This window comes from Actinomycetospora sp., assembly GCF_036497585.1.
Lineage (GTDB): Bacteria > Actinomycetota > Actinomycetes > Mycobacteriales > Pseudonocardiaceae > Actinomycetospora.
In genome coordinates, this window is the sequence record NZ_DASXJD010000219.1 from 1 (window position 1) to 57,521 (window position 57,521).

Here is a 57,521-nt window from a genome sequence, read left to right on the forward strand (position 1 = left end):
CGAGAGCACCGCCACCCGGTCCCCGCGGCGCAGGCCCAGCGCGGCGAACGCCCCGATCAGCCGACGCACCCGCTCGCCGAGCTCGCGGTAGGTCAGCGCCGCCTGCGGGCAGACGACGGCGGGGGCGTCCGGCGCGACGACGAGGGCGCGGCGCAGGGGCGCGGAGACGGTCCGGGTCGCGTTGCGGGTGTCGCCCGCCGGAGCGAGTCCGTTTCCGGCGGACCCGGCGTCGCGCGCCTCCAGCGTCGTCATCGACCGTGCCTCCCAGCTGTGCCGAACGATCGTTCGGTGGGTACCATAGCAGGCGGCGTGATCGGCAACACCCCTCCGATCGGCCGCCGGAGCGGGCACGGTCGGGGTCCGCACGAACGAGGACGGGAGCCCGGCGATGAGCGCGGCGCGCGAGGACAGGGCCACCCGGCGGCCGGGCCGGCGCACGACCAACGGGGAGCCCTACACGCTGGGCTCGCTGATCGAGGTCGCCGCCCTGGCCTTCCTCGAGCGCGGCTACGACGCCACCAGCATGGAGGACCTCTCCCGGGCCGCGGGCATCACCAAGTCGTCCTTCTACCACCACGTCTCCGGCAAGGAGGCGCTGCTGCGCGGGGCGCTCGACCGCGCGCTCGACGGCCTCTTCGGCGTCCTCGCCGAGCCCGCGGCGCTCGAGGGGCCGCCCGTCGCGCGGTTGCGCCACATCGTGCGGCGCCAGGTCGAGGTCCTCGCGACCGAGCTGCCCTACGTGACGCTGCTGCTGCGGCTGCGCGGCAACACCGAGACCGAGCGCTGGGCGCTGGGCCGCCGCCGGGAGTTCGACCAGGCCGTCGCGGCCCTCGTCCGGGAGGCGACCGAGGCGGGGGCGGCACGCCCCGAGGTGGACCCCGTGGTGGCGGCCCGGCTGCTCTCCGGGACGGTGAACTCGCTCATCGAGTGGTACCGCCCGGACCGGGTGGCGGTGGCGGACCTCGTCGACGCCGTCGAGCGGCAGGTCTTCGACGGCCTGCTGGGTGGCTGACGCTCATGGGGCCGGACACCGTCACGGTGATCGTCACCGGTAGAAATCCGGTGTGGACCCCGACGACGGCGACGCCGCTCCCGACGGCCGGATGGCCCGGCTGCGCGCCCAGACCGTCCGTGCCGGCACCCGGGCCCGCGAGCTCGACCGCTCGCCCGGCCTGCAGCGCGCGGTCAAGCGCCTCCGGGACGCCCTGCCCGGCGACTCCCACTTCGGCGACCCGCTCTCGCTCGGCGGCGCCCGGCACACCGAGGCCGCCGGGCGGGCCATCGTCGGGCTGACCGGCGACCGGCCCGGCGTCACCCGCGAGCTCGGCCTCGGCGGCGTGCAGCTGTGGCAGTCGGTGCTCGAGCGGTTCGGGCGCGGCGGCGGCGAGCACGAGCTGGTGCTCGTGTTCACCGACCTCGTCGAGTTCTCGCGGTGGGCGCTCGAGGCGGGCGACGACGCGGTGCTGCGGGTGCTGCGGGAGGTCGGCGACGCCTGGGAGCCGCCGATGACCCAGCGCGCGGGCACCGTCGTCAAGCGACTCGGTGACGGGCTCATGGTCGCGTTCGCCGACCCCGCCGCGGCGCTCGCGGGCGTGGTCGAGGCCCGCCGCCGGCTCGGCGAGCTGCACGTCGACGGCTGGACGCCGCGGATGCGGGCGGGCCTGCACTCCGGGCACCCGCGCCGCGTCGGCGGTGACTACCTCGGTGTTGCGGTGAACACCGCCGCCCGGCTCGGTGACGCGGGGAAGGCCGATGAGATCCTCGTCAGCGGCGACCTGCTGCGCCGCCTGGACGCCACGACGGTGACCGCGCGGCGCAAGCGGCGGGTGCGGCTCAAGGGGGTCTCCGACGATCTCGAGGTGTACGCGGTCGAGCCGGTGTAGGTGCGCTCCGCGCTCGTGAGCACTTTGCGGGGCCATGACCCCGGAAAGTGCTCACGAGCCGGAGGCACCTATCCGGTCCAGCCACTCGGCCAGCAGGCCGCGCGCGCTGACACCCCGCCCGGAGCGCACGAACGGCCGGTCCGTGACCGAAGAAGGTCACGGACCGGCCGTTCGTGCGGTCTCCGGAGAAGCCCGCTAGTCGACGACCCCGTCGCCGCGGCGGCCGAGGCCGACGGCGGTGAGGCCGGCGCGGCGCAGCAGGGCCGGGTCGACCACGTTGCGGGTGTCGATCACCAGCGGGCGCTTCATCGCCGCGGCCATCACCGACCAGTCCAGCGACCGGAACTGCGGCCACTCGGTGAGCACCAGCACCGCCTCGGCCCCCTGTGCCGCCGACACCGCGTCCGCAGCCAGCGGCACCCCCTCGATCTCGGTCGGCGCCGGCGCCCCGTCGCGGAACTTCATCGCCTCCGGCCCGTCGACGAACGCCGGGTCGAACCCCACCAGCTCCGCCCCCGCCTGACGCAACAACGCCGCGATTGCCAACGCCGGCGAGTCCCGCAGATCATCGGTGCCCGCCTTGAACGTCAGCCCCAGCAACGCCAACCGCACCCGCGACAACGAGCCCGTGCGCTTCCCGGTCACCGCCAGGCGCACCTTGTCCACGATCCGCTGCCGCTGCCGGGTGTTGGTGTCGATCGTCGCCCGCAGCAACCGGAACTCGAAGTCCGCCGCGTCGGCCACCTGCAACAACGCGTGGGTGTCCTTGGGCAGACACGACCCGCCCCACCCCGGGCCCGGCGACAGGAACGCCTGCCCGATCCGCCGGTCGTAGCCGATCCCCTCGGTCACGTCCGCGATGTCCGCGCCCACCCGCTCACACAGCTCGGCCATCGCGTTGACATACGACAGCTTCATCGCCAGGAAGCAGTTCGCCGCGTACTTCATCAGCTCCGCCGACGCCGCGTCGGTCAGCACCGTCGGCGCCCCCAACCGCGCGTACAACGCCGCCACCCGCTCCGCGGCGTCCTGGTTGTCCGACCCCACCACGATCCGGTCCGGCCCCAGGAAGTCCTTGACCGCCGCCCCCTCGCGCAGGAACTCCGGGTTGGACACCACCGCCACGTCGTCGCGCTCGAGCATCTCCGCGGTCCGCGCCGCCGTGCCCACCGGCACCGTCGACTTGTTCACCACCACCGTGCCCGGCGCCAGCGCCCCCCCGACCTCCTCCATCACCGACTCCACCGCGCGCAGATCGGCCACCCCACCCGCGCCCATCGGCGTCGGGACACACAGGAAGACGACCTCCGGCGAGCGCGCCGTGCCGTCGGGCCCGGGCTCGAACGACTCCAACGCCGCCGAGTTCCCCACCACGAACGACAACCGGCCCGCCGAGGTCTGCTCCGCGGCCAGCTCCGCCAGCCCCGGCTCGACGATGTCCACCACGCCGCGCCGCAACCGCTCCACCTTCGCAGTGTCGATGTCGGCGCACACCACCTCGTGACCCAACGACGCCAGACACGCCCCCGTCGTCAACCCGACGTAGCCCGTCCCCACCACCATGACCCGTCGTGCGAACACGTCGGATTCCCCTCTCCGTCCGGCTCCGCCTGGTCGCGGGAGGCCGCCCCGGTGGCGTTCCCGCACCTACGCTGCCAGATCACGGTCGGTGAGCAGACGACCGCGGGGCCCGGCCCACCCGCGGGCCCTGAGGACGCCCCCGTGACCGCGTTGACGTGGTCCTGCCGGGTCAGCCCGGACGACGGGTCGTCGAGCACGCCCTCGAAGGCGGAGCCTCGAGGTGCCGCCGGTCTGCGCGGCCGGCGGTCCCGGGCTCTCCCCGACGGCGTCGCCTCGCAGCCGTGGGGCTACCTAGCGCCGTTACCCCTGGTCGGAGCGTGTTCATCGTCCGATGGAGTCGTCACTGCTCCGGTGGAGTTCCACCGCGTCGGGTGATCTCGGGACCCGGTGCGTCGGGCCGCGCGCGTGTCGGGCGGCGGGGCTCGCGGGGCCCGTGGCCTGCCTGTTGCCCGCCGAGGGCCCCGGACGTGGTCCTAGACTGCGGCCGGGTGCGCGCGACGGGCGCGGCCGGACCGCCGGCCGGTGCACGAGCGCAGGAGAACGAGCGGCCCGGTGGGTGTCCTCGCGGAGGACCACGGGCGGGAGGTCCCCATGAGCCGGCCGGCCGACGCACGCCGCGCCGAGCCGCCGGGTGCGTCCGCTCCGGGGCCGGGACCCAGCACCCCGGTGACCGGCATCCCCGCCCCCGCGCCGTCGCCCGAGACCCCCTCGTCGCAGGGCGCGGCGGGTGGCCCGTCGTCGGGACCGGGACGGCAGCGGACCTCCTCGTCCGGCACCGCGACGCGTCCCGTCCCGCCGCCGAGCGCGGCCGGCGGCCTGCCGTCCTACTCCTGGTCGCGACGGTTCGCGGACTGGCGCCGCGGCCGTGCCGACGGTCGCGCGGGCCTGCCCGGCACGGAGCCCGACCGCCCGCCCGGGACGGCCGCCCTCGAGGAGCTCGTCCAGGATTTCCTCGCGCGCAGCCACTCCGAACGGCTGCGCCTCGACGTCGAGCTCGCCCCGCTGCTCGAGACCGAGGCGGCCCTCGTCACGCGGATCGAGGAGGCCGGGCGGGCCGCGGACCGGGCGCGGGAGCGGCTGGTCGGGTGGCCGCTCCTGCTCGACGACTCCCAGCTCGCCCTCCGCCGCGGCGGCGAGTCGCACACCGCCGAGGACGTCGTGCGCGCTCGGCGGGCCCGCGAGTACGACGCGATCCGGCGGCCTCTGGTCGAGGACGTCGACCGCGCGCACCGCGCCGCGGCGACGGCGTCCGAGGAGCTCGCCCGGACCCGGGCCGCGCTCCGGGCCCGGGAGATCGTCGGGGCCACCCGGGTGCGACGGCTGCACGCCCAGACGATGCGCCGGATATCGGCCTACGAGCGTCACCTCGTGCGCCGCCACCCGGCGGGCGACCGGGTCGGGCCGATCCTGGCCGCCCAACACCCCCGCGTCCCCGGCTGGGTCCTCGCGGCCGAGGACCCCGCGGTGCCGCCCGGGGCGACCACGTCGACGCCGCCCACGGGTCCCCCGGCGGCGGGCGACGCCGCGCCGGACCCGGCCACCGATCCCCCGGCCGGGTACACCGGCCGGCACGTGCACCCCGTCGAGGAGGCCTGATGGCTCCGACCGCGCCGTGGTGGCGCCGGCTGCCGGGCCGTCGCGCCCCGCGGGACACGCCGCCCCCCGGCGGGGTGGGCGGCTCCGGCCCCGGGCCCGACGCGCCCCACGGCGTGCGCCCGCCGCGCACGCCAGAGGAGCGGCGGTTCTCGCAGGTCTACGCCGAGGACCGGGTCGGCCCGATGCCCTACCCGAACCAGGCGAGCCCCGACGTCGCCGCTGCGCGCGGGCGCGTCCGCGCGCTGGTCGGCGACCTGCTGCCCGGCGGGGTCGACGAGGGCACGGGCGCCGCGCTCGACCCGCTCATCGCGTCCTGGGCCTCGGGCTGGCTCGCCCGCATCGACTCCGAGCACGCCGACCACCACGCGGTCGTCGACCGGCTCATCGGCGGCGCGCGGCGCCAGCTGGCCGACGCCGAGGCCGCGCACGAGCACGACCGGGGCGCCCTGGAGATCGCCCGGCGCGACTACGCCGACGCCCGCGAGCGGCTCATGGAGCCCCCGGCGGCCGCCGCTGTGGAGGGCCGACCCGGGGACGCCGGCCGCCGGTCCGGACCCGTCGGGCTGCTGCGCCGCGTCGCGGGCCGCGGGTCCGCCTCGCCCGCCACGCCGACGGCCGCGCCGGACCCCGAGCCCGCGACCGGGCCGATCCGGATGACGCCCGAGGAGCCGGCGACCGACCAGCCGCTCACCGGCCGGACGGGAGAGGCGCGGTGACCGCCACGCCTCCCGGCCGGGGCGGCCGTCGGCCGCGTCGTGCCCGCCCGGACCCGATCCCGCGCTCGTACCGGGACTCCACGATGCTGATCAACCGGTCGCGGGAGGACTTCCTCTCGCTCGGGATCATCATCCTGGCCCTCGGCGGGGACATCGCCGCCTTCTACGTGGTGCTGGCGCGGGTGTTCCGCGGCTCCACGTTCCTCATCGTCATCGGCACGATCGGGTTCGCGGCGGCGGCGGTCGGCCTCGCCCACCTCGTCGGGCAGGGCCTCGCACGGCGCCGGTGCGGGGACCCGCGCGCGAGCGTGGTGCTGACGTCGGCCGCCTTCCTGGTGTGGGTGGCCCTCGGGGTCGCCTCCTTCGTGACCCGGCTGCTCACGCCCTCGACGACGTCGTCGGATCCCTTCGGCGCGTCCTCGGGCGGGTTCGGGTCGTCCTCGGGCGGGTTCGGGTCGTCGTCGAGCATCGACCTGTCCACCGCGCTGCCCGCGATCCTCTTCGGCGCGCTCTTCCTGGCCAGCGGGGTCGCGGCGATGGTGGCCACCTTCGTCTCGTTCAACCCGGTCGCCGGGGCCCTGCGGCGCGCGGAGCGGCGGCTCGAGGAGGCCACCGCCGCGGAGCGGCGCAGCCGCGCCGAGCTGGAGCGCTCGCGGGAGGCGCTGCGCCAGCAGGAGAACGAGCGCGACCGCGAGGAGCAGCGCTGGGCGGCGGCGCGCCAGCAGGTCGCGGCCGAGATGCTCGAGCTCCAGAACTACGCCCGCAGCCTCATGGCCTCGCGCAAGCAGAACCCGTCGGTGACCGACGGGCTCGCGAGCTCCGCCCCCTATCCGCTGTTCACGCCGGCCCGGGCCGTCGAGCCCGGGCGGGAGGCGGCCCCGACCCGGTCGCCACGCGGGTCCGCCCGGTCCCGGCCGACCGACGCCGACCCGCCCCCGGCGACCGGCCCGCCGAACGGCAGTGCCCGCTCCCGTCCCCCGACGACCTCGAACGGAGGCCATCCGTGACGGCCGATCTCGTCGCCGCGGGATCTGCAGCGGTGGGCCCGGGTGGTCGGTCCCGACGGCGGGCGGGTGCGGGGCTCGCCACGGCGGCCGTCGCGCTGCTCGTCCTCGGTGCCTGCTCCTCGGGCGACTCCGGGGGCGGCTTCGGCTCCGGCGGGGGCGGTGCGCCGCTGAGCTGCCGGGTGCCGATCGGCCCGATGGCGATCGCGGTCTCCGGGCGGGCGAACAGCCCGGAGCCCGGTCTGCCGACGTCGGTCCAGCAGGCCGCGATCTCCGTCGTCGCCGGCGCCGCGGACCAGAAGGTGGCGCCGAAGTTCACCGTCGTCGACCTCGACGGGCGCCCGACGGTCGCCGGCAGCGACACCTACCGGACCGACGCCGGCAACGCGATCGCGGCCCAGGACGACCAGAACGCCTTCCTGTCCGGGCTCGGCAAGGCGATCGGCGGAGTCCGGGCGCAGTACCCCGAGGCGGACGTGCTCGGTGCAATGGGCCTCGCCGGGCGCTCGGTGCAGGGCGGGCGCCCGGGCACCGTCGTGCTCGTCGACTCCGGGCTGTCGACCGTCGCGCCGCTGGACTTCCGCCAGGCCGGCCTGCTCGACGCGCCCGTGCCGGACACCGTCGGGTTCCTGCGCGACCACCGGGCGCTGCCGGACCTCGCCGGGGCCACCGTGGTCCTCGCCGGGCTCGGGGACACGGCCGCGCCGCAGGCGGCGCTCGACACCGCGCAGCGCGGCGAGCTCGTCTCGTTGTGGAAGGGCATCGCGGCGGCGTCGGGGGCGGCGTGCGTCGCGGTCGTCGACGAGCCCCGCTCCGGGGAGGCCCCTTCGGACGTCCCCCCGGTGACCACCGTGGCCGTGCCGCCGCCCCCCACGATCACGCCCGGTAAGGCCACCTCGCTGCCGGACAACGGGTCGATCGGGTTCCAGCCCGACACCGCGGAGTTCCGGGACCGCAACGCCGCCCGTGGGGTGCTCGCGCCGTTCGCGCAGTTCCTCGCGCAGGGCCCGACGCGGCGTCTCGCGCTGACGGGCACCACCGCGCGGGCCGGGAGCGCGGTCAGCCAGGTGCAGCTCTCCACGCAGCGTGCCGAGGCCGTGAAGGCCCTGCTCGTCGAGCTCGGGGCGCCACCGGACCGGATCTCGACGGCGGGGGTGGGGAGCCAGTTCCCGGGCTACGTCGTCGACGTGGGGCCCGACGGCACACAGCTCCCGGGACCGGCGTCGCAGAACCGGCAGGTCATCGTGGAGCCCACCGGCTGACGCGTACGTGAAACATCCAGGTGCCCCCTGTGTCCACCGGGATAACGTGACCGGTATCTCTTCACGGTTCGGCAACCTTCTCGACTCGTGCTCGAACCCCCCTGCGATCAGGCCCTATCGTCGGACCTCGACGCATTCCGGGTGGTCTTACTGAACCGATCGAGTCACCGAACGTGACCGGCCGCGGTGTTCACCGTGGCCGCCCGCCCCTAACGTCTCTTCTCCGGAAGCGTCACCACCCGACGTCCGGAGGGAACCACCAGATGACGACAGCCGCAGACCGGAGCCCCGACACCGCGGCTGGCCTCGACCCTGAGTACTCCGAGGCCGATGTCCACCAGGAGTTCGGCGAGAACCCCAACGAGGTTCGCGACACGAACCACTATCAGGACGAGTACATCAAGGGCTTCGTCGACAAGTGGGACGACTACATCGGCTGGGAGGGACGCGCCGCCAGCGAGGGTTCGTTCTTCATCGACCAGCTGCGCGCCCGTGGCGTGGAGAAGGTCCTCGACGTCGCGACCGGCACCGGGTTCAACTCGGTCCAGCTGCTCGAGGCGGGCTTCGAGACCGTCTCCGCCGACGGCAGCGCCGAGATGCTCGCCCGCGCCTTCGCCAACGGCCGCGAGCGCGGCCACGTGCTGCGCGTGGTCCAGGCCGACTGGCGCTGGCTCAACCGCGACGTCCACGGCGAGTACGACGCGATCATCTGCCTCGGGAACTCCTTCACGCACCTCTTCTCGGAGCGTGACCGCCGCAAGGCGCTGGCGGAGTTCTACGCGATGCTCTCGCACGACGGGGTGCTGATCCTCGACCAGCGGAACTACGACTCCATCCTGGACGAGGGCTTCTCCTCGAAACACAAGTACTACTACAGCGGCGACACCGTCACCGCCGAGCCCGAGTACCTCGACGACGGCCTCGCACGCTTCCGGTACACGTTCCACGACGACGGATCCGTGTACCACCTCAACATGTTCCCGCTGCGCAAGGACTACGTGCGCCGGCTCATGCGCGAGGTCGGGTTCCAGAAGATCGACACCTACGGCGACTTCCAGGACACCTACGGCGAGGACACCCCCGACTTCTGGATCCACGTGGCTGAGAAGACCTACCGCACCGACGACGAGCTCACCGACTCGTACTCGACCGCGGTCCACACCGCCCGCGACTACTACAACTCCAGCGACGCCGACACCTTCTACCACGAGGTGTGGGGCGGCGAGGACATCCACGTCGGGCTGTACGACAGCCCCGACGAGGCGATCGCGCCGGCCTCCGCGCGCACCGTCCAGCGGATGGCCGAGACCGCGGGCATCACCGCCGAGACCCGGGTCCTGGACATGGGCGCCGGGTACGGCGGGGCGGCGCGGCACCTGGCCCGCGAGTACGGCTGCCGGGTGACCTGCCTGAACCTCTCCGAGGTCGAGAACGAGCGGAACCGGGAGAAGACCCGCGAGCAGGGTCTCGACCACCTCGTCGACGTCGTCGACGGCTCGTTCGAGAACATGCCGATCCAGGACAACGCCTACGACCTCGTGTGGTCGCAGGACGCGTTCCTGCACTCCGGCGAGCGCTCGACGATCGTCTCCGAGATCGACCGCGTGCTGGTGCCGAACGGGCAGGTCGTATTCACCGACCCGATGGCCGCGGACGGCGCCGACACCTCGAAGCTCACGCCGATCCTGGCGCGCCTGCACCTGGACAGCCTCGGCTCGCCCCGGTTCTACCGCGACGAGTTCGCCAAGCACGGGTTCACCGACTACTCGTTCGCCGACCACACCGACCAGCTGACGACGCACTACGGCCGGGTGCTGGCGGAGCTCGAGAAGGCGGAGCAGGCGTTCGCCGGCAAGATCTCCGAGGAGTACATCTCCAACATGAAGACCGGCCTGCAGAACTGGGTCAACGGCGGCAAGTCCGGTCAGCTCTCCTGGGGCATCTTCCGGATCCGTCGCCACTGATCGGCCCAGGCTCTGGGGCTTGGCGGTGCAAGCGGAGCGTCGATGCTTGCATCCAGTGACAGGAAAGCCCCGGCGTCGATGAGATGGTGAGCAAGCAGTTGCTGCGGCGGACGTACCGAAATCTGATACGTCCGCCGTAGTCGCCTGTCCACACCGGCACGCGTGGCCGCATCTGTCCACAGGTCGGCCGGCCGAGCTACCCGGTGGGCGCCGACCGGGCCCAACGTGGCGCCATGCGCCGCAACCCCCGGACGAACGACCTCGACTTCCTGAGGTCGCACGCCGTCGATGACGTCATCAGCGTGTGCGTGCTCGTGGCCCTCGGCATCCCCGAGACCACCGTGTATCGCCGGTGCCGCGCGGGCGGCCCCTGGCAGCTCCTCGCGCCGGGCGTCGTGCTCCTCAGCACCGGGACACCGACCCGCCGCCAGTACCTCCGGGCGGCCCTGCTCCACGGCGGTCCCGGGACGGTGATCACCGGGCTCGACGCGGCCCGTGCCCACAGCCTGCGCCGCGGCGAGCTGCCCGCGCACGTCCACGCGCTCATCCCGGGTGCCCGGCAGGTGCGGAGCGTCCGGAACATCCTCGTCGAACGGTCCGGCCGTCTCCCGCCCAAGCCGCTCGTCCGTGACGGGCTGCCCGTGGTGCCCATCGAACGCTGCGTCCTCGACGCGGTACGCCGGCTCCGCAACGAGTCGGACATCGCCGCGATCCTGACCGAGCCGGTGCAGCGACGGATGGTCCTCGAGGAGGCGCTGGAGGACGAACTCGAGAGCGGGTGCCGCAAGGGGTCGGCAATCCCTCGAAAGGTCCTCCGGGCGATCCGTGGTGGGGTCCGTTCCGCGGCCGAGTTCGACGTCCGCACCTGGTGGCTCTCCCGACCCGAGCTCGAGCCGGCCCTCTTCAACGTCGCCCTGCTCGACGAGCGGCAGACCGTCCTCGGCATCGCCGATGTCTTCGACGAGCACGCCGGACTGGTCGTGCCGGTCGATTCGGTCGAGCAGCACTTCGCGACGCCGGACCAGGTAGCACTCACCGAGCGACAGCACCGGGCCTACCGCCGGGCGGGCCTCCACGTGCTCGGCATCCGCCCCAGCCGCGTCCGCACGGATCCCGAAGGCCTGCTGCAGGACGTCCTCGACGCGCTGGAGGTCGCCTCCGCCCTGCCGCCGGCTCGGGTCACGTGGCGCCCCGATGTGGCCGCACGACCATGACCACTCGTCCCACGAAGCGGGTTTCCTCCCACCGGATGCAAGCAACGACGCTTCGCTGCCAACCGTGAGCGGCCCGGAGTCAGCGGCCCGCCAGCGCCGACACCCGCCGGCCCACCGTCGTCCGGGCCTTCCGCCAGGTCTTGGAGACGACGGTCGAGAGGTCGTCGGTCGGTGTGAGGATCACCCGGCGCATTTCGTAGGGCGAGCCCGACGGCCCGGCCAGCCCGGGACGCGTCGTCACCGCACACCGGTAGCCGAGTTCGGACACCAGCCGCGTCGTCGTCTCCGAGTAGTCGCTCGCCGAGCCGTTCGGGAACGCGAGGGTGTCCACCGTGATGCCGAGCCCGGACTCGAGCTCCCGCCGCGAGTCCGACAGCTCCGTGAGCTGCGCCGCCTCGGTCTCCCGCTCCAGGATCGCGTGCGTCACGGTGTGCGACCCGACCTCGTGCCCGGCCGCCAGCAGGGACTTCGCGCCGCCCCAGTCCATGAACAGTCCCTCGCCCACCGACGTCGGCGCCGGGTTCAGCTCCTCCGACACCCGGGCCACCTCCGCGACCCGGCTCGCGTGGTCGAGGGTCTTGACCGCACCGCGCACCGCCTCGTGCGCCGTCTCGCGCGCCGCCGGGGTCGAGAGGTCGTACACCGTGTCGCCGACCGACAACCGAGGAGCGCGGGCCCGCTCGAACGCCGCGGACAGGTCCTCCCACCACGCGCCGACCATCCCCGACAGGAAGCCGGGCACGAGGAAGAACGTCGCCGGGAACCCGTGCTCGGCCAGCATCGGGACGCCGAGCTCGAGGTTGTCGAGGTACCCGTCGTCGAAGGTCAGCACCACCGCCCGTGGCGGCAGCGGCTCGCCGGCCTCCATCCGCGCCAGCGCGTCCCCGAGGGAGAGGACGTTCCCGAACCGGGCGATCGTCCGCAGCTGCTTCGCGAAGCCCAGCCGGCCCACGCCCGGCGGGTCGGGGAACCCCGGCGTCGGGTCGATGTTGTGCCAGCCGAGCACGAGGAGCCGGTTGCTCATGCGAACCGATGGTAGGACCCGTCCCGGACGTCCCCGCCGTCGGTGGCCGCCACCGCCTCGGCCACGACCGCGGACACGGCGGCTCGCCGCGCCGGGTCGGCGCGCAGGGACCGCGAGAGCTCGAGGTGCACGAACGGCGTCCCGAGGCGCGCCGCCAGCCCACCCTGGACGTTCCGGGTGCCCGAGAGCCGTTCGCAGCCGGGCTCCCCGCCGCCGCGCACCCGCTCGCCCGCCGCGCGCAGCCCCCGCGTGACCTCCCCGAGCAGGGCGGAGCTGGAGCCGGCCCCCGGGGAGGCGACGACGTCGAACCCGGGCCGGTCGGCACACCCGTGGACCTGCACCTGCGGCGTGCCGTGGGCCCCGACCAGGCCCGCGGCGAGGCGGGCGAACACGGAGTCCGGCCGGTGCGACACGTCGGCGGGGAAGTCGGCCCGCCGCCGAGCTCCCGCGGGCGCCGCCGCGTGCCGGTGCGCCCCCGCCTGCAGCAGTAGGGCCCCGTCCAGCCGGCCCAGCACGCCGAGCCCGACGCGCTCGGTGCGCAGGTCCGAGTGCGGGTGCGGGATCTCGACGACGACCTGGGGCGCCCGGCCCCCGACGACGGCGGGCAGCACGACGAGGCCCCACGCGCGGGGGGTGGTCGGGTCCGCGACGAGGAGGGTCCGGCCGCCGACGCGGCGGACGGCGAAGCCGGCGGCGCGGGCCGCCGGTCCGAGGTCCGCGGTGTCGGCGCCGGCGCACGCGGCCAGGACCGCGAGGACGAGGCGGTCGACAACGGCGTCCTCGGCGGGGAGCGGCGGCCGATAGGGCCCCGCGGAGCGCAGCGAGGTGGTGAACCGCTCGACGAGGTGCGCGAGCGGCCCGTCCTCCGCGTCGCCCGTCACTCCCGGAGCGTGCCACGAGGCGGCACCTGCCACCCGGCGGTCGGCCGCTCGGGGGCCGTCCCCGGACCGGTCAGGGGCCGGTCAGGGTCCGTCAGGCGCCGGCCGGGTACGCCGGGCCCCACTCCGGCCGCTCGACGCGCGCCGCGGAGGCGCCGCGCTCGGCGGGCCCGCCGAAGACGGAGCGGGTGTCGCCGGCGGGCGGGTTGCCGAAGGGCGGTGTCCCGAACGGCGCGACGTAGAAGTCGAGCGGGCGGCGCGGCGCGTTGAGGAACGCCGCCGCCTCGGGGTCCGGCTCGAAGGGCAGCTCCGACCCGAACGGGAAGACCGACTCCGCGAGCGCCGACGCCGAGGGCGCGTGCACGGCGGACCGCCACCCGGCGACGCCGTCCTCCCCGGACGCCGACGACGCCCAGGACGCCCCGGACCCCGAGGACGCCCCGGACCCCGAGGACGCCCAGCCCGGCACCGCGGACGCACCGCGATCCGCCCGCGACGCCGCCCAGGCCGGTGCCACAGGTGCGGGACCCGAGGTCGGCCGCAGGGCCACCATCCGGCGGGGCCGCACGTCCACCGACACCGCTTCCCCCGGACCGCCGCCGTCACTACCCGCCGTGCGGGAACCACGCTCCGCCATGCCGACCATTCTCGGAGTCGCCTCCCGCACGCCCCGGTCGGGGGACCCGCCCTCGGCCGACCGGGACCGCACCGGCGGCACCTCGCGGGGCCGGTGTCGCGCGGGGCGCGCGCGCCGCCGCCGTTCGGGCCCGGGAACGCCGTCCGCGCCCCGACGGGCGGGCCAACGAACGCCCACCTCGGTGACGCTCGGTACTCCCCGGGGGAGGCCCGTCTCACCGCGGGCCGCCGTCACCACCGGCCGGGACGACGCGTTGGGACCTGCGGGACGAGAGCACTCCCCGAGGTTGCTCCTTCCGGGCAGGCGCCGGTGTCGTTCCACGGACAGGAGGAGCTCCCGATGGACAGCTCAGGTCCCTCGTTCACCCGTTCGAATGAACTCCAGAGCCGGCTGCACAACATGGTGCCGGGTGGCGCCCACACCTACGCCCGCGGGGACGACCAGTACCCCGAGGACATGGCGCCGATCATCGAGCGCGGTCTGGGCGCACGGGTGTGGGACGCCGACGGGAACTGCTTCGTCGAGTACGGCATGGGCCTCCGGGCCGTCACCCTCGGTCACCGGTATGCGCCGGTCGTCGACGCCGTCCACGACGCCCTGACCCGCGGGGTGAGCTTCACCCGACCCTCGACGCTCGAGGTCGCGGCGGCCGAGGACTTCCTGTCGCTCGTCCCCGGGGCCGAGATGGTCAAGTTCGCGAAGAACGGCTCCGACGCCACCACCGCCGCCCTCCGGCTCGCCCGCGCCGTGACCGGGCGCGAGCTGGTGGCGGTCGCCGACCAGCCGTTCTTCTCCACCGACGACTGGTTCATCGGCGCCACCGGCATGCCCGGGGGCATCCCGATCCCGGTGCGCAACGCGACCGTCCGCTTCACCTTCAACGACCTCGAGTCCCTGCGCGCCGTGATCGCCGCCCACCCCGGCCGGATCGCGGCCGTCTTCATGGAGGCCGCGACCGGCGTGGTCGCCCCCTCACCGGGCTACCTGCGGGCCGTCCGCGACCTGTGCACCGCCGAGGGCATCGTGCTCGTCTTCGACGAGATGATCACCGGGTTCCGGTGGGCGGCCGGCGGCGCCCAGGAGGTCTACGGCGTCGTCCCCGACCTCTCCACGTGGGGCAAGGCGATGGGCAACGGCTTCTCGATCGCCGCGCTCGCCGGCCGGCGCGAGCTCATGGAGCGCGGCGGCCTCGACACCGACGACGAGCGCGTGTTCCTGCTCTCGACCACCAGCGGGCCGGAGCTCGTGGGGCTGGCCGCGTTCCGGGCCGTCGTCGAGGCCTACCGCACCACCGACCCCGTCGGTGCCATGGCGCGCACCGGCCGGCGCCTCGCCGCCGAGGTCAGCGCGGTCGTCGGCGAGGCCGGGCTCGCCGAATACCTCGACGTCGCGGGCCACCCGAGCTGCCTGGTCTTCCGCACCCGCGACGCCGACGGCCTCCCCTCGCAGGAGTACCGCACGCTCTTCCTCGCCGAGCTGCTGCGCGGCGGTGTCCTCGGGCAGTCGTTCGTCGTGTCCGCAGCGCACACCGAGGCCGACGTCGACCTCACGGTCGAGGCCGTGGCGGCCGCGTTGCCGACCTACGCGAAGGCCGTCGAGCTGGGCACCACCGACGGGCTGCTCGAGGGCCGCCCCGTGGCGCCCGCCCTGCGCCCGCACGCCGGACCCCGCCGGCGGGCCGCCACCCCCGCGTGACCGGTCAGCGCGTGGCGCCGACGACGGCCACGCCGTCGTAGCGCTCCGCGAGCTCCTCGGGCATCGGCGCGAGGTCCGAGCAGCGCCGGAAGTCGCGCAGCGACGTCCCGGAGCACTCCGAGTCCACGTTCACCGACCCGCGCCCGGCCTCGACGTCGTCGATGTCGACCACGCGGAAGTCGATCGAGTACCGGGTGCGCCCCGAGGTGTTGGGCACCGACGAGTGCAGCTGGTTGCCCGAGAACACCATCATCCCGCCGACCTCGGGCACCACGCGGACCTGCGGGTCGAGCTCCACCGGCTCCTCCGGCTTGGGCTGGTCACGCGTGTCCTTGCCGATCTGGCTGGCGGCGCTGAAGCGGCTGGTGCGGTTCCACTCGGCGTAGTCGTAGCGGCGCGACCCGTTCCTGACACCCTGGGTCATGTACTTCGGGTGGAACGCCATGACGTTGTCGGCGGTCACCGGGTACACGGGCATCCACCAGTTGGTCTGGCACATCGGGGCCGAGTACCAGGTGTCGCGGTGCGGGTGGAAGGCGTAGGCGATCCCCGTCGTGAGGTAGTCGTCGGACGTCGACGTCCGCAGCCGGGGCACGTCGAAGTAGGTCCGCTCCGGGTCGCAGCCGCGCTCCTCCAGCACCGCCGGGAGCAGCTCCTTGCAGCGCGGGTGGTGGATGAACCGGGGCTTGAGCTCCGCCAGCAGCGCCGCGAACTCCCCGACGTCCATCCGGTGCTGCGCGGTCTCCGGGTCGCGCTCCCCGAAAGCCTCCTCGACCAGGCCGCGGGTGAAGTCCACCAGCGCGAGCGTCGCCGGCGACGCGCCGTACACCATCACGTCGCCGCGGTAGAGGTGCTCGCGTCGCGTGGCGTCGTCGAACGACGGGTTCGACAGGACGTTGGTCACCTGACACTCCTCCCTGCGTCGGCTCCCCCCTCGGGCGCCGGCGCCGGTCCGTTCGTTCGATCTCCCGGCAACGTTATGACGCGTGCCCCCGGGAGGGGTTGTCCGGGGCGGCCGGATCAGGAACGTCGTGCCGTCCGTGCACGGAGCGTGCGCGTCCCCCTCGATGCCGCTAGCCCACGACGCCGCGGAGGATGTCCCGCAGCTCGCCGGCCATGCTCGCGGAGGTGAACCGCGCCTCCACCTCCTTGCGCCCGGCCGCGCCCATCTGGGCGGCGCGCTCGGGGTCGGCGAGCAGCTTGCCGATCGCCTCGGCCATCGCCTCGGGATCGTCCGGCGGGACGAGCAGCCCCGTGCGGCCGTGGTCGACGTAGGTGTCCATCCCGGGGTTGTCGGTGGCCACGACGGGGCGGCCGCTCGCGAGCCCCTCGAGCGCCACCGTGAGGCCCGCCCCGACCGGGTTGGGGCGCAGCGCGATCGCCACCACCGTGGACCGCTGGTAGAGCCCGCGCATCGCCGCGTTCATCCGCCGGGCGTGCACGACGCCGGCCTCGGGCGCGAGCTGGACCGGGAGCGTCGTCGCCAGCTCCAGCCACGCCGGGAGGCCGGCCGCGCGGACGCGCTCGACGGCCCCGACGAGCGTCGCGTGGTCGCGGTTGCGGTCGTCGCCGACGCTGGTGACCGTGACGCCGCTCGGGTCGCGGCCCTCCCACGGCTGCTCCGGGTAGAACTCCGGGTCGATCCCGAGGGTCACGCCGTGCACCCGGTCCGGGTCGACGTCCCAGTGCGCCTTCAGGATCGGCACCAGCCCCGGCGACTGCGTGAACAGTCCGGCGGCGCGGCGCAGCGCGGTGGTCGCGGCGCGGCGGTGAGTCGGCCGGAGGAGGTCCGGGCGGACGAGCCAGCCCACGCCGGTGACGACGGGCCGGCGCCGCGACGTGAGCAGCGCGGGGAGACCGTTGCGCTCGTCCATGCAGAGCAGGGCGTCCGCGCCGCGGCGCTGGACGGCCCCGGTGACGGCGGTGACGGCCTCGTACATGTCGAGGCGGTCGCGCACCTTGCGCGAGCCGTAGGCGAGCAGGCCGTTCGCGGGGCGACGGAAGGTGACCACGTCGCCCTCGTCGCCGATGTGGTGCAGGCCGTAGGGCGTGTGGTCCGGGATCTCGCCGCGCGCGTTCCGGAGGCGGTACTCCTCCACGTCGAGCTCCTCGGGCAGCTCCACGTGCACGTGCATCGTGACGACCCCCTCACACCTGACCCGATCGGGCGTATTCGGCACGCTACCGTCGCCCGCTACGGCGCCCGACGCCCGGTTTGCCCGGTGGAGTGGGCCCGCGCCGTCGCGGGCCGGTCATCGTCGCATCCTGCGCGCGCACCGTTTCGTGCCCGGCGGCGGAGGAGGGGCCGTGGTCCTGCTTCCGCCGGGTGACGCAACCCCGACGGTCACGGAACGTCCTGCGGTAGGCACGTCGTTCAGCGGCCCCGGGTGGCGACGGCGGGCACCCCGAGGAACCCCGCGACCACATCGCTACCGTGGTCCTCCGATCCGACCGGTCGCCGGTCGGCTCACCCCCGGCCCCCACAGGACGGACCCAGGATCTTGCCCGGCAGAGCGCTCATCCTCGTCGAGAACCTCTCGGTGCCGTTCGACCGCCGTGTCTGGCAGGAGGCCACGACGCTGCGTGACCACGGCTGGGACGTCGAGGTGATCTGCCCGCTGGGGACCGAGCGCGACACCGAGCGCGAGGCGGTCGTCGACGGGGTGTCGATCCACCGCTACCCGCTCGTCGCGGCGTCCGGGGGCCCGCAGGGCTACCTCAAGGAGTACGGCTCCGCGCTGTTCCACTCGATCCGGCTGGCCCGGGCGATCACCCGCCGCGCCCCGATCGATGTCGTGCACCTGTGCAATCCGCCGGACCTGCTGTTCATCGTGGCCCTCGTGCTGCGGGTGATCGGGCGCCGGCACGGCGTCCGCACCCGCGTGGTGTTCGACCAGCACGACCTCGTGCCCGAGCTCTACCTCTCCCGCTTCCGCCCCAAGCGCGACGCGCTGTACTGGGGCCTGCGCCTGGTCGAGTTCCTGACCTATCGCACCGCCGACGTCGTCGTCTCCACCAACGAGAGCTACCGCGCCAAGGCCGTCGGACGCGGGCGGGTGCCCGGCAGCCGCGCGTTCACCGTCCGCAGCGCCCCCGCGCTGGACCGCTTCAAGCAGGTCCCGCCGGAGCCGGAGCTCGCGAAGGGCCGCGACCACCTGCTCGTCTACCTCGGCGTCATGGGGCCGCAGGACGGCGTCGACTACGCCGTGCGCGCCCTCTCGCAGCTGGCCGAGCGCCGCGACGACTGGCACGCCGCCTTCCTCGGCGGCGGTGACGCCTACGACGACGTCGTCGACCTCGCCCACCGCCTGGGCCTGGACGACCGCGTGACGTTCACCGGCATGGCCGACACCCCGCTGGTGCGGCGCTACCTCTCCACGGCGTGCCTGGGCATCGCCCCCGACCCGCTCAACCCGCTCAACGACGTGTCCACCATGAACAAGATCATGGAGTACATGGCGATGGGGCTGCCGATGGTCTCCTTCGACCTCACCGAGAGCCGGGTCTCCGCGGGCGACGCGGCGCTCTTCGCCCGTCCCAACGACGTCGACGAGTTCGCCACCCTGGTGTCCGAGCTGCTCGACGACCCGGTGCGGCGCAAGCAGATGGGCGAGGTCGGGCGCGAGCGCGTCGCGGGCGCGCTGTCCTGGACGCGCTCGGTCGAGTCGCTGCTGGCGGCCTACGCCCTGGTCGACCCGGCCCCCGCCCCCGCCGGGCGCCCCGCGACGTCGGCGGTCACCGACCGGTGACCGGCCCGACGGACCGCCGCGGCCGGAGCGACCGGCTCCGGGTGCTCGTCGTCGGGCAGGCGTCGTCGACGCCGGGCGGCATCGCCGCCGTCCAGCGGCTGCACGAGCGGTTCCTCGCCGCCCGCGACGACGTCGAGGTGCGCCTCGCCATCACCTACGACGAGGCAGGCCCGCTGCGGCGCCTGGGGCTCATGGTCGGCGGCATCGGCCGCGCGCTCACCCTGGTGCTCGGCGGCCGCGTGGACGTCGTGCACCTGCACGTGGCCAAGGGCCTCTCCGCGCTGCGCAAGGGCGTGATCGTGGCGGCGGCCCGCTCGCGCGGCGTCCCGACCGTGCTGCACACCCATGCCGGCGCCTTCGCCGACTGGTTCGACGGCCTCCCCGCCCCGTTGCGCCGCCTCGTGGCGTGGCTGCTGCGCGCCGACCGCGTCGTCGTCCTCGCCCCCGGGGCCCGCGAGGTCTACACCTCGCGGCTGGGCCTGCCCGACGACCGCGTCGTGATGCTCGCGAACCCGGTGGAGTGGCCGGCCACCGTGCCCGAGCGCGACCCGCACACCGGCACCGTCGAGGCGCTCTTCCTCGGGCGGCTCATCGACCGCAAGGGCGTGTTCGACCTCGTCGACGCCCTCGCCGGCCTGCAGGCCGCGCACCGGCGCCGGCTGCACGTGACGCTGGCCGGGCACGGGGACGCGGACGCGGTGCGCCGGGCGGTCGCGGGGCACGGACTCGACGCGACCGTCGCCGTCCGCACCTGGATCGGCCCCGACGAGCGCGACGAGCTGCTGCGCGCCGCCCAGATCCTCCTGCTGCCGAGCTGGTGGGAGGGCCTGCCCATGTCGGTGCTCGAGGGCATGGCGTGGGGCCTGTGCCCCGTGGTCACCCCCGTCGGGGGCCTCGCCACGCTGGTCCGCGACGGGAACAACGGCGTCGTCGTCCCCGTCGGCGACCCCCCGGCGCTCACCGCGGCGCTGGACAAGCTCCTCTCGGACGACGAGGTCCGGGTGCGCACCGGGGCCCGGGCCCGCGAGAGCGTCCGGACCTTCGGCGCCGACGCGTGGGCCGAGCGGCTCGTGACCCTCTACCGGGAGCTCCTGGACTCCTGACCACGACATCATCGGCTCGACGAGCACGGCTCCCCTGACCGGAGCGACGGACAGCGATTGACAAGGAAGGGCTCTCCATGGCCGACCGGAGCGAGCACGGCACCGTGCTCACCTACGACCCGATCGAGTTCCCGTTCTCGACCGTGGTCGCGAAGATCCTGGACACCCCGGACCTGGAGCGGATCCACGATCTCGGCCGCCGGTCCGACGTCCACAACCACGACCAGGACTCCGACGACCACTCGCTCTTCTATCGCGAGTACGAGCAGGTGCGGGACCTCTATGACCGCTTCCTCGTCGAGTGGATCCTCCCGCAGTACGGGGAGGACCTCGCAGTGCAGCGCGTCCCCACCTTCCGCGTGCACCGGCCCGGCTCGGTCGCTGTGAGCGAGTTCCACAAGGACTCCGACTACAACCACCAGCCGGCCACGCTGAACTACTGGCTGCCGCTGACCCGGGCCTACGGCACCAACTCGATGTGGATCGAGGACGAGCCGGGTAGCGACACCTACTCGCCGGTGGTGGTGAACCCGGGCGAGGTGTGGCGGTTCGACGCGGTGAACAACCGCCACGGCAACTACGCCAACCACACCGACACCTCGCGGGTCAGCTTCGACTTCCGCGCGATCCCGCTGCGCCTCTTCGTCGACGAGGGCAAGTCGACGGTGAACGCGAAGCGCCGGATGGACCTCGAGGGCTACTACCGCAAGCTCGACGCGAACGGCCAGTTCCAGAGCTGACGCTCATGTGAGCGGATGCGGTCGTCATGACGACCACATCCGTTCACATGACCATCTGGTCCAGCCCTCGCGACGCCCGCCAGCCGAGGACCTCGGCGATGCGGGTCGCGTCGGCGACGACGCGGGCCGGGTCGCCCGGGCGCCGCGGCGCGATGCGGTAGGGCACCGGGCGCCCCCGCACCCGCTCGACGGCGGCCACCACCTCGAGCACGCTCGTGGGCTCGTTGCGGCCCACGTTGAGCACGCCCGGCGAGGGCTCCGCGTCATCGAGCAGCACCTGCGCCGCCGCCACGTGGGCCTCGGCCAGATCCTCGACGTGCACGTAGTCGCGCAGGCACGTCCCGTCCGGGGTCGGCCAGTCGTCGCCGAACACGCTCACCGGCTCGCCCGCCTCGGCCGCCCGCACCACCAGCGGCAGCAGGTTCGTCGCGCCGCGGTCGGCCAGGGCCGCCGACGCCGCCCCGGCCACGTTGAAGTACCGCAGCGCCCCCCACCGCAGACCGGCGGCCTCGGCCTGGCGACGCACCGCCCACTCCCCGCCGAGCTTCGTCTCGCCGTACGGGCTCGTCGGCAGCGTCGGATGGTCTTCCGCGACCGGCTCCGCACTCGTCTCGCCGTAGACCGCCGCGCTCGAGGAGTACAGGATCCGCCCGATCCCGGCCGCGGTCGTCGCCCGCAGCAGCGCGACCGTGCCGCCGACGTTCTGCTCGTAGTAGTGCAGCGGCACGGCGACCGACTCGGGCACCGACTTCTTCGCCGCCAGGTGCACCACCCCGTCCAGGCGCCGCCGCGCGGCCAGCCCGGTCAGCACCGCGGGCAGGTCCGGGTCGAGCAGGCTCGTGCGCACCAGCTCGACGTCCTCGGGCAGGCGCTCGGGCAGCCCCGTCGAGAGGTCGTCGAGCACGACGGCGTCGTGACCCGCGTCGAGCAGGGCGCGCAGCACGTGGGCGCCGATGTAGCCGGCCCCACCGGTCAGCAGCCAGGTGCTCACCGCCGCGACCCTAGTCAGCGCCCGGGAGCGGGCCCCGCGGCGCCCGCCGCCGACGGTCGTGCGCCTGCGCACGAGTACCATTCGGCCCGATGAGCACCCGGTCCACGGCGATCGCGCGTGGCGTCGTCATCCAGGTGCTGGCGAAGTTCTCGGCCCTGCCGCTGTCGATGGTGACGATCGCCATCGCGACCCGCTACCTCGGTTCCAACGGCTACGGCGTCATGGCCACGGCCGTCGTGTTCGCGCAGACCTTCGAGGCGTTCACCGAGCTCGGCGTCGGGACGATCGTCGTCCGCCGGGTGACCGGACACGGCGGGAACCTCGAGCGGCTCGTGGGGATGAACGTCTCGTTCTCCACGCTCTACGCACTGCCGTTGGCGATCGTCGCGGGCGCCGCCGGGATCGGGGTCTACTGGGGCGACTGGCAGCAGCAGGCCGCCGTGCTGGTGCTCGCCGGGGGCCTCGTCTTCACGACGATCTCGAGCTGTTACGAGCCGGTCTTCGACATCAAGGTCCGGTACTCCTCGGCCGCGTCGGCCGAGTTCTTCTCCCGGGTCCTGACGCTGTCCTCCGCGGCCGCGGTCGCCTACTTCGACCTCGGCCTGCTCGCGATGTGCGCCGTGCAGATCCTCCCGCAAGCGCTGCGCCTGGTGATCCAGTGGTGGGGCGCCCGGCGCCTCACCGAGATTCGCTGGGTGGTCGACCCGAAGCGGATGTGGGGCCTGCTCAAGGAGGCCTTCCCGCTCACGGTCATCGCGATCATCGCGGTGCTCTACTGGCGCGCGGACGGTCTGATCCTGTCCGTGCTGGCCTCGGCCGACCAGGTCTCGGGCTACTACACCGCGCTGCAGATCGCCTTCACCCTGACGCTGATCTCGCAGGTGTTCGAACGCTCGGTGCTCTCGACGATCAACGAGACCTTCAACACCGACCGACCACGCTTCGCCCGAGCGGTGGACCAGGGCTATCGGTTCCTGCTGCTCGTCGGGGTGCCGATCGCGGTGATCGGCTGGCCCCTGGCGCACCGCATGGCCGACATCGTCGGCGGCAAGGACGGGGTCGGGGCCTTCGCCGGGCCGCCGCTGCAGTTCTTCTTCATCGCGGTGGCGATGACGTTCCTCTCCGCGATCGTCTCCGACGGACTCATCGCGGCCCACGAGCAGCGCTACCTGACGACGATGTCGACGATCAACCTCGTCGTGAACTGCGTGGGCAACGTCCTGCTCGTCCCCCACCTCGGCGCGGTGGCCTGCGGGATCATGCTGCTGGTCACCGAGTCGATCGGCGTGACGATGTCGCAGTGGCGGCTGCGCCGTCACGGGGTGCACCCGCTGCCGTTCGGCTACCTCCTGCGGCTGCTGCCCGCGGGCGCGCTCGCCCTCGGCGCCATCTGGCTCACCTACGACCTGCCGCTGATCGTGCCGATGGCCGCGGGCGGGATCGCCTACTTCGGGGGCGCCCTGCTCCTCGGCGCCATCCCGGCGAGCATGCGCAACGCCCTCCTCGGTGCCCTGCGCCCCCGCAGCCTCGACCGCATGGAGGCCGAGGCGGCGGCGGCCGCCGATCAGGAGGGGCTCGGCGTCGCGCCCTCGGGCCCCACCCTGGGCCCGTTCGCCGACCCCGACCGGGTGCCGAACGCGCTGGACGCCGAGACCACCGTCCTCCCCGACGCCGCCCGGGTGCCCGACACCCGCGTCCCCGCCGACGCCCTCGACGCCGAGACCACGGTGCTGCGGCCCCAGGCGGTGGCCGCGGCGGCCCGCAACGGCCGCCGGGACGCCTCCGCCGACATCACCGACGTCCCGACCATGGAGCTAGACCTCGCCGCGCTCCAGACCATCCGGATGCGCCAGCAGGGGAAGTACGTGGACCTGCGCGTCATTCGACGGGGGTGACCTCCGGGGTGAGTCCCGGGTCACGCCCGCCTGCGTGCCACGATGCGGCCGTGCCGCGTCCACGCCCGGGCCCGGCGGGGACGCCGGACGGGAGACGCACGCGGTGACGGGTCGTGACCTCGCGGTGCTGATCGTGTCGTACCGGCGGGCGGACCTGCTCGACCCGACGACGGCGGCGGCGTGGAGCACCGCCCTGCGCGCCGCCCTCGACGACCGCGACGGCCTCGCCGCCCTGGGCGAGGCCGGCCGGGTCCGCGCCCTCGCGCACTACACCGACGCCGCGATGGCCGACGTCTACCAGCAGGCGATCGCGCGGCTCGTCGGACACGCGTTCCCGGGCGCCCCCGACGAGCCGGTGCACGAGATCGGAGCCGCCCGATGAGGATCCTCTGGCTCTCGCCCTGGTTGCGGACGCTGACCCGGGTCCAGGTCGACGCGCTCCGCGCGGCCGGGCACGAGGCGCTCGTCGTCACCACCGACCAGCACTACGAGAAGGTCACCGCGCGTCCCGACGAGCGCGTCCTGGACCCCGCCATCAAGGACCCCCGGACGCTGCCCGCGCTGGCGCGGGTGACCGCCGAGGCGGGACGGTTCGCCCCCGACGTCGTCGTGTCGGAGCTGATGCACGACCCGCGCTGGCTGCCGATGACGCGGCTCGCGCCGCTCGTGCAGGTCGTCCACGACGACCGCCCGCACGGCGCCGACGAGGAGCGGCCCTGGTACCGGGACGCGGTGCTCGACCTCCAGACCCGGACCGCGGCCGCCGTCGTCGCGCCCAGCACCCACGTGGCCGCCGTGCTGTCGGCGCGGTTCGGCCGACGGGTCGACGTCGTCCCGCTGACCTCGGACGTGCCCGAGGCCGACCTGCCGCCGGTGCCCGCCCCGGCGTCGCAGCGCCGCGACGTCGTCCTGCTGGGGCGGATCTCGCCGTACAAGAACGTCGAGGTCGCGCTGCGGGCGTGGGCCGCGCACACCGTCTCCCCGGCCTACCAGGGCGACCGCCTGCTCGTGCTGGGGGACGGTCCGCTGGAGCGGCTCGACCTCCCCGAGCACGTCGAGTGGCGGCGGGAGCCCTTCGCCTACGCCGACGTGCTCCCGGTCCTCGCCCGGGCCAAGGCCTCGCTCGCGCACTACCGGCTCGCCACCCAGAGCGGCGTGCAGGTGCTCTCCATGCAGCTCGGGGTGCCGACGATCGTCTCGGACTCCGGTGGGCTCCCCGAGTTCGCGGCTCCCGACCTGCCCCCGCTCCGCGTCGACGACGTCGAGGGCCTCACCGCGGTGCTCGACAAGTTGGCCGACCCGTCGACCGCCGCCGCCGTGGGCGCCTCGGCCCGCGAGCACTACGAGCGCCACTTCTCCGCCGAGCGCGCCGCCGCGGGGTGGGGCGAGGTGTTCGCCCGGGTAGGTCGGCGTTCCGGGGGCGGCCGGGCCTGAGGGCCTGACACACGTCCGCCCGGCCCCGGACCTCGGGTGGAGGTCCGCTGACCGGGCGGAGGTGGGTCAGCCGTCGGGCGAGCCGCGGTCGGTGTCGGTCGAGACCGACGAGCCGACCCGGTTGGGGGCGCCGTTGGTCCGCGGCCGCGGCGTGGGGCTCGGCCCGCTCTGGCGGCGCATGTCCACGGCGACGGTGTCCGCGTCCAGACCGCCCGGGCGGGCCGGCGGCGTGTTCCCCGGCTTCGGGGCGGGGGTGCCGGCGGGCGTGCCCTTGGGCTTGATGGACACGGGCTTGCCCGGCGCCGGACGACGGGGGGTCTGGGGGGCCGCGCCGGCCGTCCCGACCGTGGTGGTCGGGGCGTCGGGCGACGAGGTCGGGGCCGGCTTCGCGCCCGGGGTGGGCTTGGCACCCGGGGTCGGCTTCGCGGCCGAGGTCGGCTTCGGGGACGGGGCGGCGGTGCCGCGGGACCCGTTCTGCGCGGACCCGTTCCGGCCCGACCCGGCCGACCCGTTCTGGGCCGACCCGTTCTGGGCCGAGCCGTTCTGGGCCGAGCCGTTCTGGGCAGAACCCTTCTGGGTGGGCGCGCTCTGGGTCGGGGCGTCCGCGGCGGACGCCTTCTGGGGCGAGCCGTTCTGGCCGGCGGCGGCCTGGCCCGACCCGCTCTGGGACTGGCCGCCCTGGGCCGGACCACTCTGGGACTGACCGCCCTGGGACTGACCGCCCTGGGACTGACCGCCCTGGGCCGGACCGTTCTGCGCGGGGCCCTTCGCCCCCGTGGCACCGGACTGGCCCGGGCTCTTCGGGGCCGCGGCACCGGGCGGCTTCTGCCCGGCGGGCTGCGCCGGCGAGCCGTTCTGCCCGGGCTTCGTGCTCCCCGGTCCACCCGCGGCCGAGCTCCCGCCCGACGAACCGCCCGTGCTCCGCGACGCGGCGGCCGCACCCGCGGCCTTCGCCGGCGGCGAGGGCTGCCCGCCCTTGCCGGGCCCGCTCGGCGCGCCGGAGCCCGCTCCGGCCGGGCCGGGCGAGGGACGACCGTTCTGCCCGGCGGGCGACGGGCTCGGCTTCGCGGGCCCGGGGCCGCCACCCTGCGGACCCGACGCACCCGCACCGCCCGACCCACCGGCCTGCGGCGGCTTCTGGGGACCGGACGCCTGGGGCGCGGACTTCCCGTTCTGCGCAGCGGCCTGGGTGGGCCCGGAGGACGCACCCTGGGCCGCCGCGGCCGCGGCCGCGGCACCCGCGGCGTCCTTGCCCGCCGCGGCGACCGGCTTCCCGGCCTGCCCCGGGCCGGGCTTCTGGCCGGCGCCGGCGTTCTGACCGGACCCGGAGGAGCCGGAGGCGCCCGACGTCGAACCCGCCGTCGCCGCGGCCGGCGAGGAGCCCTCGCCCTCCCGGGCGACCCGCTGCGTGGCCTCGGACGAACCCGGGCCACCGCCCGTGGGCATCGCCACCGGCGTCGTCGGGGTGGGGTCGATCGCGGGCCCCGGCGCCGGCGGCGCCATCGGGCGCGGCGGCGGCGGGAAGGGGCGGCCGGGAGGCGGGTAGTACCCGGGCGGCGGGGCCATCATCGGGTTCGCGCCCGTCGGCGGGCCCACCTGACGCGGCGCACTGCCCGGGTCGCTGCGGATCCAGGACGACACCCGGCCGCCGAGGCGGCGCAGGAAGGGCGCGAAGAAGAGCGCCACCGCGAGGAGCACGAGCAGGAGACCGACGAGCGCGCCGACGAGCACGAACACCACCGCCGGCGGCAACGGCCGCGCGGCGGGGGTCGACGGGTCGGAGATGACCTGGGTGTTGACACGCGGCGGCTGCCCGGGCGCGGTCTCCAGCGCGCCGAGCGCCTGGGTGAAGGCCTGGGTCTCCGCCCGCCCGGCGCGCACGGCGTCCTCCGGGCTCGACCCGCGCACGGAGAGCGTGATGACCGTCGTGTCGCCGTCGACGCTCCCGGTGACCCGCTGCGCGAGGTCGGCGCTGTCGATCCCAAGCTGGCGGCTCGCGGGGACGACCACCTGGTCGCTCGACGCGAGCTGCGCGTAGGTCGACATCCGCTGGTTGATGTACTGGTTGGTGTTGTAGGCGCTGTCCGAGGAGTCCGAGGACCCACCACCGGAGACCAGCACCTGCGAGCTCGAGGTGTAGTCGGCCCCCGCGAGGCGGAGATCGACGACGAGCCCGACGACGGCACCGAGCACGGCACCGAGCACGAGCACCCACCACGCCTTGCGCAGTGCGGACGACACGGTCATCGGTGAGCTCACTCCTCCATGGTGCCCGCGCGGACCGCAGGCCGTCTCGGGGGGCTCGGTACGGGACCCGGGACCGGGCCCGACCGGGGAGGCCGCCCGGGGATCGGGCCGGCCGCCCCGACCCCGGGGCGGCGGGGCGCGGGAGGCAGGGGCAACGGCCAGGGTGTCCAGGTCGCGAAGGCGGACGCGGCCGCCATGAGCGTCACGACGATGATGATCGACGGGCGGTCCACGAGCATCGTCTGCAGGCTCGCCTGCGCCGCGAGGCACGCGATGCCCATGCCGAGCACCACCACCATCGGTGCCCCCGGCGTCCGTCGTCGCCAGGAGGTCAGGACGACCGAGAGGACCCGGACGCCGGCGAAGGCGTAGGCGAGGAGGCCGAACACGCCCATGTACAGCCAGATCCGCAGGTACTGGTTGTGGATGTAGGGCCGCGGGTCGACCACGGTGCGGCTGTGCTCGTTGTCGTAGGTGATGAGCTCGCCGCCGTAGTACTGGCCCACGCCGACGCCGGTCCACGGTTGCTTCTCGAGGGTCGCGTACGCGGCGGCGTTCTCCCGGAGCCGGTCCGGGAGGCTGTCCTCGCCGTAGGCCTGGCCGGTGACGACGCTCGAGGCCCGCAGGGCGATCTGCTTGGCCTGGCCGCCGGCCAGCCCGGTGAGGGCGAGGCTGAAGCCGATCGCGCCGACGACGATGAGCAGCGCGGCCCGCCGCACCAGGCCCTTCGGCCCGTGGGTGACCGCGGCGACCGCCACGATCAGGAGCACCAGCGGCGCCCAGGTGGAGCGGTTGAAGCTCGCCGCCTCGTGCGCGATGCCGATCAGCAGCAGCCCCAGCCAGACCCAGCGCGGCTTGCGCGGCATGAGCGCCGAGAGCAGCAGGACGAGCAGCGGGGCCCACAGGTTGAGCGTCGGCCCGGAGAGCCGGGCGACGTCGGAGGTCGACGACCCGGTGATCACCGAGCTGCGCTCGTCGACGAGCAGCCGGCTCCATCCCGCGGCGGCGGCGGCGAGCACGACGGCGCTGCACACCCCCGCGAGGTAGAGGAGCACGGAGACCAGCTGGTGCGGCCGGCGGGCGAACGCGAAGTAGACCGGGAAGAAGGCCGCCACCAGGAGCAGCGCGCGGTAGTTGTCGATCATGAGACCGAACTCGCCGCCCAGCGCCATCGCCGCGATCGCACCGATGGTGGCGGCGACGAGGATGGCCGCGACCGGGCCGGCGAACACCGAGCGCGGGGCGAACCCGACGCTGCGCCCCCGGAGGGTCAGCAGCAGGGCCAGCAGGAGCGCCACCTCGAGGACGGTGGGCGTGACCGGCCCGAGCTTGACGACGTCGACCTTCTCCGGGAACACCCCGACGCCGGTGAACAGCAGCGCGACCGCGGACCAGCGCGGGTCGGCGGTGCGCCAGGCCCAGACCGCGGCCGCGAGCACCACGAGCAGTGGGAAGATCATGGAGCCGGTGATGCCGTAGCCCGCGATCGACACCGCGGCGACGCCGACGGTGATCTTGCCCTCGGGGCGTCGGAGCCCGCTGAGGAGCCCGCGCATCTCGTCGCCCATGACGGTCGCGTTGAGCTCGACCATCCGGCGCCGGGAGCGCACGGTGTGCGGCGCGAGGTCGCGCGCCCAGCGGCCGGGCCGCAGCAGCGAGCAGGCCAGCAGAGACACGATGAACCCGGCTACCCCGCCGAGGACGCCCCACCAGCGGGCCTCCTGCAAGCCCTGGTCGAGGACCGGGCCCCCGGTCTCGACGAGCGTCCCGGAGACCTTGGACTGCGGGGTGCCGGGGTAGCGCTCGCTGGCGACGACGACGTCGATCGTCGCGCGTGCCGCGGTGGTCGCGTCTGCGGCCACCGTCGACGGGTCGTTCGAGGTCGCGGTGACCTGGAGGAGCTCGGTGCCCGAGGGGTGCTTGCCGGTGATGGTCACCGTGCTCGGGTCGAAGGGGGTTCCGGTGGCGCGGGCGATCTGCGCGGCGCGCTGCGCGACGGCCTCGCTGCCGGCGACGCCCTCCCAGCTGGTGATGCGGTCCTGGATGTAGCGCGAGCCCTTGGCGATGTTGTCGTCGCTCGTCATCGTGTTGTTGAAGACGACCTCGGCGGTGCTCTGGTAGTGCCCGACGATGCCGAGGAACACCGCGAAGGTGCCCAGGCCCGAGACGAGGGTGGCGAGCACGACCACGGCGACGGCGACCCGGAGGTGCGGGGAGCGGCGGCGCGGGGGTGCGGGCGGACCCGCGTCGGGTCGCCTCGGGCCACCGGGGCCGGGCTGCGCGCCCGCCGCCCGGGGGGCCTCGACTGCCGTCATGCTGCCCATCCCATCAATCGCTCGGGCTCATCCTGGTCGCCTCGTGTCCTCACCGTGTCAGGTCCCGGCCGTCGCGCATCGGGCGCCCGCCCGCCCCGGGAAGTCTAGGACCGGGGTCCGACGGTCGAGCCACCCGCCGTCGTCGGGGACCGTCCCCCCGCCCTGGGCAAGACGCCGCGCCGCACGGCGCGGTGCCCCCCGAGTGAGGTGTGTCTCAGCTCACGCCCGCTTCAGGCCTCCGGCTCGGCGACCCGCACGACGGGGTCGACGACCACCCACCGGCCCCCGGCCTTCTCGACCTCCGGCATGCGCGTGCGCATCTCCGCGAGCAGGTCGGTGACGAAGAGGACCACCTCGTCCGGCCGGCGCGCCACCACCTCCTCCGGCGCCACGATCGGCACCCCGACCCCCGGGAAGCGCCTGCCTTGCTTGCCCGGCGAGCCGTCGGCGACCGCGGGCAGCAGGTCGGGGCCGATGCGCGCCCGGTTGAGCAGCGGCACGGCCCGCGAGGCCGCCGCGTAGCCGATCACCGACCGGCCCGCGTCCGTGCCGTCGGCCAGGTGGGCGCGCAGGGCGTCGGCGCTGGCGGCGGTGGCGGCGTCCAGGCCCGCGACGACGGCGGGATCGAGCACCCCGGCGGCGATCTCGCGCTCGACGAGCCCCTCGACCGACGGCGGGTCCGCCGGGCCGGCGACCCCGGTGCGCCGCGCGGCGAGGAGCACCGTGCCGCCGTAGAGGTCGAACCAGAAGGCGTGGGTGGCCTCGAAGCCGACGGCGGCGAGCATGCGCACCAGCACCGGCGTCGAGTAGTACGCGAAGTGGCCGTGGCGCAACGCGTTCCACCCGCCGTCGGCGACGATCGCGGCCAGCGTGTGGAACTGCAGCAGCAGCGTGCCGCCGGTGGCGGTCGCGGCCGCCCGCTCGGCCAGCCCGGCCGCCTGGTCGGCGGCGTGCATCAGTCCGAAGCAGTCGACGACGACATCGGCCGGTTCGGCGGGCTGCGCCTCGGTGAGCCCGACGGCCGCGAGCAGGTCGAGCCACGAGCCGCCGTGCGGACTGCCGAACTCGGTGACCGTGCGCGGCGGTGCGCCGTCCGGGCCGGCGAGCAGCCCGGCGGCCTGCACCCGGGCGACGGCGTCGCGGGCCTGGTCGACCATGGCCTGCGGCTCGGCGCCGCGCGGCTCCTCCGGCGTCGTCGGGTCCTCGGCGAGGTTCGCGAGCCCGCACTGCGCGCACAGCCACATCCGCAACGGGTGCACCGGGTCGGGGCCCGGGTCGTCCACCTCGGGGAAGTGGTCGGCGGCGGGCTGGTCGCCGAGGTCGAGGACGACGCTGCCCGAGGTGCTCCCGCACCAGCGGCAGGTCACGGACGCGGGGTCGGGGCTGGGCACGGGTGGAGGTCCTCTCGGCGGGTGGTGGGAGGCTGGCGGGCATGGAGGTTCGCACGAGCGCGATCGACGGCGTCCTGGTGTTCGTCCCCACGCCGCACCGCGACGACCGGGGCCTGTTCACCCGCACGTTCGACACCGCGATCGCCGCCGAGCACGGCGTCGACCTCGGGCCGGTGGCCCAGGACAGCCAGTCGCGCTCGCGCGCCGGCACGATCCGCGGGATGCACGGCCGCCGCGGCGCGGGGGAGGCGAAGCTGGTGCGGGTGGCGCACGGGGCCGTGCACGACGTCCTCGTCGACGCCCGCCCTTCGTCCCCGACGTTCGGGACGGTGGCGTCGTTCCGGCTCGACGACGTCGACTTCCACCACCTCTTCGTCCCCGCGGGCCTGCTGCACGGCTTCCAGGCACTCTCCGACGCCGACGTCTGCTACCGGATCGACACCCCGCACGCTCCGGGTGAGGACGTCGGGGTGGCGTACGACGACCCCGACCTCGCCATCGCCTGGCCGGTCGAGGTCACCGCGATCTCGGAGCGCGACCGGACGGCGGGCTCCTGGAAGGACCTGCTCGCCCAGCTCGGCGCCTGACCCCGGGGAGCGTTCCGAGCGAAGGCGCCCTTCGGTCGATCTATCCGACCGGAGGCGCCCTTCGCTCGGAACCGGGGCCGGCCGGTCAGCCGACCGGGCGCAGCGTCGCGTCGAGCGTCCCGGCGGCCTGGCGGGATGCCAGCACCGCGAGCCGGGTGAAGCGCTGGTCGAACGCCTCCTGGGTGAGGCCGCGCGCGGTGTACTCGCGCAGCAGCTCCGCGGCGCCGTCGGCCACCGACCACGCGCAGCGGAACTCCGGCAGCAACTTCTCGATCTTGGTGAAGTCGACGCGGTAGGAGCGCGGGTCGCCCCCGGTCTCGCCGGTCACCAGCAGCGCCGCGGACGGCACGGCCACCTTGACGGCGTCGGCGATGTCGCGGACCTGCACGTTGTTCTCGGTGCTCCCGACGTTGAACGCCTGGCCGCGCACCACGTCGGCCGGCGCCTCCATCGCGGTGATCGCGGCCGAGATGATGTCGCGGCCGTGGCAGAGCGGGCGCCACGGGGTGCCGTCACTCATCACCTTGATGACCCCGGAGAGCACGGCGTGCCCGACGAGGTTGTTCAGCACGATGTCGGCCCGCAGCCGCGGCGAGAAGCCGAACGCGGTGGCGTTGCGCATCGACACCGGCACGAAGTCGTCGTCGGCGAGGTCGACCAGGTCGGCCTCCACGCGCACCTTCGACTCCGCGTAGGGCGTCACCGGCTTCATCGGGGCGTGCTCGTCGAGGATGTCGTCGGTGCCCGAGGCGCCGTAGACCGAGCAGGTCGAGGCGTAGACGAAGCGCCCGACCCCGGCCTCCTTGGCCAGCCGCGCCAGGCGCGTCGACGCGTGGTGGTTGATGTCGTAGGTGTGCTCCGGCGCGAGCGATCCGAGCGGGTCGTTCGACAGCGCGGCCAGGTGGATGACCGCGTCGAACCCGCGGAGCTGGTCGACCGTGACGTCGCGCAGGTCGACCGCGAGCGCCGGCGGGTCGGGCGTCTCGAGGTCGCCGAGGACGCAGTCCGCGTAGAGGCCGGAGTCGAGTCCGGTCACCTGGTGGCCGGCGGCGGCGAGCATCGGCGTGGCGAGCGTGCCCAGGTAGCCCTGGTGGCCGGTGAGCAGGACGCGCATGGCGCGGTCTCCCTTCGTGGTGGCGGTACCAGCGTGGCTCAGGCCGGTGCGCCCACGAGCAGGCGGGTGGGGTGGAAGCCCTCGGCGTAGCGGCGCCCGGCCTGGACGCCCCGGATCCGCGCGAGGCCGCGGAAGGCCTCGTCGTCGAACCAGGTCCGGCCCGTCTGCGAGGGGTAGTGCGCGTGGAGCAGCCGGATCTTCTCGTCGACGACGTCGGGTTCGAGCGGCCAGAGCACGGCGGGCTGCGCCAGGTCGGGCTCGGCCTTGAGGATCTCGTAGCCGAGGGCGAGGTGGTCGCGGAAGACGGTGGGGACGAGCCGGGCCAGCTCCCGGTGGTCCTGGTGGTCGTCGCCGCGGTGCCCGGCGAGCACGAGGTCGGGCTCGCAGGTGCGGCGGAACGCCTCGAGCTGCTCCTTCGCCCACTCCCAGTGGGTGGGGAGGCGGCCGTCGGGCATGTCCAGCACCGTCACCGACAGGTCCGCGCCGGGGCAGAACGCCGCCAGCGCGGCCCGCTCCTCGTCCTCGCGCGGGGTGCCGCCGCCGGCGAGCACCAGCGCGCGCACCCGCAGCCCGGGACGGGCCCGGCAGAGGGTGAGCACGGTGCCGCCGGCGCCGATGGGGATGTCGTCGCAGTGGGCCCCGAGCAGGACCAGCTCGTCGAGCCGGGCCGGGACGAGCGGGTGCATCAGCTCAGCAGCTGCTGCTCGACGAGGCGCTGCAGCGGCGCCACGTCGGGCTTCTTCTCCCAGAGCATCCAGGGCCGGATGCCGGCGCGGAACGACGCCTCGAGCTCGTTGCGCTCCTTGAGCGTGTCCGCGGGCAGCCAGAAGCCCTCGTGCGGGTAGCCCAGGAGCTTGCCCTCCTTGGCGAGGGCGGTGCAGGCGTCACCGACGAGGTCCCCGTTCTCCGGGATCCGGTCGATGACCGACGGGCGGAGCACGAAGTAGCCGCCGTTCTCGCGCACGCCCATGTCGGTGACGGGGTGGATCGAGGTGATCCGGTCGTCCGGGCCCGGCTCGACGATGTGGAAGACCGCCGTCGGCGAGACCGCCAGCAGCGCCGCATCGGCGTCGGAGGCCGTGAACCGCTTGACCATGTCGTCCAGCGGCGCGTCGGTGAGGACGTCGGCGTAGTTCGCGAGGAACATCTCGTCGTCCTCGACGAGGTGGCGTACGCGGCGCAGGCGCTCCCCGATCGGCGACTCGAGGCCGGTCTGGACGAAGTGGATCGTCCAGTCGGCGATGTCGGACCCGTTGAGCTGCACCTCGCCCTGGCGCAGCACGAAGTCGTTCGACTCGGTCTCGCGGTAGTTGAGGAAGTAGTTCTTGATGTGGTGCGCGCCGTAGCCCAGGCACAGGACGAACTCCTTGTGCCCGAAGTGCGCGTAGTAGCGCATCACGTGCCAGATCAGGGGGCGTGGACCGACCATCTGCATGGGCTTGGGGACGTCGGAGTCCCCCTCGCGCATGCGCATGCCGAATCCGCCGCAGAACAGGACGACCTTCACTTCGGATTCCTTCGGGCCTTCGGGTACATCACCGTCACCGCGCCGTCGCGGTGGCGGGCGAGCCCCCCACGACCGTTCCCGTCGCCGGGTCGACGATCTCGAGGGTCGGGATCGGGAAGACGAGCCGCCCGCCCCACGCCGAGACCGGCGCGAGCTGGGCGGTGATCTCCTCGCGCAGGTTCCACGGCAGCACGAGCACGTGGTCCGGCCGGTCGGCGTCGATGCGCTCCGGCGGGTGGATCGGGATCCGCGTCCCCGGGGTGTAGCGGCCGTGCTTGTAGGGGTTGCGGTCGACGGTGTACGCGAGCAGGTCGGGCCGGATGCCGCAGTAGTTGAGCAGCGTGTTGCCCTTGCCCGGCGCGCCGTAGCCGACCACGGTCTCCCCGCGGTCGGCCGCCTCGATGAGGAAGCGCACCAGGTCGTTGCGGATGCGCGAGACGTCGCGGGCGAAGCCGGCGTGGCCGGCGACGGTGTCCAGTCCGGCGGCCGCCTCGCGGGCGAGCACGTCGGCGACGGCCGGCGAGGCCGGCTCGTGCAGCTCGCTCGGGCGGGCCCAGAGCCGGATCGAGCCGCCGTGGGTGGGCACGAGCTCGACGTCGACGAGGTCGAGCCCGCCGGTCGCGAGGGCCCGGATCGCGGTGCCGACCGTGTAGTACTGGAAGTGCTCGTGGTAGATCGTGTCGAACTGGCGCAGCTGCACGAGCGTGAGCAGGTGCTGCACCTCGATCGAGACCCAGCCGTCGTCGGCGACCATGGCGCGCAGGCCCCGGGTGAAGCCCACGAGGTCGGGGATGTGCGCGTAGACGTTGTTCGCGACGACGAGGTCGGCCGGCCCGTGCTCGGCGCGCACCGCCGCCCCGGTGTCCTCGGAGAGGAACGCGGTGACGGTCGGGACGCCCCTGGCGCGGGCGGCGTCGCCGACGTTGACGCTGGGCTCGACCCCGAGCGCGCGCATTCCGTCGGCGACGACGTGGGCGAGCAGGTAGCCGTCGTTGCTGGCCGCCTCGACGACGAGCGAGTCGCTCGTCAGGCCCGCGCGCGTGGTCGCGGCCGTGACGAAGCGGCGGGCGTGCTCGACCCACGACGTCGAGAACGACGAGAAGTACGCGTACTCGGTGAAGGTCTCGTCGGGGTCGATCAGCGGCGGCAGCTGCACCAGCAGGCAGTTCCGGCAGACGCGCGGGTGCAGCGGGAACGTCGGCTCCGGGGCCTCGAGGGCCTCGGCGGTGAGGAACAGCTCGCAGGGCGGGGTGGCGCCGAGGTCGACGAAGCTCTCGAGCTCGGTCGAGCCGCAGAGCCGGCAGGTCAGCGGGGCGGGGACGGCGGGTGCGGTGGTCATGCGCGCCTCTCGGTCAGTACGCCCCGTCACCGCGGAAGACGGCCGAGACCGTCTTCCACAGGATGACGAGGTCCATCGCGGGCGACCAGTTCTCCACGTAGCGCAGGTCCAACCGGACCGACTCCTCCCACGACAGATCCGACCGGCCGCTGACCTGCCACAGCCCCGTCATGCCCGGCCGCACCAGGAACTTGCGCTTGGCGGCGTCGGAGTAGGCGTCGACCTCCCCGGGCAGCGGCGGCCGCGGCCCCACCAGCGACATCGAGCCCCCGACGACGTTGAACAGCTGCGGGAGCTCGTCGAGGGAGTAGCGGCGCAGCAGGGAGCCGATGCGGGTCACCCGAGGGTCGCGGCGCAGCTTGAACAGCGGGCCGGACCCGTCGTTGCCGCCCGCCACGAGGTCCTCGCGGAGCCGGTCGGCGTTCGGGACCATCGAGCGGAACTTGACCATCCGGAAGGTCTTGCCGCGCTGCCCGACGCGGGTCTGGCGGTAGAACACCGGGCCGCCGTCGAGCTTGACGAACAGCGCGACGAGCAGGAAGACCGGCGCGAGGCAGAGGACCAGGGCCGACGACGCGACCCGGTCGAAGAGCAGCTTCCCGATGCGCGGGACGCCGGAGAGGCGCGGCTCGGTGAGGCGCAGCAGCGGCAGCCCGTCCACCGGCGCGACGTGCAGCCGCGGGCCGGCGACCTCCATGAGGCCGGGGTCGACGACGAGCTCGGAGCCGGTGCCCTCGAGGTCCCAGGCCAGCCGGTGCAGCCGCTTCGGGCTCCAGCCGGGGGTGGGCGCGACGGCGACGACGCCGAAGCGGCCGCTGCGCACGCTGGAGGGCAGCGAGTCGAGGTCGCCGAGCACCGGGACGCCGGCGACGTGGCCCTGGCCGTCCTCGCCGAGACCCGTCGGGGTGCAGGCGCCGGTGACGACCCAGCCGACGTGCGGGACGCGGCGGGTGCGCTCGATGAGGTCGCGCACCGACTCCTCGGTGCCGATCGCGAGGACCGGCAGCAGACCGCGGCCGCGCTTGCGGGCCTGGTGCAGCCACCGGCGCAGCGTGTAGCGGCCGGCCATGGAGAGCAACCCGGCGACCGGCAGGATGCCGAACACCCAGGGACGCACGCCGGTCCGCTCCAGGACGAGGCCGGCGAGGGCCAGGATGATCGCCGCGCTGACGTACGCGCGCATCAGCCGGCTCCACTCCTCGGAGCCCTGGCCGAGCACGCGCGGGTCCCAGGCCCGGGCCGCGCCGATCGCGACGGGCACCAGCACCATCGAGACCAGTGCCAGGCTCCAGGGGTTGGTGCCGCTGTCCCCGGTGCCCGCGCCGAAGCCGACGAGCGCGCCCAGCAGCGCGCACACCGCGAGGACGATCAGGTCGGTCGCGGCGACGGCGAGCGCGAACTTGGACTGCCAGCTCGTGGCCACCGCGACGCTGCCCGGCTGACCCGGGCCCTCGTCGTCCCAGATCCGGATGAACCCGGGCGCCGTCGGGTCGGGGTCGACGAACGGGGCCGGGTCGGCCGCCGGGGCGCGCCCCGGCGTCGCGGTGCCCCCGGCCGGCGCGTGGGGCGCCGCGGAGGTGGTCGACGTCGTCGACGAGGCCCCCGCCGCACCGTGCGCCGGGATCTCGCCGGTGTCGCTCGGGTCGGTCCTGCCCTCGAGCTCGGTGCCGCTCACGCCTTCGCCCCTGTTCTGAGCGCTCCGGGGACGGGGCCCTGGGGCCTCGTCCCGGACGCCCGACGTCGCTCGCCGCCCGTACGGAGCAGTGGTCCGGCACAGCTCACGTCCCTCGGAGCACGCTCCGCGGATCCGGTCGCTGCTCGGTCGCCCACTGCCACCTCCCCTCGTACGGCGTCCGCCCGTCGGCGGATCGAGTTCTCCACCACGTTGGACGCGTGCGCCACGGGCAGGTTGCGTGCCGATAACGAGTGACCCGGAGCACGGGCCGAGAACACCCGCGCCCGGCACACGTCCTGACGTGGCCCAACGAGGCCACCGTCCGACGGTCACGCGGCGTGCCCGGCCCCCGGCCTCGCCGTCGGGGGATCGCGCAGGTCCGGGGCCTCCGCGGGCGTCGTGTCACCATGGTTCGCGCGGGCTACCCGCGATCCGCCGTGGTGTAAGGGCAACACCTCGGATTTTGGTTCCGATGATCCAGGTTCGAATCCTGGCGGCGGAGCTCGCGCGGCCGGCCCCGGGGAGGGAGCGGCGCGTGCCCACGGTGCTCGCGGCGGGCGCGGTCGTCCGGGACCCGGCGGGGCGGCTGCTGCTCGTGCGGCGGGCCCACGATCCCGAGGCGGGACGCTGGACCCTGCCGGGCGGGCGGGTGGAGCCCGGGGAGACTCCCGCGGACGCGGCGGCCCGGGAGGTCGCCGAGGAGACCGGGCTCGAGGTGGTCGTCGGGGCCGAGTGGCTGGTGCTCGCACGGCCGACCGGCGTGCTCGCCGCGGACGGGACCGAGACCGTCTTCGAGATCCACGACTTCGTCGCCGACCCGGTCGGCGGGCGCCTGCGCGCCGGGGACGACGCCGCGGACGCCGGGTGGTTCACCCCGGCCGAGCTCTCGCGGCTCCCGCTGACCACGGACCTGCTCGCCCACCTCGGGACGGCGGGCTTCGTGCCCGGCGCGGACACCCTTCGTGGTCGTCCGGAGCCGCACGGTGAGGCCACCCCATGACAGCCCCATCCCGTTTACGCTGGGGGGATGACCACGGCTGAGGCGAGCCCCAGCAGCCAGCCCTTCACGATCGACGGGCAACTGTGCTTCGCGCTGCACTCGGCGTCCCGGGCCATGACCGCCTGTTACCGCCAGGGGCTCGAGGAGCTGGGGCTCACCTACAGCCAGTACGCCGTGATGCTGGTCCTCTGGCAGGACGAGGCCGTGTCGATGGGCTCGCTGTGCGAGCAGCTCCACCTGGACTCGGGGACCCTCTCGCCGTTGCTCAAGCGCCTGGAGAAGCAGGGGCGGGTCACCCGCCGCCGTCGCCCCGAGGACGAACGGACGCTCGAGATCGCGTGCACCGAGCAGGGTCGGGCGCTGCGGGAGCAGGCCCGGGGCGTGCAGCGGGAGGTCGAGCTGGCCACCGGGATGAACGGTGCCGAGCTCACCGCCCTGCGCGAGCGGCTCGACGAGCTCGCCGAGCGCCTGCGCACCGCCACCGCCCTGCGTGAGGGCCGGCTCTGAGACCTCCCGGCGGGTCGGCCCTCCGCGGAGAGGGCTTGCCCGGACGTCCGATTGGGGTCAATCTGATCGGGCACGGCGGCCGGTCGGAGAGACCGGGCCGCCCCCACCTCGCGCCGGGAGCCACCGCCGATGACCCCACCGAGGGGTCCGCGCACCCCCACCGCCCGCGTCCAGGCGCCGTGCTCGGTGTGCGGCCGGGCCGTGGCACCGGACGCCGACGGCACCGTCCGCATCGTCGGGCTCGCGCCGCGGGAGGCCCCGCGGCTGTGGGTCTGGGGGCCCGCGGTGGTGCACGACGAGTGCCGGTACGACGTGCGCACTCCGCTGGACGACAGCACCGGCTACCTCCCGGTGGAGCAGCGCATTCCTACGGTCGGTCCTCCGGTCTCGTCCCGGGGAATCGACCCGGCCGACTGAACCAGCCCCGGCGGGTTTGCCTCCGAGGGGGCAGGGGAACATGGCGAGGTCGTCTCGTCGTCGTGTCCGGGAGCGGGTGCTCGTGAGTTCGCACGCTGCGCTGGACCTCGCCGCCGAGGCCGGCCCTCCGCGCGTCGGGGCCTTCCGCCGGGCCCTGCGCCGCTGGTTGGGTGAGGCCCTCCAGGCCCGGCAGACCGCGGCGGGCGCCTCATCGGTCCTCGACGACGACCTCGAGGACCTGGCGGACGACCTCGTGCTCGCCACGAGCGAGGCCCTGGAGAACGTGGTCGACCACGCGTTCGCCAACGCCACGGGGCCGGGCTCGATGACGCTGCGCGCCGACCTCGTCGACGACGTCGTCACGATCGTGGTGTCCGACGACGGCCGCTGGCGCGACCCGACGACGGGCCCGACCTCCCGCGGCCGGGGCCTGACGCTGATGGAGAGCCTCACCGACGTGGAGGTCGTGCACGGGCCGACGGGCACCATGGTGACGATGCGCCGCCCGCTCCCCGCCCCGGCGCACGAGCGGACCAGCGCGCAGGCCTGACGCCGCGCACCGGCTCAGGACGCCGCCCGGAAATTGTCGGTCGGCGCCTCCCCGACGAGCTCCTCCGCACCGACCGGGCGGGGACCACCGCTCCCGGAGGTGCCGCCGGGGACGCCGCCGTCGTCGCCCAGGTCGGCGAACGCGTCGACGACCACCGCGATCGGCGGCACAACGGCGACGACGACGCCGAGGGCGCCGAGCACGTCGGTCGGGTAGTGGATCCCGCGACCCACCAGGCACACCCCGACCACGACGACCAGCACGCCGAGGCCCGCCACGACCACCCCCCGCACCCTGGCTGTGAGGGCGGGCGTGCCGAGCACGACGATCGCGGCGGTCACCACGATCGAGGCGACCGCGGTGGTGTGGCCGCTGGGGAAGGCGAGCTCGTCGCCGCGGGTGCGCGCGACGATCGGCTTGAGCACCAGCGAGGTCGTGATCATCGCGGCGCCGGGCGCGACCACCGCGACGGCGAGGCCCCGGCCCCGGCGCCACCGCCAGGCCACCGCGGCGAGCACCGCCATGAGCACCGCCACCGGCACCGGGTCCCCGAGATCGGCCATGGCCTCGCCGACGACGGCGAGCACGCCGTGCCGCATCGGCACCAGCGCGGCGAGGGTGCCGTCGATCCGGCCGGTGTGCGCGGTCCCGGCGTAGCGCCGCGCGAACACGACGACCACGAGCACGCCGAACAGCCCGACCGGGAGGACGAGCCGCCGCCACGGCATCGGCACGAGCGGGACCGCGGGGCGGCCGCGGACGTCCTGCGCTGCTCCCACCGACGCTCCCCTCCCCCTCGACCGACCCCGCAGGAGCCGACCGCGTCCGCATGTGCAGAATCCCGCGTGACGCCCAGCGACGACCTCGGCGCTGCCCGTGACCGACAGTGTGCACACGGGTCGCCCGGGCGGGGCCGTGAGGGGGTGAAGGGTGAGACGTCCGGACGAGCACGACGGCGACGAGGCCGCTCGGGACGCGGCGCGCGCCCGCCCCGAAGAGCACCGGCGGATGACCGGGGCGGCCCTGACCCGGCCCGAGGGCGCCCCGCGTGAGACCGTCCTCGCGCTGGCCCGCTCCGCCGCCGCGCGCGCCTCCCGGGTGCCGCTGTCGGGCGCCACGGGGCCGACCGCCGACCTCATCGCGCTGTGCGACCTCGTCGGGCGCACCCGCGGGACGTCCGACCCCGCCACCCGGGCCGTGCTCCTCCGCGAGGCCGCCGCCGCCCACCTGGCCGTCCGCGGCGCCGGCTCGTCCTCCGACGCGACGGCGGCCCCCGCGTCCACGGACGCCGCGGAGGGGCTCCTCGACGAGCTCGTCGGGGTCGTCGCCGAGCACGGGCTGACCCTCTTCGCCGTCGACGCCGAGGCCCTGCTCGCGCGGCGCGCGCTGCTCGCCGACGACGAGGAGTCCGCCCTGGCCGCGGCGACGCGGGCGCTCACCCAGCTCGACGAGCAGTCCGTGGTCGACCACGCCCCCACCCAGCGCGAGCACCGCGGCAACCTCCAGGACACCTACCGGCTGGTGGCGGCCACCCTCACCTCGCTCGGGCTCAACGAGGTCGCCCAGCCGCTGCTCACCCGCGCCCGGGTGATCGCCGAGGACGACGGGGACGTCCTCGCCGCCGCGCGCTGCGACCACGAGCACGTGCGGGTGCTCATCTCGTGGGGCCTGCGGCTGCAGCGCGCCCACCGCGACGGCCTGCCCCACCTCGACGACGCCGCCCGCCGGGCCGCGACCCTCCACGCCGAGCCCGCGCTGCTCCCGCCCGACCACCGCCTGCTGCTGCGGGCGGCCGTCGCGCTCGCGCGCCGCCCGGCGGGCACCCCGGACGCCCACGGCCGGGTGCACGAGCCCGAGGAGGTCGCCGCCGTGGCCCGCGGCGACGCCGACGCCCTGGGCCCCGACGAACGCGTGTGCCCGGCCCTGGCCGACCACCTGCTCGGCCGGCTCGCCCGGGCCCGGGCGCTCGCGCTGTCCGGTCGCCGCGACGAGGCCGCCGCGGTGCTCGACCGCGTCCGGGCCCGGCGTCCCCGGGGCGAGCCCAACCTGCTCCTGGCAGTCAGCCGCGAGCTGGCGCACGTGACCGCCGACCGGCAGGGCGCCGAGGGCGTGGCCGCCCGGCGGGCCCTGCGGGACTACACCAGCGACCTCGAGCACGAGCTGTGGACCCTGCAGCGCGCCCGGGTGCTCTCGCTGACCACGCGGCTCGCGCACGAGCAGCTGCGCCGCGAGCACGGCGAGGCCACCGTGCAGGCCCGCACCGACCCGCTGACCGGGCTGCCCAACCGGCGCGCGCTCGACGACGTGCTCGCCGACCACCTCACGACCGTCGCCGCCCGCAGCGGGGCGGCCCTCGCGATCGCGATGGTCGACGTCGACCGGTTCAAGACGATCAACGACCGGATGTCGCACGCGCACGGCGACCATGTCCTGCGGCTGGTCGCCGAGACGCTGCGGCGCTGCCTGCGCTCCGACGACGTGGTGGCGCGCTACGGCGGCGACGAATTCGTCGTCGTGCTGCCCGGCAGCTCCCAGACCGCGGCCCGGGGCGCGCTCGAGCGGGCCGCGCTCGCGGTGGCCGGGGTGCCGGTGGGGGACGGCTCGTGGGTGTCGCTCTCGATCGGGGTGGCCGGAACCGAGCACTCCGGCGTGACCCCGGGAACGCTGCTCGCCCGCGCGGACCGCGCGATGTACGAGGCCAAGCGGTCGGGTGGCGGCGCGGTGGTCGTCGACCTGGGGTCCGACACCCCGGCGGAGGGTCTCGCCGTCGGCGGTTAGGCCTGCGGTCCAAACCCCGTGCACCGTCGGGACGGCGAGAGGTGCGAGGATCGTGCTCGACCCACGGACCGCGTCGCACCGACGCCGAGACCCCCGGGAGCGAGAAGAGCCGATGCCGTCGACCCCCGCCGCGGTCGTCGTCCTCGCCGCGGGAGAGGGCACCCGCATGCGGTCGGCCACTCCCAAGGTCCTCCACCCGGTCGGCGGCCGCAGCCTGCTCGGCCACGCGCTCCACGCCGCCGCGGGCGCCGAGCCGACCCACCTCGTCGTCGTCGTGGGGCACGGCCGCGAGGAGGTCGGCACCCACTGCCACCAGGTCGGGGCCGCGCTCGGCCGGGACGTCCGCACCGCCGTGCAGGACCGCCGGCGCGGGACCGGGCACGCCGTCGGGTGCGGAATCGACTCGCTGCCCGCGGACGCCACCGGCACGGTGCTCGTCTCCTACGGCGACGTGCCGCTGCTCGACGCGCCCACGCTGCGCGCGCTGGTCGCCGAGCACGACGACGCCGGGAACGCTGTCACCCTGCTGACCGCGGAGATGGACGACCCCACCGGCTACGGGCGCGTGGTCCGCGATGACAAGGGCGGCGTCACCGCCATCGTCGAGCAGGCCGACGCCTCGCTCTCCGAACTGGCGATCACCGAGGTCAACTCGGGGGTCTACGCCTTCGACCTCGCGGTGCTGCGCGCCGCGCTCGCCGGGCTGGGCACCGACAACGCCCAGGGCGAGCTGTACCTCACCGACGTCGTCGCCGCCGCGCACCGCGACGGGCTCGGGGTGGGCGCGGTGGAGCTCGCCGACCCGTGGCTGGTGGCCGGGGTGAACGACCGGGTGCAGCTGGCCGCGATAGGCGCCGAGATCAACCGCCGCGTCCTGGAGCGCTGGATGCGCGCGGGCGTCACGGTCGTGGACCCCCGCTCGACCTGGGTCGACGTCGGGGTGCGCCTCGAGCGCGACGTGACCCTGCTGCCCGGCACCCAGCTCCACGGCACGACGACCGTCGGCGAGGCGGCGACGGTCGGTCCGGACACCACGCTGACCGACGTGGCCGTCGGCGCCCGCGCGAGCGTCGTGCGCACCCACGGCAGCAACTCCGCCGTCGGTCCCGAGACCTCCGTCGGTCCCTTCGCCTACCTGCGCCCGGGCGTCGAGCTCGCCGAGCGCGGCAAGATCGGGACGTTCGTCGAGGTGAAGAACTCGCAGATCGGGCCCGGCAGCAAGGTGCCGCACCTGACCTACGTCGGCGACGCCACGATCGGCGAGGGCAGCAACATCGGCGCGTCCAGCGTGTTCGTCAACTACGACGGCGTGACCAAGCGCCGGAGCGTCGTCGGGGACCACGTGCGGACCGGCAGCGACAACACCTTCGTGGCCCCGGTCACCATCGGGGACGGGGCCTACACCGGAGCGGGCACCGTGGTCCGCGAGGACGTCCCGCCGGGCGCCCTCGCGGTCTCCTCGGGCCCGCAGCGGACGATCGAGGGCTGGGTGGCGCGCAAGCGCCCGGGCACCGCGGCGGCCGAGGCCGCGGCCCGGGCGGCGGGCCCGCCCGACGGGGGACCGGACGACGCGCCACGCCCGTCCGAGCGGCGCGACCAGGAGGAGCAGTGACCGTGAGCGCAGTGTCGTCGACCCCCAAGAAGAGCCTGATGCTCTTCTCCGGCCGGGCACACCCCGAGCTGGCCGAGGAGGTCGCCAAGGAGCTCGACGTCACGATCGTCCCGCAGGCGGCGTACGACTTCGCCAACGGCGAGATCTTCGTCCGGTTCGAGGAGTCGGTCCGCGGCTCCGACGCCTTCGTCATCCAGAGCCACACCGCGCCGATCAACCAGTGGCTCATGGAGCAGCTGATCATGATCGACGCCCTGAAGCGGGCCTCGGCCAAGCGGATCACGGCGGTCGTGCCCTTCTACGGCTACGCCCGCCAGGACAAGAAGCACCGCGGCCGCGAGCCGATCTCGGCGCGCCTGGTCGCGGACCTGCTCAAGACCGCCGGTGCGCACCGGATCATGACGATCGACCTGCACACCGACCAGATCCAGGGGTTCTTCGACGGACCCGTGGACCACCTGCTGGCCAACAAGGTGCTGGCCGAGCACCTGCGCGACGCCTACGCCGGCGAGGACCTCGCCGTCGTCGCCCCCGACTCGGGCCGCGTCCGCGTGGCGGAGAAGTGGGCCGACACCATGGGGGGCGTCCCGCTGGCCTTCATCCACAAGAGCCGCGACAAGACCAAGCCGAACGAGGTCGTCGCCAACCGCGTGGTGGGCGAGGTCGAGGGCCGCTGCTGCATCCTCGTCGACGACATGATCGACACCGGCGGCACGATCGCCAAGGCCACCGAGGCGCTGCTCGCCGACGGCGCCAGCGACGTCGTCATCGCCGCCACCCACGGCGTGCTCTCCGGACCCGCCGTCGAGCGGCTCTCCGCCTGCGGGGCCCGCGAGGTCATCGTCACCAACACCCTGCCGATCCCCGACGAGAAGCGGTTCCCGCAGCTCACGGTGCTCTCGATCGCGCCGGTGATCGCGCGGGCGGTGCGCGAGGTGTTCGAGGACGGCTCGGTCACCAACCTGTTCGACGGCAACGCCTGAGCGGGCTTCCGCGGGTACGAACGGCCGGTTCGTGACCTTCGATGGTGATGGACCGGCCGTTCGTGCGTCCGGGGGACGGGCCGGCCGCCGACTCGCCGTGGGCCATCGGTAGACTCGACGACGATCCACTTCGGCGAGGGCGGTCGTTCGCACCGGCTGCCGTGATCGACGCGGTGGGCATCGCGGTGCGAGGTGTGCGCCGGGTGCCGGCCCGCTCTCGCCGCCCGGCACACCGCAGGAGAGCGCCCCATGGCTGACGTCAAGATCGCCGCAGAGCCCCGCACCGAGTTCGGCAAGGGGGCCGCGCGCCGCACCCGTCGCGCCGGCCGCGTGCCCGCCGTCCTCTACGGCCACGGCTCCGACCCGGTCCACCTGTCCTTCGACACCGTCGAGTTCGCCGCCGTCATGCGCGAGAACGGCCGCAACGCCGTCCTCACCGTCACCGGCGTCGGCTCCCAGCAGCTCGCGCTGACCAAGAGCGTGGTGCGCGACCCGATCAAGGGCTTCATCGAGCACGTCGACCTCGTCCTCGTCCGCCGCGGCGAGAAGGTCCAGGTCGACGTCCGGGTCGTCACCGTCGGCGAGGCCGCGTCCGGCACGCTCGTCTTCCAGAACGAGGACACCCTCACCATCCAGGCCGACGCCCTCGACATCCCCGAGGAGATCAGCGTCGTCATCGAGGACGCCGAGATCGGCACCCAGTTCCTCGCCGGGGACATCCGGCTGCCCGACGGCTCGGAGCTGGTGAGCGACCCCGAGCTCCTCGTCGTCAACGTCACCGAGGCCCCGACCGAGGAGGCCCTCGAGGAGGAGATCGACACCGAGGGCGCCGGCGTCGAGGAGGACGCGCCGGAGACCGAGGACGGCGAGGGCTCCGAGCGGGGCGGGGGCTCCGACGGCGGTGCCCCCGAGGACCCGGCCGCCGCCGCGGGCGAGACCCCCGGCAAGGAGGACTGACGTGGCCGCCCCCGGGGTGCCCGCCACCGGCCCCGTGCTCGTCGCGGGCCTGGGCAACCCGGGGGCGGAGTACGAGGGGACCCGGCACAACGTCGGGTTCGCGGTCGCCGACGTACTCGCCGGGCGGGTCGGCGCCCGCTTCTCCTCGCACCGCAAGTCCGGCGCGGACGTCGCCGAGGGCCGGCTGGTCGGGCGCAAGACCTACCTGGTCAAGCCGCGCGGCTACATGAACCTCTCCGGCGGCCCCGTCGCGAACGCGCTGCGGTTCTTCTCCGTGCCGGTGGACGACCTCGTCGTGGTGCACGACGACCTCGACCTCGAGTTCGGGGTCGTGCGCCTCAAGCGCGGCGGCGGGGAGGGCGGGCACAACGGCCTGCGCTCCATCTCGAAATCGCTCGGGACGAAGGACTACCTGCGGGTGCGGTTCGGGATCGGCCGGCCGCCGGGACGTCAGGACCCCGCCGACTACGTGCTCAAGCGCTGGTCCTCGGCCGAGCGCCGCGAGCTGGACGTCTCGCTCGAGCTTGCGGCCGACGCCGTCGAGGCCCTGCTCACCGAGGGCCTGGAGGCGGCGCAGAACCGGGTCCATTAGGTCCGCTCCGCGCCCGGGAGGAGCGCACCCACCTGAGGTGGTCCGCCGCCCACTCGTGGTGCAACGTGCCCAGGTGCTCGGCCAACAGCGCCGACGCCTCGGGCCCGACCCCGGCGTCCCGCCACCGGGCGGCCGCGGCCACCAGCGGCGACGCCGGACCCCGGTGCTCCTCGACGTACCACCGCACGGCGTCCTCGTTCGACCCCGCGCGCCCGGTGTGCAGCGTCGCGAGGAACCGCACCGGGAAGAGGACGTTCTTGGTGACGGTGCGGGCGTCGGCCGCCGCGAGGGCCGCGGGGTCGCGCAGGGTGGCGAGCCGGGCCGCGTCGTACCAGCCCACCGCGAAGCGGGCGCCGTCGAGCACCAGCTCGTCGTGGGTCGGCGCGAGGGCCCCGGCGCGGCGGTCGGTGCCCGCCAGCAGCCGGCCGTGCTCGAGGAGGTCCAGCCGGTCGACCGCCGGCAGCCGCACCCGCCCCGTGGCGCCCTGGCGCACGTCGCGCCACCGGCCCCAGAACACCGAGAGCCGCTCGGCCGGGCCGGGCCCGCAGCGCCACCGGGTGAGCCCGCGGACCGCTCGCACGCGCGCCCGTGCCCCCGGGCCCGCCGTCCGCACCACCAGCGCCAGGTCGACGTCGCTGACGCCGGGCGCGTAGCCGCCGTGCGCGAGGCTGCCGATCGCGTAGGCAGCCCCGAACCCGGTCCCGAACAGCAGCCGGGCCCAGCGGACCGCCTCGTCGAGCACGGCCCGCGCCTCGGCCTCTCCCGGATCAGTCGACACTGGCCTCGAGCCACGCCTCCTCGAGCTCGTCGCGCTCGGCGAGCAGCGCCCGCAGCTCGGCGTCGAGCTCCATCAGCCGGCCCGGCTCGGTCGCGGCGCCGGCGAGCAGTGTGTGCAGCTCGGTCTCCCGGCTCGCCAGCCGCTCGAGGCGCCGCTCGAGACGCTGAGCCTCCTTGCGGGCCGCGCGCTTGTCCGACTCGGAGCGCCCGGCCGGTTCCGACCGAAGGGCACCTTCGCTCGAACTACCCGATGAAGGGCGCCCCTCGCCGGAACCGCCCGCGGCCGGCGCGTTCGGGCGAGGGGCGCCCTTGGCCGATCTATTCGACCGAAGGGGCCCTTCGGTCGACACGGCGGCCTGCTGGTCACGGCGGCGCAGGTACTCCTCGATCCCGCCGGGCAGATCGGTGATCCGGCCGTCACCGAAGAGCGCCACGACGCGGTCGCACACCCGCTCGGTGAGGTAGCGGTCGTGGCTGACCAGCACGAGCGTCCCCGGCCAGCCGTCGAGGAGGTCCTCGAGCTGCTGGAGGGTGTCGACGTCGAGGTCGTTGGTGGGCTCGTCGAGCAGCAGCATGTTGGGCTCGGTCATGAGCAGGCGCACCAGCTGCAGCCGGCGCCGCTCCCCACCGGAGAGGTCCGCGACCGGCGTCCACTGCCGGGCCGCCGCGAAGCCGAACCGCTCGGCGAGCTGCGAGGCGGTCTGCTCGTACTTCCCGATCGTCACCCGCTCGGCGATGTCCTCGACGGCCTGCAGCACGCGCCGGTGCGTCGGCAGGTCGGAGAGGTCCTGCGAGAGGTGCGCGATCCGCACCGTCGTGCCCTGGACCCGGCGCCCGCCGTCGAGCTCGCGCTCCCCCGCCACCGCCCGCAACAGCGTCGTCTTGCCCGAGCCGTTGATCCCGACGATGCCGATCCGGTCGCCGGGGCCGATGCGCCAGGTCTGGCGGTCCACGATCGTCCGGGGCGGCTGCGAGGGCACCGTCAGCGTCGCGTCCTCGAGCTCGACCACGGTGCGCCCGAGCCGGTGCTTGGCCATGGTCACGAGCTCGACGGAGTCCCGCGGCTCGGGCACGTCGGCGATCAGCGCCTCGGCGGCCTCGACGCGGTAGCGCGGCTTCGACGTCCGCGCCTGCGGGCCGCGGCGCAGCCATGCCAGCTCCTTGCGGGCGAGGTTGCGACGACGCTGCTCGGCGGCGTCCGCCAGGCGCGCCCGCTCCGCCCGCGCGAAGATCCAGTCGCCGTAGCCGCCCTCGTACTGCTCGACCCGGCCGTCGACGACCTCCCACGTGCGCGAGGCGACGGTGTCGAGGAACCAGCGGTCGTGGGTGACGACGACGACGGCGGTGCGGCGCGCGAGCAGGTGCTCGGCGAGCCACCGGACGCCCTCGACGTCGAGGTGGTTGGTCGGCTCGTCGAGGACGAGGAGGTCGAGCTCCTGCACGAGGGCCGCGGCCAACGCGATCCGCTGCCGCTCCCCGCCCGAGAGCCCCTCGACCGTCGCGTCCAGGCCACGGTCGCCGCCGGGGCGCAGACCCTCGACGACCGCCCGCGACCGGGGATCCGCCGCCCACTCGTGGTCCGGGACGGGTCCTCCCCCCGATCTCGACAGGCCGAGCACGGCCTCCCGCACGGTCGCCCCCCACGGCTGCGACTGCTGGGTCACCGACGCCATCCGCAGCCCGCGCACCGGGCTGACCCGCCCGGCGTCGGGCTCGAGGCGGCCCGCCAGGATCGCGACGAGGGTCGACTTGCCCCCGCCGTTGCGCCCGACGACGCCGACGCGGTCCCCGGCGTCGACGCCGAGCGAGACCCCGTCGAGCACGGGCTTCGGGCCGCCGAAGGAGATGGCGACGTTCTCGAGGTTGACGAGGTTGGGCACTGTTCTCCGGTCCGCGAGGCAGGTCAGGCGTACATGTCGGTGCCGGGGGAACCCGGCGGGCCACCGGGACCGCGCGGCGGGCGCGCCGGGTCCCCGTCGACGACGCGGGCACCCGGCACCGGGCCGTGGGCGACGCGCACGGTGCGGCAGACCCCGGCCCCGGACAGCTCGGCCGCCACCCGGACCGCCGAGGGCCCGTCGCTGCACAGGAACACGCAGGTGGGTCCGGAGCCGGACACCACCCCGGCCAGGGCGCCCGCGTCCACCCCGGCGCGCAGCGTGCGTCGCAGCCCGGGGTCGAGGCTCACGGCCGCGGCTTGCAGGTCGTTGCCCAGCAGCAGCGCCAGCGAGCGGGCCTCGCCGGACGCGACGGCCTCGAGAACCGGCTCGACGCTGCCGAGGCGCCGGACCGGGGCGTCCGCGTCGGCGGCGGCCCGCAGGCGGTCGAGCTCGGAGAAGACCCTCGGCGTCGAGAGCCCGTGGTCCTGCAGCGCGATCACCCAGTGGAAGGTGTGCCGGGCGAGCACCGGGACCAGGTTCTCGCCGCGGCCGGTGCCGAGCGCGGTGCCGCCGTGGAGGGCGAACGCCACGTCGGAGCCCACCGAGGCGGCGATCCCCATGAGCGCCTCGCGCCCCAGGTCGAGGCGCCAGAGCGTCGCCAGCGCGAGCAGGGTTCCCGCCGCGTCGGCGCTGCCGCCGGCCATGCCGCCCGCGACGGGGATCGCCTTGCGGATCCCGATGCGCACGTCCGGCTCGCGCCCGACGGCCTCCGCGAGCGCGACCGCTGCGCGCCACGCCAGGTTGGAGCCGTCGACGGGCACCGCCGCCCGGTCGGACTCGGTGACGTCGCCGAGCAGCTCGACGCCGGGCGCGCCGGGCCCGATCGTCTCGAGCCGCTCCGGCGCCCGCGCGGTGTGGGCGGACACGACGGAGATCTCGTCGAAGAGGTTGAGGGCCTGGAAGACGGTGACGAGGTCGTGATAGCCGTCCGGACGCGTCTCCCCCACCGCGAGGTGGAGGTTGATCTTGGCCGGGACGCGGACGGTCACCGGGGGCCCGACGGCGGAGAGCACCCGTCCAGGGTAATGACCCCGCTCGCGGCGCCGCCCGGGTGCGGGGAGAGCGGCCCCTCAGGAGCCCGTGGGCGTCTCTCGCGGGGTGGCGGCGATGGCCGCGAACGTCCCGACGTCGAGCTGCTCGCCCCGGGTGGCCGGGTCGACCCCCGCGGCCCGCAGCCGTTCCTCGGCCCGCGCGGGCGAGCCGGCCCAGCCCGCGAGGGCGGCCCGCAGCGACTTGCGGCGCTGGGCGAACGCCGCGTCGACGACGGCGAAGGTGGCGCGGCGGGCGGCCGGGTCGCCGAGGTCCCCGCCCGGACGCGGGCCGAAGGCCACGAGCGCCGAGTCGACCCCGGGCACCGGCCAGAAGACCCCGCGCGGCACGGGGCCGGCCCGACGGGCCTGCGCGTACCAGGCGAGCTTGACGCTGGGCGCCCCGTAGGCGGCCTCGCCCGGGCGCGCGGCGAGCCGGTCGGCGACCTCGGACTGCACCATCACCAGGCCCCGGCGCAGGGCGGGCAGCTCGGCGAGCAGGTGGAGCACGACGGGCACGGCGACGTTGTAGGGCAGGTTGGCGACGAGGGCCCCGGGCGCGCACGGCAGGTCGCGGGCCTCCAGCCGCAGGGCGTCGGCCGTGACGGCGTGCAGGGTCCGTCCCGGTGCCCGGTCGGCGGCCGTGACCGGGAGACGGGCGGCGAGGACCGGGTCGACCTCGACGGCCACCACGGCCCCGTCCGGGCCCACCGCGTCGAGCAGGGCCAGGGTGAGCGACCCGAGACCGGGACCGACCTCGAGGACCGTCTCCCCGGGCTCCACGTCGGCGAGGCGCACGATGCGGCGCACCGTGTTGGCGTCGTGGACGAAGTTCTGGCCGAGCTTCTTCGTCGGCCGCACCCCGAGCTCGGCGGCGAGGGCGCGCACGTCCGAAGCGCCGAATAGACGCACGGGCCCCGGGATCACGTCGTCCATGATCCCAGGGCCCGGGTGCGTGCGAGCGGGGTGGCTCAGCCCTTCGAGCCGCAGACCGGCCAGGCGCCGTAGCCGCCGCGCGAGTCACGGACCTTCTCGGCGACCGCGATCTGCTCGGCCTTCGAGGCGAGGTCGGGCCGCGCGGCGTACTGACCGCCGCCGAAGGCGTTCCAGGTCTGCTTGTCGAACTGGATCCCGCCGTAGTAGCCGTTGCCGCTGTTGATCGACCAGTCGCCGCCGGACTCGCACTTGGCGATGGCGTCCCACTTGCCGGTGGCACCGATGGTCGGCTCGGCCTTCTTCGTGCCCTTGCGGATCACGCCGCCGACGGGCGCCTTGGTGACGGTCGCCGGGCCGAGCGCGTTGCGCCCGACCTCCTTGCCGTTGGTCGTGCTGACCGAGAAGTTCTGGACCTGCTCGCCGGCCTGGCCGGGCTTGTCGACCTTCGTCGTGCCCGCGTCCAGCGTCGGGTCGCTGATGGTCTGCATCGGCGGCGCGATGGGCGAGGTCTCGGTGACCTGGTTGACCGCGTTGCGGGTGATCGTGATCGTCGACCCGTTGACCAGCCCGTTCGGTCCGAGCGGGGCGATCGTGTCGGCCGCGCCCATCGGCACGCCGCGCTGCGAGAGGAACTGCTGGATCGAGGTCGCCGTGGTGGTCAGCGTCTGCGGCGCGCCGGCGCCGTCGACGAAGGTCACCGTCTTCGGCAGCTGGACCGACAGGTTCATCCCGTCCGACGGGATGAGCGAGCCGGTCGGCACCGAGGACGCGAGCCCGGCCGGCAGGCCGATCTGCGCGAGCGCCTGACCGACGGTGCTCGCCGTCGTCGTGATGGTCTGCGGCTTGCCGTCGACGACGAGGTTGACCTGCCGCGAGTGGTTCACGACGAGGTGGTCGCCGTCGTGCACCGGGGCGGTCGGCGACGGGGACATCTGGTCGGTGGGGCCGACCGTGACGTCGCCGGAGTCGAGGGCGCCCTCGACGGTGCCGGAGAAGGTGTGCACGGTCTGGTCGACACCGTCGACGGTGACCGTGACCTCCTTGTCCATCGCGACCGCGGTGCTGCCGCCGGCGGCGACCGCGATGAGCGCCGCGGCGACCCCGCCCTTGACCGCCAGCGAGTAGCGGCCGGTGTCGGTGAGATCGCGCTCCCGGTAGGTCTCCGGGTCGAGCCCGGCCGGGGCGGAGGGCGCCTCGGGGGCGAGCGCGGTGGCGCCGTGCAGCCCCGTGCGCTCCTCGAGGTCGTTCCAGTCGTCGAGGTCGGGGAGCGCGTAGTCCGCGCCGCTCTCGACGGTGCCGTTCGCGGAGCCGGGCACTGCCCAGCCCGGCCCCGCGACCGGCAGCGGGCCGGTGATGTCATCGGCCCAGGTGGGGAGCGGACCAGTCCGGTGGTGGTCGAGGTCCTGCACGGTCGTGCCGTGGCGGCGCGCCTGCCACTCCGCGGTGCTCGCGTCCAGACCGTTCCAACCGTCCTCGGTCCAGCGCTCCTCGAGCTCGTCGAACCACCCGGCGTCGGCGGTGGCGGTCCCGTTCTCGTGACCGCGCGCGGTGCCGGCGCTCATCGGGTGGCCGCCACGTTGTCGGGGTCGGTCAGGGAGCGGCTGCACGCGGGGCGCAGCGCGGGGGAGCAGAGTCGAGCCACAGAAGCATCCACATCTTCCGTACCTCCGGGCAGGGACCGCGTCCGGGAACCGTCACCGGCCGTCCCCTGGGGTGAGGTCCGTCCGGTCCTGGACGCCGGGGGTGGTCCCATCCCGGCGAGTCACAGCACGGTAACGACCCGGGTGTCAGAACCATCAAGCCGACACGAACGTGGTGCGCCGAGCGGCAGGCCCGCCACGACGAACGCAATCACCTGACGCACATTCGGGCTACGGACGGTCACGGTTGAGGCTGGTCGGCCAGCCGGAAGACCCGCTGGGCGTTCCGGGTGGCGGCCGCGGCCAGCGCGTCCACCGGTTGGTCGCGCAGCTCCGCGAGGTCCCGCACCGTGTGGGGGACGCAGTACGGCTCGTTCGGCCGACCGCGGTACGGGTGCGGCGTCAGGAACGGCGCGTCGGTCTCGGCCAGCAGGAGGTGCTCGGGGGCCTGCGCGGCCGCGTCCCGCAGCTCGACGGCGTTGGCGTTGCGGAAGGTGACCGTCCCGGAGAACGACATCAGCCAGCCCTCGTCGGCGCAGATCCGCGCGAGCTCCGGGCCCCCGGAGAAGCAGTGGAACACCACCGTCTCCGGGGGGCCCTCGGCGCGCAGGACGTCGACGATGGCGTCGTGGGCCTCCCGGTCGTGGACCACGAGGGGCAGCCCGGTGCGCCTGGCGAGGTCGATGTGCCAGGCGAAGGCCTCCCGCTGGACGTCGAGCGGGGCGCAGTCCTCCCGACGGGTCGTCCAGTAGTCGTCGAGGCCGGACTCGCCGATCGCGACGACCCGGGGCGCGCCCGCCAGGGCCTCGATCTCCGCGCGGGCGGCGTCGTCGAGGTCCCGGCTGCGGGTGGGGTGCAGGCCCACCGCGGCGAACACGCGCGCGTCGGAGCCCGCCGTCGCCGCCGCCCAGCGCGCGGAGGCGAGGTCGTCCGCCGTCGTCACCATCGCCGTGACCCCGGCCGCGGTGGCGCGGTCGAGGACGGCGGCGAGGACGGCCGGGTCGGTGGCGCCGCACGCGTCGAGGTGGGTGTGGCTGTCGACCACACCCACCCGGCTCCCGTCCGGGTCGACGATGGGCTCCGGCAGCGGCGGCGGGACGTGGCGGTTCGACTCACCCATCGTGGTGGATGGGCGCCCAGGACGGGCCCGTCTCCCCCAGCGAGGTGTCGAGCTTCGCGAACAGCGGTGTCGGGCGTTGGAGCGGGCGCCCGACGGGGATCGGCGTCGACGCCCAGCGCGCCTGCTCGTGTGCGTAGTCACCGGTCAGGACGCTGTGGGTGGTCCCGAGACCCGTCGTCGTCCCGGCGTCCTGACGCTCCGGCTGGGCCGCCCACACCCCGGTGCCGCCGAGGGCCTCGTGGACCTTCTGCGCGGCGTGGGGCAGGAACGGTGTCAGGAGCGTGTTGGCGTCCTGCACGACCTGCAGCGCGGTGTGCAGGATCGTGTCGCGGCGCTCCGGGTCGTCCTTGCGCTTCCAGGGCTCCTCGTGGCTGAGGTAGGCGTTCGCCGCGCCGACCACGCGCATCGCCTCGGACGTCGCCGCCTTGAACCGAGAGCGCTGCAGGTGCGCGCCCACCGTCGAGAACGCCGCCCGCGACTGCGCGAGCAGCTCGGCGTCGGCCGCCTCGGGCCGGGTCGGCTCGGGGATCGCGCCCACGTTCTTCGCCGCCAGCGAGATCGAGCGGTTGACGAGATTGCCCCACTCGTTGGCGAGCTCGAAGTTGGTGCGGCGGACGAACTCGTCCCAGGTGAAGTCGGAGTCCTGGTTCTCCGGGCCGGCGACGGCGATGAAGTAGCGCAGCGCGTCCGGGCCGAACTCGCGCAGGAAGTCCCCGACATAGATGACGGTGCCGCGGCTCGTCGAGAACTTCGACCCGGACATCGTCAGGAACTCGCTGGACACGACTTCGGTCGGGAGGTTCAGGGTCCCGAAGGCGCCGGGCTCACCACCCTTGTCCCCCGCCCCGTTCTGCCCGAGCAGCAGCGCGGGCCAGATGAGCGAGTGGAAGACGATGTTGTCCTTGCCCATGAAGTAGTAGGAGCTGGCCTGCGGGTCGCACCACCACTCCTTCCAGGCGTCCGGCTTCCCCGAGCGCTCGGCCCACTCGACGGACGCCGACAGGTAGCCGATGACGGCGTCGAACCAGACGTAGAAACGCTTCATGGGCGCGTCGCGCCACCCGTCGAGGGGGATCTTGACGCCCCAGTCGAGGTCGCGGGTGATCGCCCGGGGGCGGAGGTCCTCGAGCAGGTTGCGGCTGAAGTTCAGGACGTTCGGGCGCCAGTTCGTGCGGGTGTCCAGCCAGGCGGACAGCGACTGGGAGAACGCCGGGAGGTCGAGCATGAGGTGCTCGGTCTCGCGGAACTCCGGGGTCTCGCCGTTGATCCGGCTGCGGGGGTTGCCGAGGTCGGCGGGGTCGAGCTGGTTCCCGCAGTTGTCGCACTGGTCGCCGCGCGCGCTCGGGTAGCCGCAGATCGGGCAGGTGCCCTCGATGTAGCGGTCGGGCAGCGTGCGGCCGGTGGACGGGCTGATCGCGCCGAGGGTCTTCTCGCCGAAGACGTAGCCGTTGCGCTGCAGCGCCGTGAAGAGGTCCTGCACGACCCGGTGGTGGTTGTCGGTGCTCGTCCGCGTGAAGAGGTCGTAGGACAGCCCGAGGCCCACCAGGTCGTCCTGGATCACCCGGGAGTAGCGGTCGACGAGCTCCCGCGGGGTGGTGCCCTCGGCGTCCGCCTGGACCTGGATCGGGGTGCCGTGCTCGTCGGTGCCCGAGACCATGAGCACCCGGTTGCCGACCATCCGCTGGTAGCGGGAGAACACGTCGGAGGGCACACCGAAGCCGGACACGTGGCCGATGTGCCGGGGGCCGTTCGCGTAGGGCCACGCGACGGCGGTCAGCACGGACTCGCTCATGCCGACCATCATCCCGGTCACGTCGAGGTACTTCCGCGCCGGGAGCCCCGCCCGGGTTCGACCGAAGGGCACCTCCGGTCGAATAGATGAGCCGTGGGCGCCCCTCGCCAACACGCCGGGAGCGGCCCGCGTTCCGGCGGCGGGCTCCCACGGTCGGTTCTATCGACCGAAGGGCACCTTCGCTCGAACCGTGCTCACATCGCGCCGAACTGCCGGTCCCCCGCGTCGCCGAGGCCGGGGACGATGTAGCCGACCTCGTTCAGCCGGTCGTCGACCGCCGCGGTGACGATGCGCACGGCCGGGTGCTCCCGGCCCAGACGCGCCACCCCCTCCGGGGCCGCCACCACGCACACCGCGGTGACGTCGTCCGCGCCGCGGGCCGCGAGCAGGTCGATCGTGTGGGCCATCGAGCCGCCGGTGGCGAGCATGGGGTCGAGGACGAACACCGGGCGGCCGGCGAGGTCGGCGGGCAGGGACTCCATGTAGGGCGTCGGTTGCAGCGTCTCCTCGTCGCGGGCGACCCCGACGAAGCCCATGAGCGCCCCCGGCACCTGGGCGTGCGCCGCCTCGGCCATCCCGAGACCCGCGCGCAGCACCGGGACGAGCACCGGGGGCGACGCGAGCTCCGCGCCCACCGTGTCGGCCACGGGGGTGGTGAGCGGGCTCTCGGCGAGGGGCGCGTCCCGGAGGGCCTCGTAGACGAGCAGGGTCGTGAGGTCGGCGACGGCGCCGCGGAACGCGGCCCGGTCGGTCCTGGCGTCGCGGAGGGTGGTCAGCCGTGCCCGGGCGAGCGGGTGGTCGACGACGAGCAGCATTCGGCGGAACCTAGCGGGCCCCGGCGTCTGGCACGCTGCGGCCGTGTTCGACGAGTCCTATCGCTCCGGTCACGCCCGTGTCGCCGCGCTGGTGGCGGGGCTCGGCGAGGCCGAGCTGGCGCGCGTGGTGCCCGCCTGCCCGGAGTGGACGGTGCACGACGTCCTCGCGCACCTCGCCGGCACGGCCGCCGACGTCGCGGCCCGGCACACCGCCGGCATGCCCGGCCCGGTGTGGGCCGCGGCGCAGATCCAGCAGCGGGCCGGGCGGACGACGGATCAGCTGCTCGCCGAGTGGGACGAGCACGCCGTGGCCGCCGCCGAGGCGATCGAGGACCGGCGCGTCCCGGTGGGCGTGCTGCACGACCTGCTGGTGCACGAGGGCGACCTCGTCGAGGCGCTCGGCGCCGCGGCGCCCCCGTGGGACGGGTGGGCCGGCGCGGCCCGGCTGGTGGTGCGGCAGGTCGTCCGCGGGATCCGGGGGACCCACAGCCTCGTCGTGCGCTCGGCGGGCACCGAGTGGCGCAGCCCCGACGACC

51 protein-coding genes and 1 tRNA gene (1 of these 52 running past the window's edge) are annotated in these 57,521 nt (G+C 74.7%); 27 read left to right on the plus strand and 25 right to left on the minus strand.

Translation table 11 applies throughout. The features are described 5' to 3' along the window. On the minus strand, positions 1-252 hold a 252-nt coding region (locus tag VGH76_RS21945; protein ID WP_331558847.1), incomplete at its 3' end, for an AMP-binding protein. 136 nt (positions 253-388) lie between these two features. On the opposite strand from VGH76_RS21945, the gene VGH76_RS21950 reads away from it, so the two are divergent. Together VGH76_RS21950 and VGH76_RS21955 are read left to right on the plus strand one after the other, a co-directional pair. Next, positions 389-1,012 (plus strand): TetR/AcrR family transcriptional regulator, encoded by a 624-nt coding sequence (locus tag VGH76_RS21950; protein WP_331558848.1) that lies wholly within the window; start codon positions 389-391, stop codon positions 1,010-1,012. Positions 1,013-1,064: 52 nt separating this feature from the next. Further along, positions 1,065-1,883, plus strand: coding sequence for an adenylate/guanylate cyclase domain-containing protein (locus VGH76_RS21955; RefSeq protein ID WP_331558849.1), 819 nt, complete (start codon positions 1,065-1,067; stop codon positions 1,881-1,883). 195 nt (positions 1,884-2,078) lie between these two features. Here VGH76_RS21955 and VGH76_RS21960 read toward each other — a convergent pair whose 3' ends face one another. Next, a complete protein-coding gene (locus VGH76_RS21960) occupies positions 2,079-3,464 on the minus strand; it encodes a UDP-glucose/GDP-mannose dehydrogenase family protein (RefSeq protein WP_331558850.1) in 1,386 nt (461 codons plus the stop codon). A 591-nt stretch (positions 3,465-4,055) separates the two neighbouring features. On the opposite strand from VGH76_RS21960, the gene VGH76_RS21965 reads away from it, so the two are divergent. The 6 genes from VGH76_RS21965 (at position 4,056) to VGH76_RS21990 (ending at position 11,220) form a co-directional block, all read left to right on the plus strand. Further along, positions 4,056-5,060 (plus strand): hypothetical protein, encoded by a 1,005-nt coding sequence (locus VGH76_RS21965; RefSeq protein ID WP_331558851.1) that lies wholly within the window; start codon positions 4,056-4,058, stop codon positions 5,058-5,060. Beyond that, positions 5,060-5,776 (plus strand): hypothetical protein, encoded by a 717-nt coding sequence (locus tag VGH76_RS21970; RefSeq protein ID WP_331558852.1) that lies wholly within the window; start codon positions 5,060-5,062, stop codon positions 5,774-5,776. Before VGH76_RS21965 ends, VGH76_RS21970 begins: the two co-directional genes overlap by 1 nt. Further along, positions 5,773-6,783 carry a hypothetical protein gene (locus VGH76_RS21975; RefSeq protein WP_331558853.1) on the plus strand — a complete coding sequence of 337 codons (1,011 nt, stop codon included), beginning with the start codon at positions 5,773-5,775 and terminating at the stop codon, positions 6,781-6,783. The genes VGH76_RS21970 and VGH76_RS21975 overlap by 4 nt, the downstream gene beginning before the upstream one ends. After that, complete coding sequence (locus VGH76_RS21980; protein WP_331558854.1) at positions 6,780-8,042, plus strand: OmpA family protein; 1,263 nt, start codon at positions 6,780-6,782, stop codon at positions 8,040-8,042. Before VGH76_RS21975 ends, VGH76_RS21980 begins: the two co-directional genes overlap by 4 nt. Before the next feature lie 263 nt (positions 8,043-8,305). Further along, entirely contained in the window at positions 8,306-10,006 is a 1,701-nt protein-coding gene (locus VGH76_RS21985; RefSeq protein ID WP_331558855.1) for a methyltransferase domain-containing protein, read from the plus strand. Positions 10,007-10,239: 233 nt separating this feature from the next. Continuing rightward, positions 10,240-11,220, plus strand: a complete 981-nt coding sequence (locus VGH76_RS21990; RefSeq protein ID WP_331558856.1) for a hypothetical protein — start codon at positions 10,240-10,242, stop codon at positions 11,218-11,220. A 79-nt stretch (positions 11,221-11,299) separates the two neighbouring features. Here VGH76_RS21990 and VGH76_RS21995 read toward each other — a convergent pair whose 3' ends face one another. The 3 genes from VGH76_RS21995 to VGH76_RS22005 all read right to left on the minus strand — a co-directional run bounded on the left by VGH76_RS21995 (position 11,300) and on the right by VGH76_RS22005 (position 13,591). After that, entirely contained in the window at positions 11,300-12,244 is a 945-nt protein-coding gene (locus VGH76_RS21995; RefSeq protein WP_331558857.1) for a polysaccharide deacetylase family protein, read from the minus strand. Beyond that, a complete protein-coding gene (locus VGH76_RS22000) occupies positions 12,241-13,125 on the minus strand; it encodes a hypothetical protein (protein ID WP_331558858.1) in 885 nt (294 codons plus the stop codon). Before VGH76_RS22000 ends, VGH76_RS21995 begins: the two co-directional genes overlap by 4 nt. Positions 13,126-13,216: 91 nt before the next feature. Beyond that, positions 13,217-13,591, minus strand: coding sequence for a hypothetical protein (locus VGH76_RS22005; protein ID WP_331558859.1), 375 nt, complete (start codon positions 13,589-13,591; stop codon positions 13,217-13,219). 507 nt (positions 13,592-14,098) lie between these two features. Here VGH76_RS22005 and VGH76_RS22010 point away from each other — a divergent pair. Next, positions 14,099-15,454, plus strand: coding sequence for a glutamate-1-semialdehyde 2,1-aminomutase (locus VGH76_RS22010; RefSeq protein WP_331558860.1), 1,356 nt, complete (start codon positions 14,099-14,101; stop codon positions 15,452-15,454). A gap of 4 nt (positions 15,455-15,458) precedes the next feature. Here the strand turns inward: VGH76_RS22010 and VGH76_RS22015 are convergent, their stop codons facing one another. Further along, positions 15,459-16,358 carry a hypothetical protein gene (locus tag VGH76_RS22015; RefSeq protein WP_331558861.1) on the minus strand — a complete coding sequence of 300 codons (900 nt, stop codon included), beginning with the start codon at positions 16,356-16,358 and terminating at the stop codon, positions 15,459-15,461. 169 nt (positions 16,359-16,527) lie between these two features. Then, the gene (locus VGH76_RS22020; RefSeq protein ID WP_331558862.1) at positions 16,528-17,589 is read right to left on the minus strand and encodes a glycosyltransferase family 4 protein; all 1,062 of its coding nucleotides are present in this window, start codon (positions 17,587-17,589) and stop codon (positions 16,528-16,530) included. A gap of 366 nt (positions 17,590-17,955) precedes the next feature. On the opposite strand from VGH76_RS22020, the gene VGH76_RS22025 reads away from it, so the two are divergent. From VGH76_RS22025 to VGH76_RS22035, 3 genes are all read left to right on the plus strand, one after another. After that, positions 17,956-19,203 carry a glycosyltransferase family 4 protein gene (locus VGH76_RS22025; protein WP_331558863.1) on the plus strand — a complete coding sequence of 416 codons (1,248 nt, stop codon included), beginning with the start codon at positions 17,956-17,958 and terminating at the stop codon, positions 19,201-19,203. Then, positions 19,200-20,306 carry a glycosyltransferase family 4 protein gene (locus tag VGH76_RS22030; protein ID WP_331558864.1) on the plus strand — a complete coding sequence of 369 codons (1,107 nt, stop codon included), beginning with the start codon at positions 19,200-19,202 and terminating at the stop codon, positions 20,304-20,306. Before VGH76_RS22025 ends, VGH76_RS22030 begins: the two co-directional genes overlap by 4 nt. 77 nt (positions 20,307-20,383) lie before the next feature. Then, positions 20,384-21,046, plus strand: a complete 663-nt coding sequence (locus VGH76_RS22035) for a hypothetical protein (RefSeq protein WP_331558865.1) — start codon at positions 20,384-20,386, stop codon at positions 21,044-21,046. A gap of 43 nt (positions 21,047-21,089) precedes the next feature. Here VGH76_RS22035 and galE read toward each other — a convergent pair whose 3' ends face one another. Next, positions 21,090-22,037 (minus strand): UDP-glucose 4-epimerase GalE, encoded by a 948-nt coding sequence (gene galE, locus VGH76_RS22040; RefSeq protein ID WP_331558866.1) that lies wholly within the window; start codon positions 22,035-22,037, stop codon positions 21,090-21,092. An 89-nt stretch (positions 22,038-22,126) separates the two neighbouring features. Between galE and VGH76_RS22045 the strand changes: the two genes are divergently transcribed. From VGH76_RS22045 to VGH76_RS22055, 3 genes are all read left to right on the plus strand, one after another. Further along, on the plus strand, positions 22,127-23,932 hold the full coding sequence (locus VGH76_RS22045) for a flippase (RefSeq protein WP_331558867.1): 1,806 nt from the start codon (positions 22,127-22,129) through the stop codon (positions 23,930-23,932). Between the two features lie 103 nt (positions 23,933-24,035). After that, positions 24,036-24,314, plus strand: a complete 279-nt coding sequence (locus VGH76_RS22050) for a hypothetical protein (RefSeq protein ID WP_331558868.1) — start codon at positions 24,036-24,038, stop codon at positions 24,312-24,314. Continuing rightward, a complete protein-coding gene (locus tag VGH76_RS22055; protein WP_331558869.1) occupies positions 24,311-25,366 on the plus strand; it encodes a glycosyltransferase family 4 protein in 1,056 nt (351 codons plus the stop codon). The genes VGH76_RS22050 and VGH76_RS22055 overlap by 4 nt, the downstream gene beginning before the upstream one ends. A 66-nt stretch (positions 25,367-25,432) precedes the next feature. Here the strand turns inward: VGH76_RS22055 and VGH76_RS22060 are convergent, their stop codons facing one another. The 3 genes from VGH76_RS22060 to VGH76_RS22070 all read right to left on the minus strand — a co-directional run bounded on the left by VGH76_RS22060 (position 25,433) and on the right by VGH76_RS22070 (position 31,319). Next, positions 25,433-27,613 carry a hypothetical protein gene (locus VGH76_RS22060; RefSeq protein WP_331558870.1) on the minus strand — a complete coding sequence of 727 codons (2,181 nt, stop codon included), beginning with the start codon at positions 27,611-27,613 and terminating at the stop codon, positions 25,433-25,435. 8 nt (positions 27,614-27,621) lie between these two features. Next, on the minus strand, positions 27,622-29,928 hold the full coding sequence (locus VGH76_RS22065) for an O-antigen ligase family protein (RefSeq protein ID WP_331558871.1): 2,307 nt from the start codon (positions 29,926-29,928) through the stop codon (positions 27,622-27,624). Between the two features lie 230 nt (positions 29,929-30,158). Next, positions 30,159-31,319, minus strand: coding sequence for a methyltransferase domain-containing protein (locus VGH76_RS22070; RefSeq protein ID WP_331558872.1), 1,161 nt, complete (start codon positions 31,317-31,319; stop codon positions 30,159-30,161). 41 nt (positions 31,320-31,360) lie between these two features. On the opposite strand from VGH76_RS22070, the gene VGH76_RS22075 reads away from it, so the two are divergent. After that, positions 31,361-31,906, plus strand: coding sequence for a dTDP-4-dehydrorhamnose 3,5-epimerase (locus VGH76_RS22075; protein ID WP_331558873.1), 546 nt, complete (start codon positions 31,361-31,363; stop codon positions 31,904-31,906). Positions 31,907-31,991: 85 nt separating this feature from the next. Here VGH76_RS22075 and VGH76_RS22080 read toward each other — a convergent pair whose 3' ends face one another. Genes VGH76_RS22080 through VGH76_RS22100 form a run of 5 tightly spaced genes read right to left on the minus strand, consistent with a single transcriptional unit; the run spans position 31,992 to position 37,541 of the window. Beyond that, the gene (locus tag VGH76_RS22080; RefSeq protein ID WP_331558874.1) at positions 31,992-33,020 is read right to left on the minus strand and encodes an SDR family oxidoreductase; all 1,029 of its coding nucleotides are present in this window, start codon (positions 33,018-33,020) and stop codon (positions 31,992-31,994) included. A gap of 38 nt (positions 33,021-33,058) precedes the next feature. After that, positions 33,059-33,706, minus strand: coding sequence for a PIG-L deacetylase family protein (locus VGH76_RS22085; protein WP_331558875.1), 648 nt, complete (start codon positions 33,704-33,706; stop codon positions 33,059-33,061). Next, positions 33,706-34,527 carry a glucose-1-phosphate cytidylyltransferase gene (locus VGH76_RS22090; protein WP_331558876.1) on the minus strand — a complete coding sequence of 274 codons (822 nt, stop codon included), beginning with the start codon at positions 34,525-34,527 and terminating at the stop codon, positions 33,706-33,708. Before VGH76_RS22090 ends, VGH76_RS22085 begins: the two co-directional genes overlap by 1 nt. A gap of 34 nt (positions 34,528-34,561) precedes the next feature. After that, positions 34,562-35,866 carry a class I SAM-dependent methyltransferase gene (locus VGH76_RS22095; RefSeq protein WP_331558877.1) on the minus strand — a complete coding sequence of 435 codons (1,305 nt, stop codon included), beginning with the start codon at positions 35,864-35,866 and terminating at the stop codon, positions 34,562-34,564. Between the two features lie 13 nt (positions 35,867-35,879). Then, a complete protein-coding gene (locus tag VGH76_RS22100; RefSeq protein ID WP_331558878.1) occupies positions 35,880-37,541 on the minus strand; it encodes a sugar transferase in 1,662 nt (553 codons plus the stop codon). Positions 37,542-37,972: 431 nt separating this feature from the next. Here VGH76_RS22100 and VGH76_RS22105 point away from each other — a divergent pair. From VGH76_RS22105 to VGH76_RS22125, 5 genes are all read left to right on the plus strand, one after another. Continuing rightward, positions 37,973-38,043, plus strand: a tRNA-Gln gene (locus VGH76_RS22105). Between the two features lie 33 nt (positions 38,044-38,076). After that, the gene (locus tag VGH76_RS22110) at positions 38,077-38,541 is read left to right on the plus strand and encodes an NUDIX hydrolase (protein WP_331558879.1); all 465 of its coding nucleotides are present in this window, start codon (positions 38,077-38,079) and stop codon (positions 38,539-38,541) included. A gap of 27 nt (positions 38,542-38,568) precedes the next feature. Next, entirely contained in the window at positions 38,569-39,048 is a 480-nt protein-coding gene (locus tag VGH76_RS22115; RefSeq protein ID WP_331558880.1) for a MarR family transcriptional regulator, read from the plus strand. 129 nt (positions 39,049-39,177) lie between these two features. Next, a complete protein-coding gene (locus VGH76_RS22120) occupies positions 39,178-39,465 on the plus strand; it encodes a hypothetical protein (protein WP_331558881.1) in 288 nt (95 codons plus the stop codon). Positions 39,466-39,547: 82 nt separating this feature from the next. After that, on the plus strand, positions 39,548-40,015 hold the full coding sequence (locus tag VGH76_RS22125) for an ATP-binding protein (RefSeq protein ID WP_331558882.1): 468 nt from the start codon (positions 39,548-39,550) through the stop codon (positions 40,013-40,015). Between the two features lie 14 nt (positions 40,016-40,029). Here VGH76_RS22125 and VGH76_RS22130 read toward each other — a convergent pair whose 3' ends face one another. After that, the gene (locus VGH76_RS22130; protein WP_331558883.1) at positions 40,030-40,794 is read right to left on the minus strand and encodes a hypothetical protein; all 765 of its coding nucleotides are present in this window, start codon (positions 40,792-40,794) and stop codon (positions 40,030-40,032) included. Positions 40,795-40,945: 151 nt separating this feature from the next. Between VGH76_RS22130 and VGH76_RS22135 the strand changes: the two genes are divergently transcribed. From VGH76_RS22135 to pth, 5 genes are all read left to right on the plus strand, one after another. Beyond that, positions 40,946-42,793, plus strand: coding sequence for a GGDEF domain-containing protein (locus VGH76_RS22135; RefSeq protein WP_331558884.1), 1,848 nt, complete (start codon positions 40,946-40,948; stop codon positions 42,791-42,793). A 112-nt stretch (positions 42,794-42,905) separates the two neighbouring features. Beyond that, entirely contained in the window at positions 42,906-44,405 is a 1,500-nt protein-coding gene (glmU, locus tag VGH76_RS22140; RefSeq protein ID WP_331558885.1) for a bifunctional UDP-N-acetylglucosamine diphosphorylase/glucosamine-1-phosphate N-acetyltransferase GlmU, read from the plus strand. 2 nt (positions 44,406-44,407) lie between these two features. After that, complete coding sequence (locus VGH76_RS22145; protein WP_331558886.1) at positions 44,408-45,388, plus strand: ribose-phosphate diphosphokinase; 981 nt, start codon at positions 44,408-44,410, stop codon at positions 45,386-45,388. Between the two features lie 249 nt (positions 45,389-45,637). Further along, the gene (locus VGH76_RS22150) at positions 45,638-46,345 is read left to right on the plus strand and encodes a 50S ribosomal protein L25/general stress protein Ctc (RefSeq protein WP_331558887.1); all 708 of its coding nucleotides are present in this window, start codon (positions 45,638-45,640) and stop codon (positions 46,343-46,345) included. A gap of 1 nt (position 46,346) precedes the next feature. Next, positions 46,347-46,937 carry an aminoacyl-tRNA hydrolase gene (gene pth / locus VGH76_RS22155; protein WP_331558888.1) on the plus strand — a complete coding sequence of 197 codons (591 nt, stop codon included), beginning with the start codon at positions 46,347-46,349 and terminating at the stop codon, positions 46,935-46,937. On the opposite strand, the gene VGH76_RS22160 is transcribed toward pth, so the two are convergent. From VGH76_RS22160 to upp, 8 genes are all read right to left on the minus strand, one after another. Then, positions 46,897-47,679, minus strand: a complete 783-nt coding sequence (locus tag VGH76_RS22160; RefSeq protein ID WP_331558889.1) for a hypothetical protein — start codon at positions 47,677-47,679, stop codon at positions 46,897-46,899. The two genes, pth and VGH76_RS22160, sit on opposite strands and share 41 nt — an antisense overlap. 25 nt (positions 47,680-47,704) lie before the next feature. Further along, positions 47,705-49,594, minus strand: coding sequence for an ABC-F family ATP-binding cassette domain-containing protein (locus VGH76_RS22165; RefSeq protein WP_331558890.1), 1,890 nt, complete (start codon positions 49,592-49,594; stop codon positions 47,705-47,707). Between the two features lie 23 nt (positions 49,595-49,617). Then, positions 49,618-50,667, minus strand: coding sequence for a 4-(cytidine 5'-diphospho)-2-C-methyl-D-erythritol kinase (locus VGH76_RS22170; protein ID WP_331558891.1), 1,050 nt, complete (start codon positions 50,665-50,667; stop codon positions 49,618-49,620). A 57-nt stretch (positions 50,668-50,724) separates the two neighbouring features. After that, a complete protein-coding gene (rsmA, locus tag VGH76_RS22175; protein WP_331558892.1) occupies positions 50,725-51,618 on the minus strand; it encodes a 16S rRNA (adenine(1518)-N(6)/adenine(1519)-N(6))-dimethyltransferase RsmA in 894 nt (297 codons plus the stop codon). Positions 51,619-51,653: 35 nt separating this feature from the next. Next, on the minus strand, positions 51,654-53,180 hold the full coding sequence (locus tag VGH76_RS22180) for a transglycosylase family protein (protein WP_331558893.1): 1,527 nt from the start codon (positions 53,178-53,180) through the stop codon (positions 51,654-51,656). Positions 53,181-53,499: 319 nt separating this feature from the next. Next, a complete protein-coding gene (locus VGH76_RS22185) occupies positions 53,500-54,378 on the minus strand; it encodes a TatD family hydrolase (protein ID WP_331558894.1) in 879 nt (292 codons plus the stop codon). Continuing rightward, the gene (gene metG, locus VGH76_RS22190) at positions 54,371-56,170 is read right to left on the minus strand and encodes a methionine--tRNA ligase (protein WP_331558895.1); all 1,800 of its coding nucleotides are present in this window, start codon (positions 56,168-56,170) and stop codon (positions 54,371-54,373) included. Before metG ends, VGH76_RS22185 begins: the two co-directional genes overlap by 8 nt. 194 nt (positions 56,171-56,364) lie before the next feature. Beyond that, complete coding sequence (gene upp / locus VGH76_RS22195) at positions 56,365-56,985, minus strand: uracil phosphoribosyltransferase (protein WP_331558896.1); 621 nt, start codon at positions 56,983-56,985, stop codon at positions 56,365-56,367. A gap of 43 nt (positions 56,986-57,028) precedes the next feature. On the opposite strand from upp, the gene VGH76_RS22200 reads away from it, so the two are divergent. Then, a protein-coding gene (locus VGH76_RS22200) for a maleylpyruvate isomerase family mycothiol-dependent enzyme (RefSeq protein WP_331558897.1) crosses the window boundary here: on the plus strand, positions 57,029-57,521 show its 5' portion. 215 nt of this gene lie beyond the right edge of the window; 493 of the gene's 708 nt are visible here — the first part of the coding sequence; its start codon is at positions 57,029-57,031; its stop codon lies beyond the right edge, outside the window.

What these genes read in the sequence shown, in the direction of transcription:
- VGH76_RS22185 (WP_331558894.1), bottom strand. Translation starts at nt 54,378, where the DNA reads ATGGGTGAGTCGAACCGCCACGTCCCGCCGCCGCTGCCGGAGCCCATC.
- glmU (WP_331558885.1), top strand. Translation starts at nt 42,906, where the DNA reads ATGCCGTCGACCCCCGCCGCGGTCGTCGTCCTCGCCGCGGGAGAGGGC.
- VGH76_RS21990 (WP_331558856.1), top strand. Translation starts at nt 10,240, where the DNA reads ATGCGCCGCAACCCCCGGACGAACGACCTCGACTTCCTGAGGTCGCAC.
- VGH76_RS22035 (WP_331558865.1), top strand. Translation starts at nt 20,384, where the DNA reads ATGGCCGACCGGAGCGAGCACGGCACCGTGCTCACCTACGACCCGATC.
- VGH76_RS22055 (WP_331558869.1), top strand. Translation starts at nt 24,311, where the DNA reads ATGAGGATCCTCTGGCTCTCGCCCTGGTTGCGGACGCTGACCCGGGTC.
- VGH76_RS22065 (WP_331558871.1), bottom strand. Translation starts at nt 29,928, where the DNA reads ATGACGGCAGTCGAGGCCCCCCGGGCGGCGGGCGCGCAGCCCGGCCCC.
- VGH76_RS22085 (WP_331558875.1), bottom strand. Translation starts at nt 33,706, where the DNA reads ATGCACCCGCTCGTCCCGGCCCGGCTCGACGAGCTGGTCCTGCTCGGG.
- VGH76_RS21995 (WP_331558857.1), bottom strand. Translation starts at nt 12,244, where the DNA reads ATGAGCAACCGGCTCCTCGTGCTCGGCTGGCACAACATCGACCCGACG.
- rsmA (WP_331558892.1), bottom strand. Translation starts at nt 51,618, where the DNA reads ATGGACGACGTGATCCCGGGGCCCGTGCGTCTATTCGGCGCTTCGGAC.
- VGH76_RS21965 (WP_331558851.1), top strand. Translation starts at nt 4,056, where the DNA reads ATGAGCCGGCCGGCCGACGCACGCCGCGCCGAGCCGCCGGGTGCGTCC.
- metG (WP_331558895.1), bottom strand. Translation starts at nt 56,170, where the DNA reads ATGAGCGAGTCCGTGCTGACCGCCGTCGCGTGGCCCTACGCGAACGGC.
- VGH76_RS22150 (WP_331558887.1), top strand. Translation starts at nt 45,638, where the DNA reads ATGGCTGACGTCAAGATCGCCGCAGAGCCCCGCACCGAGTTCGGCAAG.
- VGH76_RS22075 (WP_331558873.1), top strand. Translation starts at nt 31,361, where the DNA reads ATGGAGGTTCGCACGAGCGCGATCGACGGCGTCCTGGTGTTCGTCCCC.
- VGH76_RS21970 (WP_331558852.1), top strand. Translation starts at nt 5,060, where the DNA reads ATGGCTCCGACCGCGCCGTGGTGGCGCCGGCTGCCGGGCCGTCGCGCC.
- VGH76_RS21985 (WP_331558855.1), top strand. Translation starts at nt 8,306, where the DNA reads ATGACGACAGCCGCAGACCGGAGCCCCGACACCGCGGCTGGCCTCGAC.
- VGH76_RS22115 (WP_331558880.1), top strand. Translation starts at nt 38,569, where the DNA reads ATGACCACGGCTGAGGCGAGCCCCAGCAGCCAGCCCTTCACGATCGAC.
- VGH76_RS22120 (WP_331558881.1), top strand. Translation starts at nt 39,178, where the DNA reads ATGACCCCACCGAGGGGTCCGCGCACCCCCACCGCCCGCGTCCAGGCG.
- VGH76_RS22095 (WP_331558877.1), bottom strand. Translation starts at nt 35,866, where the DNA reads ATGACCACCGCACCCGCCGTCCCCGCCCCGCTGACCTGCCGGCTCTGC.
- VGH76_RS22020 (WP_331558862.1), bottom strand. Translation starts at nt 17,589, where the DNA reads ATGCACGTGCACGTGGAGCTGCCCGAGGAGCTCGACGTGGAGGAGTAC.
- VGH76_RS22010 (WP_331558860.1), top strand. Translation starts at nt 14,099, where the DNA reads ATGGACAGCTCAGGTCCCTCGTTCACCCGTTCGAATGAACTCCAGAGC.
- VGH76_RS21950 (WP_331558848.1), top strand. Translation starts at nt 389, where the DNA reads ATGAGCGCGGCGCGCGAGGACAGGGCCACCCGGCGGCCGGGCCGGCGC.
- VGH76_RS22060 (WP_331558870.1), bottom strand. Translation starts at nt 27,613, where the DNA reads ATGACCGTGTCGTCCGCACTGCGCAAGGCGTGGTGGGTGCTCGTGCTC.
- VGH76_RS22080 (WP_331558874.1), bottom strand. Translation starts at nt 33,020, where the DNA reads ATGCGCGTCCTGCTCACCGGCCACCAGGGCTACCTGGGCACGCTCGCC.
- VGH76_RS22180 (WP_331558893.1), bottom strand. Translation starts at nt 53,180, where the DNA reads ATGAGCGCCGGCACCGCGCGCGGTCACGAGAACGGGACCGCCACCGCC.
- VGH76_RS22045 (WP_331558867.1), top strand. Translation starts at nt 22,127, where the DNA reads ATGAGCACCCGGTCCACGGCGATCGCGCGTGGCGTCGTCATCCAGGTG.
- upp (WP_331558896.1), bottom strand. Translation starts at nt 56,985, where the DNA reads ATGCTGCTCGTCGTCGACCACCCGCTCGCCCGGGCACGGCTGACCACC.